Source organism: Ruegeria arenilitoris (assembly GCF_013035425.1).
Lineage (GTDB): Bacteria > Pseudomonadota > Alphaproteobacteria > Rhodobacterales > Rhodobacteraceae > Ruegeria > Ruegeria arenilitoris_A.
In genome coordinates, this window is sequence record NZ_WQHX01000015.1 from 1 (window position 1) to 40,614 (window position 40,614).

Annotated in this window: 35 protein-coding genes and 1 pseudogene; 11 read left to right on the forward strand and 25 right to left on the reverse strand. The window is 50.2% G+C overall.

Features of this window, described 5'->3' with window-relative positions; translation table 11 throughout:
- Positions 1–203: 203 nt before the first annotated feature.
- Positions 204–737, reverse strand: a complete 534-nt coding sequence (locus tag GOV45_RS22435) for a DUF3299 domain-containing protein (protein WP_170482529.1) — start codon at positions 735–737, stop codon at positions 204–206.
- The gene (locus GOV45_RS22440; RefSeq protein WP_170482532.1) at positions 727–1,995 is read right to left on the reverse strand and encodes an agmatinase family protein; all 1,269 of its coding nucleotides are present in this window, start codon (positions 1,993–1,995) and stop codon (positions 727–729) included. Before GOV45_RS22440 ends, GOV45_RS22435 begins: the two co-directional genes overlap by 11 nt.
- Positions 1,996–2,570: 575 nt before the next feature.
- Between GOV45_RS22440 and GOV45_RS22445 the strand changes: the two genes are divergently transcribed.
- The gene (locus GOV45_RS22445; RefSeq protein WP_170482535.1) at positions 2,571–3,071 is read left to right on the forward strand and encodes a hypothetical protein; all 501 of its coding nucleotides are present in this window, start codon (positions 2,571–2,573) and stop codon (positions 3,069–3,071) included.
- Between the two features lie 10 nt (positions 3,072–3,081).
- Here the strand turns inward: GOV45_RS22445 and GOV45_RS22450 are convergent, their stop codons facing one another.
- Entirely contained in the window at positions 3,082–5,826 is a 2,745-nt protein-coding gene (locus tag GOV45_RS22450) for an AsmA family protein (RefSeq protein WP_170482538.1), read from the reverse strand.
- Between the two features lie 867 nt (positions 5,827–6,693).
- On the opposite strand from GOV45_RS22450, the gene GOV45_RS22455 reads away from it, so the two are divergent.
- Positions 6,694–7,641 carry an AraC family transcriptional regulator gene (locus GOV45_RS22455; RefSeq protein ID WP_302478497.1) on the forward strand — a complete coding sequence of 316 codons (948 nt, stop codon included), beginning with the start codon at positions 6,694–6,696 and terminating at the stop codon, positions 7,639–7,641.
- 63 nt (positions 7,642–7,704) lie between these two features.
- Here the strand turns inward: GOV45_RS22455 and GOV45_RS22460 are convergent, their stop codons facing one another.
- From GOV45_RS22460 to GOV45_RS22485, 6 genes are all read right to left on the reverse strand, one after another.
- Positions 7,705–8,220, reverse strand: coding sequence for a hypothetical protein (locus tag GOV45_RS22460; RefSeq protein ID WP_170482545.1), 516 nt, complete (start codon positions 8,218–8,220; stop codon positions 7,705–7,707).
- A 230-nt stretch (positions 8,221–8,450) separates the two neighbouring features.
- On the reverse strand, positions 8,451–9,341 hold the full coding sequence (locus GOV45_RS22465; RefSeq protein WP_170482548.1) for a hypothetical protein: 891 nt from the start codon (positions 9,339–9,341) through the stop codon (positions 8,451–8,453).
- 87 nt (positions 9,342–9,428) lie between these two features.
- A complete protein-coding gene (locus GOV45_RS22470) occupies positions 9,429–10,355 on the reverse strand; it encodes a SphA family protein (protein WP_170482551.1) in 927 nt (308 codons plus the stop codon).
- Between the two features lie 218 nt (positions 10,356–10,573).
- Positions 10,574–11,272, reverse strand: a complete 699-nt coding sequence (locus tag GOV45_RS22475) for a GAP family protein (protein WP_170482554.1) — start codon at positions 11,270–11,272, stop codon at positions 10,574–10,576.
- A 207-nt stretch (positions 11,273–11,479) separates the two neighbouring features.
- Entirely contained in the window at positions 11,480–12,037 is a 558-nt protein-coding gene (locus GOV45_RS22480; RefSeq protein ID WP_170482558.1) for a hypothetical protein, read from the reverse strand.
- Positions 12,038–12,081: 44 nt separating this feature from the next.
- On the reverse strand, positions 12,082–13,806 hold the full coding sequence (locus GOV45_RS22485; protein ID WP_170482560.1) for an amidohydrolase: 1,725 nt from the start codon (positions 13,804–13,806) through the stop codon (positions 12,082–12,084).
- Positions 13,807–14,206: 400 nt separating this feature from the next.
- Here GOV45_RS22485 and GOV45_RS22490 point away from each other — a divergent pair, with 400 nt between their 5' ends.
- Positions 14,207–14,659 (forward strand): hypothetical protein, encoded by a 453-nt coding sequence (locus tag GOV45_RS22490; protein WP_170482563.1) that lies wholly within the window; start codon positions 14,207–14,209, stop codon positions 14,657–14,659.
- Positions 14,660–14,802: 143 nt separating this feature from the next.
- Here the strand turns inward: GOV45_RS22490 and GOV45_RS22495 are convergent, their stop codons facing one another.
- The 4 genes from GOV45_RS22495 to GOV45_RS22510 form a co-directional block, all read right to left on the reverse strand.
- Complete coding sequence (locus GOV45_RS22495; RefSeq protein ID WP_170482565.1) at positions 14,803–15,297, reverse strand: hypothetical protein; 495 nt, start codon at positions 15,295–15,297, stop codon at positions 14,803–14,805.
- 326 nt (positions 15,298–15,623) lie between these two features.
- Positions 15,624–16,895, reverse strand: coding sequence for a mechanosensitive ion channel family protein (locus GOV45_RS22500; RefSeq protein ID WP_170482568.1), 1,272 nt, complete (start codon positions 16,893–16,895; stop codon positions 15,624–15,626).
- Positions 16,896–17,061: 166 nt separating this feature from the next.
- Positions 17,062–18,609: a hypothetical protein gene (locus GOV45_RS22505; RefSeq protein ID WP_170482571.1), complete on the reverse strand. Its 1,548-nt coding sequence runs from the start codon at positions 18,607–18,609 to the stop codon at positions 17,062–17,064.
- A 326-nt stretch (positions 18,610–18,935) separates the two neighbouring features.
- Positions 18,936–19,094: a hypothetical protein gene (locus GOV45_RS22510; RefSeq protein ID WP_170482573.1), complete on the reverse strand. Its 159-nt coding sequence runs from the start codon at positions 19,092–19,094 to the stop codon at positions 18,936–18,938.
- Positions 19,095–19,268: 174 nt separating this feature from the next.
- On the opposite strand from GOV45_RS22510, the gene GOV45_RS22515 reads away from it, so the two are divergent.
- A complete protein-coding gene (locus tag GOV45_RS22515) occupies positions 19,269–19,976 on the forward strand; it encodes an IS6 family transposase (RefSeq protein ID WP_170482576.1) in 708 nt (235 codons plus the stop codon).
- Between the two features lie 154 nt (positions 19,977–20,130).
- On the opposite strand, the gene GOV45_RS22520 is transcribed toward GOV45_RS22515, so the two are convergent.
- A complete protein-coding gene (locus tag GOV45_RS22520; RefSeq protein WP_170482579.1) occupies positions 20,131–20,781 on the reverse strand; it encodes a sulfotransferase family 2 domain-containing protein in 651 nt (216 codons plus the stop codon).
- Between the two features lie 227 nt (positions 20,782–21,008).
- Positions 21,009–21,596 (reverse strand): YrbL family protein, encoded by a 588-nt coding sequence (locus tag GOV45_RS22525; RefSeq protein ID WP_170482582.1) that lies wholly within the window; start codon positions 21,594–21,596, stop codon positions 21,009–21,011.
- Between the two features lie 641 nt (positions 21,597–22,237).
- Between GOV45_RS22525 and GOV45_RS22530 the strand changes: the two genes are divergently transcribed.
- Positions 22,238–22,843, forward strand: coding sequence for an outer membrane protein (locus GOV45_RS22530; protein WP_170482585.1), 606 nt, complete (start codon positions 22,238–22,240; stop codon positions 22,841–22,843).
- A 15-nt stretch (positions 22,844–22,858) separates the two neighbouring features.
- Here GOV45_RS22530 and GOV45_RS22535 read toward each other — a convergent pair.
- The 3 genes and pseudogenes from GOV45_RS22535 to GOV45_RS22545 form a co-directional block, all read right to left on the reverse strand.
- Positions 22,859–23,032: pseudogene (locus GOV45_RS22535) on the reverse strand (IS5/IS1182 family transposase); the annotation flags it as partial.
- 28 nt (positions 23,033–23,060) lie between these two features.
- Positions 23,061–23,219, reverse strand: a complete 159-nt coding sequence (locus GOV45_RS22540; RefSeq protein ID WP_170482587.1) for a hypothetical protein — start codon at positions 23,217–23,219, stop codon at positions 23,061–23,063.
- A gap of 357 nt (positions 23,220–23,576) precedes the next feature.
- Positions 23,577–23,786 (reverse strand): hypothetical protein, encoded by a 210-nt coding sequence (locus tag GOV45_RS22545; protein WP_170482589.1) that lies wholly within the window; start codon positions 23,784–23,786, stop codon positions 23,577–23,579.
- A 927-nt stretch (positions 23,787–24,713) separates the two neighbouring features.
- On the opposite strand from GOV45_RS22545, the gene GOV45_RS22550 reads away from it, so the two are divergent.
- From GOV45_RS22550 to GOV45_RS22560, 3 genes are all read left to right on the forward strand, one after another.
- Positions 24,714–24,950: a hypothetical protein gene (locus tag GOV45_RS22550; protein WP_170482592.1), complete on the forward strand. Its 237-nt coding sequence runs from the start codon at positions 24,714–24,716 to the stop codon at positions 24,948–24,950.
- Between the two features lie 8 nt (positions 24,951–24,958).
- Complete coding sequence (locus GOV45_RS22555) at positions 24,959–25,141, forward strand: hypothetical protein (RefSeq protein ID WP_170482595.1); 183 nt, start codon at positions 24,959–24,961, stop codon at positions 25,139–25,141.
- A 306-nt stretch (positions 25,142–25,447) separates the two neighbouring features.
- Positions 25,448–26,527 (forward strand): adenylate/guanylate cyclase domain-containing protein, encoded by a 1,080-nt coding sequence (locus GOV45_RS22560; RefSeq protein WP_170482597.1) that lies wholly within the window; start codon positions 25,448–25,450, stop codon positions 26,525–26,527.
- Positions 26,528–26,705: 178 nt separating this feature from the next.
- Here GOV45_RS22560 and GOV45_RS22565 read toward each other — a convergent pair whose 3' ends face one another.
- Positions 26,706–27,638, reverse strand: coding sequence for an ankyrin repeat domain-containing protein (locus GOV45_RS22565; RefSeq protein WP_170482600.1), 933 nt, complete (start codon positions 27,636–27,638; stop codon positions 26,706–26,708).
- Positions 27,639–27,901: 263 nt separating this feature from the next.
- The gene (locus tag GOV45_RS22570; RefSeq protein WP_174823746.1) at positions 27,902–28,183 is read right to left on the reverse strand and encodes a hypothetical protein; all 282 of its coding nucleotides are present in this window, start codon (positions 28,181–28,183) and stop codon (positions 27,902–27,904) included.
- A gap of 253 nt (positions 28,184–28,436) precedes the next feature.
- On the opposite strand from GOV45_RS22570, the gene GOV45_RS22575 reads away from it, so the two are divergent.
- The 3 genes from GOV45_RS22575 to GOV45_RS22585 are packed head-to-tail and all read left to right on the forward strand — an operon-like array spanning position 28,437 to position 31,480.
- Complete coding sequence (locus GOV45_RS22575; RefSeq protein ID WP_170482604.1) at positions 28,437–30,014, forward strand: sensor histidine kinase; 1,578 nt, start codon at positions 28,437–28,439, stop codon at positions 30,012–30,014.
- Positions 30,015–30,017: 3 nt separating this feature from the next.
- Positions 30,018–30,389, forward strand: a complete 372-nt coding sequence (locus tag GOV45_RS22580) for a response regulator (protein ID WP_170482606.1) — start codon at positions 30,018–30,020, stop codon at positions 30,387–30,389.
- Between the two features lie 8 nt (positions 30,390–30,397).
- Positions 30,398–31,480, forward strand: a complete 1,083-nt coding sequence (locus GOV45_RS22585; protein WP_170482610.1) for an adenylate/guanylate cyclase domain-containing protein — start codon at positions 30,398–30,400, stop codon at positions 31,478–31,480.
- Between the two features lie 133 nt (positions 31,481–31,613).
- Here GOV45_RS22585 and GOV45_RS22590 read toward each other — a convergent pair whose 3' ends face one another.
- The 5 genes from GOV45_RS22590 to GOV45_RS22610 all read right to left on the reverse strand — a co-directional run.
- A complete protein-coding gene (locus GOV45_RS22590) occupies positions 31,614–34,757 on the reverse strand; it encodes an adenylate/guanylate cyclase domain-containing protein (RefSeq protein WP_170482613.1) in 3,144 nt (1,047 codons plus the stop codon).
- Between the two features lie 353 nt (positions 34,758–35,110).
- Positions 35,111–36,538, reverse strand: a complete 1,428-nt coding sequence (locus GOV45_RS22595; protein WP_170482615.1) for an arylsulfatase — start codon at positions 36,536–36,538, stop codon at positions 35,111–35,113.
- A gap of 599 nt (positions 36,539–37,137) precedes the next feature.
- On the reverse strand, positions 37,138–38,250 hold the full coding sequence (locus GOV45_RS22600) for a hypothetical protein (RefSeq protein ID WP_170482618.1): 1,113 nt from the start codon (positions 38,248–38,250) through the stop codon (positions 37,138–37,140).
- 7 nt (positions 38,251–38,257) lie between these two features.
- Positions 38,258–39,802 (reverse strand): ShlB/FhaC/HecB family hemolysin secretion/activation protein, encoded by a 1,545-nt coding sequence (locus GOV45_RS22605; protein ID WP_170482621.1) that lies wholly within the window; start codon positions 39,800–39,802, stop codon positions 38,258–38,260.
- A gap of 219 nt (positions 39,803–40,021) precedes the next feature.
- Positions 40,022–40,614, reverse strand: a 593-nt coding sequence (locus tag GOV45_RS22610; RefSeq protein WP_170482623.1) for an SdiA-regulated domain-containing protein, incomplete at its 5' end; no start/stop codon positions are given.

Consider the following 40,614-nt stretch of genomic DNA (forward strand, 5'->3'; position numbering starts at 1 on the left):
AGTCTTTCATTTTAACGCGCAAATAACCACAAACGCGGAAAAACAGTCGTTCGTTCATCTTGCAGCATCAGTCAAGTTGAGCGCGAAACCGTAAAGCTCGAAATTTACGAAGGCATGACCGCACCGAGCCCCTTGCGGACATTTAGGTGCAGCGAACGTCCGAATACAGTCCAAAGCGGTTTTGTATATTCTGGCGGAATGCTTCACTCGGCAGCTGTAACGTCAGGAATGTTTGCTGCAATTACTTCTGAAGCTTCTATCCAGTAGATTGAAGGCGCGAGTTCGCTCTGAGTTTGGCGGATGAAAATTCTCCCTGTGACCCAAACGGGATCCGCCGTTATGTCGACGCCTTCAGGATACTTAACAGAAATAACCTGATCGGGAAGAGGTACGGTTGGATGTCGGCAGGTCTGAGACAGCGGAGGTATCAAAAGAAAGCTTTTTACGTCTTTGAACTCGAACTCAAGCGGGTGAGCGTAGCCAGCTATCCGAACAAGATCTCCCTCCAATTTAGAATTCCCGGGTACGCACTCTGCAATCTGCATAGACAGCATGCGATCACTCCAGTCTCTCGGCAGGCAACCTGGGTTTGATAGGTAATCATCCAAGAAATCAAAGCACTCAGCAAGGCGCTCTTCTCGAAGATAAGACCACGAAATCTCCTGTGGTTCGGAGTGCGCTGCCAAAGCGGTTAGGACAACCAGAAAGACTGAACAGCCCGAAAGTCTAATTGTCATTCTGACCGTGCGAAACAGTGAGCGGGCTCTTGTAATCCGGTTCGATCAAACCTTGTTTGCGCATCGCAATGCCGGTCAGGCACTCCCTGATGGTTCGGTTGGCATTCAAAGCGGAAACGTAAGTCGGGTCCATTAACGGAGCAAGCTCAACAATTTCGAACCCAATTACATTTGACTCGGCGCAGAGACGACGAATTATCGGAAAAACCTCTCGAGGCATCAGCCCACCAGGCTCGGGTGTTCCCGTTCCTGGTACGAATGCCGGGTCAAAGGTGTCGATGTCGAAAGATATATAGATATACTCCGGCCCGTCATTTGCCTCGGCAATGACGTCTTCCATAACAGCGTCCCAGCCGCGTTCTTCGATCTCAGCCATGGTATGATAGCGGAACCCATTCATACGCATCCACTCAAATGCTTTTTCGTCTGGATAATATCCGCGCAACGCGACTTGAATAAAGTTTTTACCCTCGACCAAGTCTTCTTCGATCAACCTGAAAACAGGCATGCCATGATTGATCAGGTGTCCAAAGCCATATTTTCCGGCATCGTAATGTGCATCGAAATGAACGACACCCACATTACCCTTTCCATAAACGTCCGTCATCGCAGCAACATTTGGGTACATCAATGAATGATCGCCACCAACGATAAAGGGTATCACATGGCTACCGTCAGCGTGTTTCACCGCTGCTGCTTGGCCGACAAAAGAACGGACCGCATGAATTGTTCGCTCAGTGCTCATCATGTCATTGGGGGCATTTCCGTAATCGACGACTGTCATGTCTTGCAACGGATCAACCATGACGTGCATATGCGGCTGCCGCGCCCCATAGCCGAGATACATTGAGGAGTTACGAACCGCATTCGGACCGCGCGACGCCCCGCGTGCGCCGGTCCCCATGTCGGTAAAGGCACCCATGATGGCGACGTCGACTTCAGCAGCGGCCAGATCGCCAGGCGTGAATGCTAACGGTTGGTGTAAAAACGTTGGGAGTTGCATATAGCCCTGACCAGGGAAACGCTGAGGGTCAACAATACCGGGTTCTCGTCCTTCACGCTCTCCTTCAAAACTCGGCAAAGGCATGCGCCATGCATTATAAGTTGGATCTTCAGTGTCCAAGGGGATCACGGGTTGTTCACCCTCACGGATCGGTGCCTGGGTACCTTCAAATTCATGGCCATAAAATTGAGCGTTCGCGGTACCAGCAAAAACAACGGACAGGATGGCGAGGCCGGAATGGAGCCCATGAAACATCTGAAGTCCCTCCTCAAATTTTTTGCAGAACCAATACTATTGTCGAAATCGTGGTTTAAAGCAAGTTTCTACGCATTTGACGCAATGGTATCTTAACGCTGAATCCTAGGACGTGTTGTTAGTCCGTTTTTGTTTCAGCTTATCCGGAATTCGCTCTGTAAACTGACGGCTTTGTCAGCAAGCCGGTCGTAGCCAAGATTTGGGAGAGCGACCGCTTTCGGTGAGAGCGGTCGTTCCTGGTCGAAAGTTCGAGTTTTCTGGGTTGAACGTCCGCTCAAAGCTGCTAATCGGTCATCTGAGTAAGTCCGTCAGGTGACTGCGTTGAGCCCAAACGCACCAATGCTGCGCGATGCCCCAATTACAGCAATGCGCAGAAAGCGGACTTTGCAAAGCGCAGCAAACTGCTCAAACCGGGCATTCCTTCCAATAGTAGCGTATGCGACTATGAGCAGGAAGCAGACTTCACGGTTGCGCTCCGACAACTTGGGTCCTGATGAAGCTTTTTCTGTATCGTTTGATTGATCTTTCTTGATCGATAGGATGGGCTAACCTTCAAAACAGTTCTGAGGTCCCAAATGTACAGGTATGTTCTGACAACAATGGCTTTGTGTTGTGCAAGCGTTCTTCATGCCGCTGGTATGGAACGGTGGGGTGAATCCGGGGACTGGACAATCCTGATTGATCCCGAAAAGGGCAACGGCTGTCTTGCGTGGAAGCCCTTTGAAAACGACATGACCGTTGAAATCGGCGCGGCACCCAATCAGGCCGGCGGCTTCTTTGCCGCCTTTTATCCAGCATGGGTGCAGATTGAGGACGGTGCGACGGGTATCGTGAAGTTCGACTTTGGTGATGCCCAATTCGAAGGCGAAGCGGTTGGTGTCTTCAAGAATGGTGTCCCCGGAGGCTATGCCTTTTTCGACAACCCTGCGTTTGTAACCGAGTTTGGAAAACGCCAGAGTGTCACAATTATTGGTGAAAGTGGGGCCGACGTTGAACTCGATCTCAGCGGGTCTGCAAAAGCCATTGAAGCCGTTCTGGCGTGTCAGGCCGAACAGCCGGAACCACTGAAAAACTAGGTAACCCTGACTATTGCAATTGATTGATGTCTGGCACGCAGGTTTGCCTGTCGGCAGGCATAGCATCAGCGCCTTCTGGAGCCTTGTTTCTGGACCCGCCCACATCCAGCTTGAACTTTGGCGACGAAAGCTGGCCAGTCACATCAAAGGGCCAGGCGCTTCGAGATAGGGGTTTGCCAACGCGACGGGGCTCTACTCTGATCGCTATGCTATCGTTCAGCCAGTCCACTTGTCCCCTGGCCACCAATTGAACCGATCCCGTTTCAATGACAATGGAGTTTGAACTGACTTGCCCGGCTTGGATATCAACCGGGGCAACCAAGCACGTGATGTCGGTATAGCCTTGTCTGAACTCTTCTGAAAAGAGCCAGGGGAAAATACCTAGCCCGGCCAACTCCAGTAGACTGGTACTAATGTAACCCTGCGACATCGACAAAGACGCTTTGCCGCGCATGGAGTTGATGAAGGCCTTGCCCGAGGTGGTAATGCCAGAGACGTTGAACTCCGCGCTCAAACGTCCATAGGCCTCAATACCAATACCCAACTCATCAAGGATCTCACCGAATTCCCATCCCGAGGTCGATCCCGACAAGGAAAACCAATCGGGTGAGTCAATCAGATCCATGACCGCCCGAAAGCTGAAGTTTCCGCCGCCATAGGCCATTTGAAGAGGACCAAAATCCACTGTTCCGTCTTTTGCAGACAACTGGCTTGAAACAGACGTTACACCTTGTTGGCCCACAATCTCCTTGAAGTCGATCTGCACCTCGACATCAGCCTCTTTCAGTACACGTTGCACATCCAGAAGATCGGCAGGTTTCCCTTTCTCCTTTGGCAACACCAGGGGCTGAACGTCTGTCTCCTTCGGCAGAACCAAGGGCTGAACTTCGGCGTCAGGTTCTTTTGAGGCCTCGCCCACCAAGCTTTTCAGTTGGTCCAACACGGCAGTCAGGTTCTTCAGGTCGTTGAGATCGAGCCTTTCGCTCGTGATGTTGCCCCGAACAACAGTAGCACCCTCGGGGAAATTTGCGTCCAAAGCCGCAAGAAGCTGCGAAGACCCGGCTTCGAACTGGATTGCGGCATCAAAGTCCTCGCCCTGTTTGGAGGTTTCAGCCTCGATAGCCAGTGCTCCGATCTCGACAGGTTGCAAGTTGAGCGCGGTCAGAAACTCGGCGCTGTCGTCGACGTCCAATTCCACGTCGAAATCGAGACCAGCCAGCCCTTTGAGCTCGTTGACAGATAGTGCGAGATCGAGCGCCCAGAGATCGGTGCCGTAGGTGGTCGCGTTAAACCTGTTGAGTGAAACCGGCCCACCCGCATTGGATATGTTGAAATCGGCTTTGATGCCGCCGAACTGGTCGACATAGCCTTCATCGAGGTCGGGCAAAATCAACTTGGCGGGCCCGTCGAGCTCACCATCGAAAGTTACGTCCTGAAGCTGAAGCAGATCGAGGATATCACCTTCGGCTTTCAGGATCGGTTCCTCAATTGGCCCAGCTTGCAGCGCGATGCCCAGCATGGCGAGCCGGCCGTCTGGCATGCGGCGAATACTTTCGATTGAGGCTGGGCCGATTACGTCCAGCCCCTGGTCAAATGCATTGGTTTGGAACTGCAACTTTTCAAATTCGAAGGAAGCCAGGGATCCGACCATATGCATTTCAAGACCCGTAAATTTAAGTTCCTGGATACTCTTTGCTGCTTGAGGCGGTTGTCCTTCGGGATGAAGCCGCGCGTTGAAAAGCAGATCAACGCCCTGAGCGGTGTAAAGGTCATCTATTGCGCCCTCAGCTTCGAGTATCTGCCCATCTTCCAGGCTTACGGTGGTTGTAAACGCCTCGATCTTCAGAGCGTCCTGAGATACGAGTTCTGCTTGCAACTGACCATTGCCTTCCAGAACGCGTTCCAGCCCGATGACGTCTAGAAAATCACCGAATTCACCTGTGTCCATTTCCAAGACAGCCCGATAGCCACCCCCTTCGTCTTCCGAGAACGGCTCGCCATCGTAGCTTACGGTCATTTCGCCAAAACTGGCTCGCGTCGTAAATGGCGCGTCATGGGGGTAATCGCCTTCGATTTCGAAACCCTGACCGTTGACGGAGCCGGAACCGGAGACCTTCGTTCTTTGTCCATTATCCACTTGTTCGAGCGCGAGTGACTGAAGGTCAAACTCAAACGCAAAACCTGAAACTTGATTGTCTATCCTTAGCCCGATTGACGTGAAACTGACGTTCTTGTCGCTCAAGAAGTTCAGGATCCCACTGCTTTCGGTGTCGCTCTCATTGATACTATCAGCTTTAGCGACGTCTTTTTGATCATCCGCTGATACAGTTTTCTCGGACACGGGCTTGGGCGTTGGCCTGTCTTTTCGCCAGCTTGTTGTGCCGTCTTCGGCTGTAAGAATATTTGCTTGGAGGCCTTCCACGACGAGATTGTCAAAGTGCAGGCGTCCGTTGGTCAAAGCGGCAATGTCCAGCTCCAGTTCCAGCAGGTTCAATTCCACAAGAGCTGAATCCGGCATTGTCTGGCTCGGGATGACCACCCCACCGACGTAGATGTGACTAATGCGTCCAAGCGCGACGCTTACATCATTGTTGACCAAAAGGGGCCGACCAATTTGTTCCGAAAGAACTCTTTCTACAAGGCCGCGCCGCATGTCCGAGAACATCGGAGCGGCAAGCAACAACCAGACAAAAGCGACAGTTGTGAAAGCGAGAATTGCGACAAGCCAAATTATTCTAATTAGCCAAACCCTCATGCGCTCCCCTATCGTCGCTTTCGCCGTTCAATCTTTCACGAGCAGATATTCAGCCCACCAAACTGAACGCTCGTTGTGAACCATATTCTGGTCAATTGGGCTGTGTCACTAATCGTCTTCGGTAGCCCCTCCAGTCGCCTTGATCCTTCCCATCAATACACGTTCCCTATTGGTCGAAACCTTTTCGGAAGTCTGGATTGGTCCAAAAGTCTGAACGTCATCGACCTCTAAAGGGTCTTGTCAGAAGAACTTGGCTTGAGCAGGGCAAGCTGACACGCACCGCCGCTCTTAACGAGTGGCGCGAACTTGGCGCGGGATAAAGGACAGCCTCACTGGCCTAACAGAGACGAGTTCGAATTCGTCTGACAGCACCCTGATGCCACCCCGACATCTGAAGTCGGTTTGTGCGAGCATTGTATTCCCAGCATGGGTCTTGGGTCGGAAAACGCACGGTGGAGCAATGGTACGAGCTTGAACTTAGCGCTGATCAAATCCTTTCAAATGTAAACAAGGAGATTACCAGAAAGGGCGATAAAGCAATAATATCTTGGCAGTATTTTGATCGAGTCTTTCTAAGTTTCGCTGAACAAAAAGTTACCGTGCATGGAGCTTCCAGTCGGCAACCAATACGCGCTTATGAAATTGAAACATCGGGAAGTGAGGGAAACTACTGCTTGCCTTAAGCTCGTTGCAAAATGTTCTATCAAAACAGATGATCGTGAGTACTTTACAAAGTGACTCGCAGCCCGTCGTTAGATATCGTTTTAAGGATAATCCCGCGTCAAAACCACTGCGTATTATAGGAATAGCTAGATGGGTGTCGACAACACTTGGTTACGGCATTTTGCCCAAATGCTCGCGGAGCGTATGGAAGATACAAGTGAATTTGAGGAAGTCTTAAAAGACGCGGGTTTGACGCGAGGCGACTTGAAAGAAACCACCCGCGAGATTGACCCAATCAAGGAAGGTCAATTTATTCGCTTGGCTTGTGATCAGTTAAAAGACCGAGCCTTCGCAACAATAGCCGGTTTGGCATTTAACAAGCCTCGCGACATAGTTTGGTATATCTCAAAGTATTCACAGAACCTCAAAGAAGCTATTGTAAATGCTTCACTTTACGGTGCTTTAGTTGATGAAAGCATTGAATACAGTCTTGTCGAGTCAGGAAACCACGCTTCGCTGAGTATGCAAATTATCAACGGCGAGCTCAGCAGGTATCATAGACGTACCGAGTTTCTATTGTTCTCGACGATTTCATTGATGCGCATTGTTACGAATACTCAACTTCACCCCCTGGAAGTTCGGTTCAAACATTCTGTTAAGTCTTCAGCATCCGCAATGAAAAAGGCGGCGGGCTGCACGATATCTTATGGTTCCGAAGGAAATGAAATCATCCTATCGCATGCGTCGCTAGACCTCCCAATCCCAAGCTATGACCCGGCACTCAGAAACCATCTGATGGACTACGGAAATAACCTATTGAGCGCACGTGTCGAGCATTCACCTGGGATAAGCAGTAAGGTTGAAGTCCAGATACTAAACAAGCTCCCGGGGCGAATTTTGACCGCGCAGGAGGTTGCGACAAACCTTGGGCTCAGTACGCGTTCGCTCTCGCGACGCCTCAGTGAGGAAGGCCTGAGTTTTCGTGATATTGTGAAAAACATCAGGTGCGATCTTGCGAAGACCTATCTCAAGGACGGGTTCGGTATCGGAGAAGTTGCATTCTACCTGGATTTTGCCGACCAGCCCGCATTCTCCACTGCATTTAAGCGTTGGACAGGTTTAACACCGCGTGAATTTCAAAGCCAAAGCTGAGCCTACCCACACCTGACTTCAGCGTGGACTGTTTAACCTCACCTGAGATACGCCGCGGCAATATTAGTGCGCTACAGAAGAAATTTGGGTGACTACGCAATCTGCAATCCGAGGCGCTTTCCACAACACAAGCTCGGTTGGCTCACCTTCATCAAGAACAATTGCGACCGCACTTTTTGGGACTCTGGTTTCAAGAATGATCTGAGTTTTGGCTGACAATCCATGACATCCAATTGCATAGTCCACTGCTAAACCAAAGTTTGTGGTCCAAGACAATCCAACTTCTTTTCCCAAACTTTGGCCGCGATAAACGGAGATTTCTTTGGGCAGCAGGAGCCACTCTGTCGTTGGAATCCAACGCGACTTCCGTTTTTCTACACCCATTGCGTGAACAAACATGGTGTGGTCAATTTTTTCGAACCCACCCCATAATCCCCGTAATAAAGGCCAGAAATCTGCGCTCGAGATTTCATTCTCCAGCAGCATTTCGACAACTGCATCTGCCCGTTGATCGGCTTCGTAATGCCTGTTCAAGTGCATGTTGATTACTTCGACTGCACTGAGTGCTTCGGTCTTCATGACTGACGCTCCAATTCTATCTCTGTAACTTGCAAAGCATCTTGTTTGGTGTGTCATTCAATATTGGGTGGGATTTTCTTTTCACTCATTCGAACTTCAGCCAAAGGCTTTCTTTTTTCAGCCAAAGGGAGGCGATACTGTTCAAATTCATGAGTGACCTAGGTTTGGCTGCAGTAGTTTCTTTCCAACGGTGACTTTGGATTATGGCCAGATATTCTTTGCTTGCAGTACTAAAAGCTGAGACCAAGACCTATAGAAAACCCGTCAAAATTTTCTGCCACCACACCGTTCAGCATTATTCGCCCAGCTTTAACCACAGGGACACCAATTCGACTTGTGTCAAACTCGACACCAACGCCTGCGGTTGCCAGCCAATCCGTATCTAGAACGTCAGCGGCATCTCCGTGGTAATACACCAAGCCTGCATCCAGCACGAGCTGGGTCGGCAGATTGAAGAATTTCATATTCTTCAACGGATAGCGATGGCGCAAAAAAAAAGTCGTCTGGTTGGAATTTGCCTTGGCGTCCCCAGCTTGAGGTTCATCAATTGGGTGAAACTCAAGGAATGTTTGGCGCAATCGGTATTCAGCCTGCCAGGGACCATATTTGGCTTCCCGATAGACTCCGACAGACGCTCCGACGCCTAGTGCATTCAAATCGCCATCAATTGGTTTAGTTGATCCTGAACTGACAGGAAAAATTGGGAAGTCTATGATCGACGCGTCTGCCGTAACATGGCCGAGCGACAAATGCCCGACAGGACGAACATGCCAGTCATTGCCCAAAGGAAACTCCCAGCCTATTCCAAGGGTGGCCGCAACGCTCGCCCAAGTAACGTCCACGTCAACGCCGGGTGTGATTTCGGGGAAGAAAACAACCGGATTATATACCTGGTATGCCACCAGCCCTTCAAGATAGAGACCGTTTCCAAATGGATGAAAGCCACCCCGAAGCTGCGTTGACCGCAGACTGTTTGTGTCACCTGATGCCCGTAAAAAAGAAAAGGAAGAAAGCGTTTCGTTTGGCGTCGCCGCGATACTTAATACTGACAATGCTGCGCGTGCGGCCGCCTCTGAGGCATCCGGATCAAGGGTTTGTGCCGTCGACGTTGAAGTAAACACCAATATCCAAATAACCGAGCAAGCCTGATGCAGTTTCGTTTTTGCGTTAGTGAACGGGTGGCCCATGAAGAGTTAACTTTTCTTTTACTAGAACGCGTAAGCTAACGATAAAAGAGCCGCGAAGCCTTCGGTGGTATTCCGATTGTCAAATTCTTTTCCCAACCTCAGAGCGATTTGAGCGCCGGGTAGTGTCTTAGGCTTCCAGACACCTTCTGCACCGATCAGGTTTATTTCGTACTTTGCAGGATCGCCTCCGGATGTTCCATTTTGTCTTGAAACCTGAAATGAACGGGCCGCCAAAAGTCCCAGATTGAAGCCCTGTGCGACTGCTTTTCCGAAAGCAAATTCCAAAGACAGAACATCGCCGGGCCGTATGTCTGTCGTTTCCTGACGCCCAAATTTCTCGTACCTAGCTTGGAACGTTGCCGCCCAAGGCAGTCTTGCATCCTGCTTCCAAGTTGTACCGGCGAACAGCATATGGCTCCACAAACCTTTGCCGGTGTTCGTAGTTCCTCCTGCTTCAAATTCCCCAGTTGGCGCCCAGAATGTATACGACGCTTGGAAATGCCAGTTCCTTTGATGCCAACCTAGGGCGATAGGCGTCACAACAGTGTCTCCAAGATGATATCCCTGACCCAATCCCGGTTCAGGCCTTAGAACTTGATCTCTGTATGTAAAGACTGCACCCGCAGAATAGTCGGCACCCAAAAGTTTTACGTCACGAAAAACGTAGCGGAAGGTCAGCCGAGCAGCGTTTACAGTCGATGTAGGTGCTCCTATATCATTTCCGCTGTCATCGACGTACGATTGGATATTGTAGTTAATCCATCCGTTTTCGATTACTCTAGTGCCTTGAGGAGGTAGAATAGCAGAGGTTTGCCCTAGGCCAGCCCCCAGCCCATAGTTACCCGCGATAGGAAACTGAGCGGCTGTGGTGCCGCCTGTTAGAGCGGCAATCAAGAACGTCAGCACTCGCAATATCACTGAAAAGCCTTCCGGTAACCTTACAAACATTTAGTTCTCCTTTTGAATTAACGCATTGGCGGGTTGCCAGTCTTAGTAAGTGCCGGAAGAGCTTGCGTTGTCTTGATAGCCGAGCACCGCACACGAGCTTCTGGGTGTTCAGCAAACGCTTTTACCAAGTCGATACAACTGCATTCTTTACCAAAAGATCTCCCTTGGGGCGAAGTCTTTCAAATGCAACATCCCGTTTGTGAACGGAAAGATAGACATCAGACCAAACCAGTGCCAGTGAGAAAGAACTTGATTGCGTCAGCCACGAATGCCAGTCCCAAGACACCGAACAATAGCGGGACAAACCATGATGCAGTGGCACTTATGAACTGATTTAGCGCTTTCAATTTTTCCACGACCGACTTTCCCATTAGGGCATATCCAAGCGGGATAAGCATAAACGGAAGTGCATAAAATAGGTTGTAGACCAACAAGCCCAAGGGTTTAGACGCTACATTGAACCGGAACATCTCGTTGATGAAACCGAAATACGGTACAGCAAACGGCATACCTACAACACAGAGTGTTGCCCCCATCATGAAAGATGGAAGCACACCTTCTTTATGCTGGTTAACCTCAGATCTGGCAGACTGTTTTTCCATTTCGGCACTTGTGCTGACCCTTACAGCGAGGGCAAGCAAGACTAACCCGAGAACAAAACCAATGATGAAATTGATACGTGTCGGGTCCACGAAACCTTTTACAACAAAATCCACCACTGGAGTCAGAAGTTCCGCAAGCCCGTAGACGATCAAAATACCCATCACAAAGTATGCAAACGTATGACCTAAGATAAGTGCGAAGCTATTTGCAATTGGTCGGTTTCCGGTAAGAGCAAGCGCAGTTGCGGCGAGTAGAACAGGGCTAATTACGTCAACCAACAAAATAGGTATCCCGACAACCCAAATGTCACCCATCAACAGCCACTTACACTCATTTACACTGTATTCCAGATGACTGCCCAAGCCCCAGCTCAAGACTCATCGAAAATTCCTCGAGGCACCAAAACGCACGGGTATGAAGCGTTTCTCGTGGGTCAAAACTCTTGCCGATTCTACCCCTAGCTCGCAACATTCCTACAGCTTTCGAATACGTCATGAGAAACCAGACAAGTTAAAGCAACTTCAAGGCTTAAATGAAACCTTAGACACCCCACCAAAGACCTCTGACAGCGTTTCACCAGCTTGAGATTGAGAAATGACCAAGAGCTCGTTTTCTAACATTGAATCAAAGTCGAGATCGTGCCGCCAACCTGAATATAGAACGTTTACTGTTGTAGTAACGTCGTAGTCCGAGATCGTTTTGAGCTCAGCGGCAGTAAAAATTTCGGGTGCCCGATCTCCACTGTGAAAGCGAATGGCCGCAACTTCGATTGCAAGCAGGACAGTGAGTTTTTCACCCTGCTCTAAATTGGCAGAAATCGACGGCGCTATTTCCTGGGCGAGCCTGTCCAGGGACTTAACAGACCACGCATGATACGAAACGCCGGGTCTTTTGATATATGGTCTCGCTTGAACAAGACCCGACGTACGCGCTTCCAAGTCGGCAGTGAACGCCGCCTTCGCTTCTGGGTGGCGCTCAAAAAGCATAGCCCATTGGATTGGGTTGCCGCACGCAATTCCCTGTCCCGCCAAAGCAACCGTCAATCCCGTTGCAATTACTACTCTTTGAAGGGACTTCATGGCAGTTCTCCATTTTAGAGTGGATGCCTAGATCCATGGACCAGTCACTGCTTGGTGTGATCCCAAGTCACTTGACCATCCATAATAGTGTAAAGAATTTCGACTTCAGAAATATCGTTCGGATCAATCTCGTAGAGGTTTTCACTAATGACCACGAGGTCCGCCTTTTTGCCAACTTCCAAGCTGCCGATCTCGTCGCCCATACCCATACCACGCGCTGCATTTATCGTATGGGCGTTGAGCGCTTGATCGACGGTCAGTCGTGCTTCTTCGCCGCCGAGTGGGGGGACATCCTTGCGTCCGTCAAGCTGTCGGAGAACAGCCGCTTCGATTGCTGACAGTGGCCGATATTCCGAAAGATATCCGGAGACAGGCCAGTCAGAGCCCAGCGAAAAAGAGCCGCCCGCGGCTATGACGCTTACTGCTGGGTATGCGTTGTCCCGTCGTTCCTCGCCCACGCGGGCCAGCGCGATGGATTGCATCAGTGGATCCAAGCTCATCCAAGCGCCTGTCGAGTCGTATGTGACCCCTAACTCGCCGAAACGGGCATAGTCATCTGGATGAACATACGTGCCGTGTGTGATCTTGTGGCTGCGTTCGCGCAGTGGGTTGACCTGGATAGCAGTCTCCACGGCATCAAGAAGCTTTCGCACCGCAAGGTCGCCGAAACAATGGCAAGTCACGTCAATCCCCGCGGCGTCCGCGCGCACCACTGCATCTTCTAGAACGTCGTAGGGAATGATGGGTTCTGGGACCCTGTCCGGTTCATCGACATAAGGATCGAGCATAAGCGCGGTCCACTTGTCGTCACCACCATCGAGGTTAATCTTGAGGTAATTTGCCCGTACGAGGTTGGAGTTGTAGTTCTCGCGCAACTCCATCGTGCCTGGCAATGGGTCAATCGTACCGTCATTCCAGTAATAAGACCCAATGACGCGAATTGGCAGTTTTTCCTCTTGTTCAAAGGCCTGCAACATCTGGAAGCCTTCGTCCTGCCCAAGACCTTGAATACCGTGGTCATGAACGGTTGTGATGCCTGATGCCGCAAAACGGCCCATCCACATTTCTACACCTTTGGCAATAAATGCCGGATCAATATCGAGAAGCGCGGACAGAACTTGCAACTGAGCCGGGACCTCGACGATCCAGCCTGTGGGATTACCCTCATCGTCACGTTCAAAGAATGCATAACCTGGAACAGTGTCGGGCGTATCCTTATTGACCCCGGCCATTTCAAGAGCTTTAGAGTTGACCCAAGCTGCATGTCCGTCAATTGCCCAGAAAAACATAGGCCGCTCGGATTCAATTTCGTCCAGCATCGCAGCTGTTGGGTTGCCATCCGTCCAAGGATTAAATCGAACCCCAAAGCCAAGGATCAGATCATCGTCATTGTTCTCGACCTCGTTTCGGATACGCGCGAACAATTCATCCTTATCGTCTGTCTGTAGATCAACGCCCAACATGATGAGCCCACCCGCGGCAGCGTGTATATGACCATCCACGAACCCTGGTAGCACCATAGCCCCGCCTAGGTCGATAACTTCCGTTCCTAGCCCAATGACATTTGGAAGACCGTCGGCGCTTCCAACATACACGATTTCACCATCTTCAATACCAATGGCTTGAGCGACAGATCCTGCTTCGTCCATAGTGTGGATCTGACCAATGATTAGAGCATAATCCGCAGTTGGGTTCTCTCGACCGGTTTGCGCGTGTGAAGCGGCGGCGAAAGTGGCCAAAAAACTTATTGCTATCATCGTCTGTTTCACAATGCACACTCCTAACACAGCAAGTCTCATAGATCATGAAATATAATATCTGCATGTCAAATAAATTTGGTTGGTGTTTCGGAAGTTGAGCTCCGTGCAAACAGATCGTATGAACCACGTGTACCGAAACACAAATGCCGAGCAGCGCAGAAATTTTGATGAGGGAGTTAAGAAAAGCGGCATTGAGAGTTTACCCCCCAATTCGGCGTATTTTGAGAAATGGCAACCTGTCCCAAGATGCGTGATAGTCTAGAACGTCTTGGACAAATTGCAGCACCAAATGTCCCGATTTTCAAGAGGTTGCTGACTGTATGCTACAGTAGGACTACAGTAGGACACCTGCTGTTTTCACTCGCTCTTTCCCACTTCTGTTTGGTGAAAACTGAAACAGGAGCGAAAGATGTCTCAATTCGAACTTCTGGAAATCTTGAGGGATCAATATCCTTCGACCACCGCAGCCGTACATAACCTTGTACAAAAGGCTTCAGAACTTAGGCTGGCCCGCGAAAATCGAGTCTGGATTGACTTTCACGGGTCCAACAAAGCAACGGTCGCGTTTGAAAACGCAATGTGGGAAGCCTTACTTTGTGCAGCTCGCGAGACCGGAGAAACGAGCGCAGAACGTCTCTTAAAGTTCATGGCAAATTTCTTAGCACAGTTTGCACTGGCTTGCCCTCGGTGGAACAACACTTTGCCCGAAGTTGCGGACCACTTGTTCAATGCCACTGAGCGAGAAGATTCCTTGCTAGTTGACGCTGTTGATCAAGTTAGCGGCGAGCAATTGGTAGTAAGAAGAATAGGCAGAGCGAGGCTTGAAAAACATTCAGGCATTATCTCCAAGAACTCTGGGTAACTAAACTAAAGCAGAACAAAGCAGTAATCGTCCGGCGCAAACTCTCACAAAATGCAGCTTCGGCTTGTCGGGCGATTTCAATCCAATAGGTACAGGTTGTGATGCAAAATAGCCGAGTCACCGACTGAATCCGTCGAGGTGGCTTATTTGTGATACCCAGATCTCGCGCGTTCAAACCTAGACAGCAAATGTGTTACTGCGATAGCTATAACCCAAATCAAGAATGAGCCAAATTTTTCAGCAGCAGCAATTGGCAATACGAGAAATCCGAACAGAACGGATACTAAATCCTGAGCCTGCCATCCATCCGCAAGTAAATCCGGTAGCAACCCGATTAGGCTTCCGCAGGCACCTGTCACCAAAGCGGCCAATAGTCCTCCTGTAACGGCCCAAATCCATCCGCCCAGGCCAGGTCGCCCGAACATGGAAGCGAGCAAGTAGCCCATAACCGCACCGCCCAGCATCATCGCGATAACGTAACGAGCAACAAGTCCCAAGTTCTCCCTAACCCAGTCATCTTGCAAACCATCAGGAAAATCGCGTGAAAAAAACGTGAGAAATAAGCCAGCACCGATCAAAGCCATCATGATTGTAGATGTCAGCCTTGGAGCCTTTTCATTTGAACCAGAGTTCGGCATTTGGTTTTTCCAGTTTGAAGGCCATCAACAAGTTGCTACCACTCTCAAAGTGGGCAAACAATTACCAGGTTGTTTTTCAGCTTTCTTGTGAATTCGCGTCCGACCACGCACCATGCTTCTTTTGACGGTTCAACCTGTCGTACGAAGTTGAGCAAAAAGAGATTTTGTTAACTCAAACGGTGATCTGCTCACTTTCTATCAATCGTTTGAAACCCAAAGCACGCCTTGAATCTCGTGCCCCAATCTCCGATTTGGGAGGCTTCCACATTTGAGGAATTGGCTGATCTTTTTCCGCCGGCGTCTTGCAAAATCAAACCCAGCGCGAGTTAACTGTCAGAAGTGGCCTTATCTTTGGCGTATACGTGAACATCCATCTGCGGAAACGCGATGGAGATGCCTTCATTTTGCAAGCGGGTCTTTCCAATCTCCGTAAGGTCCCACATCACATCCCAATAATCATCGGTGCGCACCCAAGGTCTACAGTAGACGTTCACGGATGACGGACCCAATTCGCCGACAAATATCCTCGTTTCCGGGCTTTTCAGGCATCGTTTGTCTGCTTGAACCATCTCAGCAAGCGTTGCCTTGGCGCGCTCAATATTGTCTGAGTATCCAATTCCGAAAACAAGATCGACACGCCTTACTCGGTACTTAGTAAGGTTCTCCATTGATCCTTGCCATATAGATTGGTTTGGGATTTGTACCAGACGGTTGTCGAAAGTTCTTAGCTTTGTTGAAATCACGTTTACGTCTATGACTGTCCCAATGATTTGATTTATAGATATAATGTCGCCTTTTGAGTAAGGATTTGTTGTTTGAAGCAGAAGTCCGCCAATCACACTTTGAAACAAGTTTTGTAGCATGAATGCCAAAAGGAACCCAAGTCCACCGATAATTGCTGTTGTGACGCCTAGGTTTACGCCAAGCCCCCACAAGGCGACAAACAAACCTATTACAAGAATGCCCCAGCGGAGAACGTTCGGAAAAACCACAGCGGCGATCTCGTTTTCATCGTTTCGGACGCGCAACCACCTGCCAGACACCTTTTTCAGGATCCCTCCGATAAGAAAAGCAGCCGCCATAACTATTATGGCCTGGATAACCCCGCTTAGCGCTCTTACCCCACCCCTGCCTGAAAAAATCCAGTCTTTTGAAAGGTGAAAAATCGCCGGCCATTGGTATGAAAGCAAAAGCTCCGTTACAAAACCTTTGATATACGCTTGGTGTTTTTTCAGATCCTCTTCAGATCCGCCTTTGCGCTCCAACGCGTTAACTACAACCAAATAGTTCTGAAAGTCACCGATGTTTTGGCGGTTTATAGCCTTAATTTGATCAACGAGCTCGGGAACTTGTTCATCCGCCACTTTTTCCAACTGGGTTAAGCCTTCGGCAATTCTCGCGAGGTTGTCTTGAACTCTGCGCTGCCAGATATCTGCTATTTTTTTCAGATCTTCTGCGCCTAACGCAACGACATGCCGCGAGAGGACGTCTTCGTCTACGTTCGCCTCGCTCGCAACAGCAATTGAGTTTTGATACGGATCCGGGTGAGCAACTTGTTGCGCCTTGGCAATACCGAAAAACAGCGAAAAAAAATACAAGGCAGACAATGCCGCAATTTTAGTAAAAATAGAGGTGGGAGTAAGGTTCTTGAGTTGGAAATGAAGCATAGATCTACCCACTTAAATTCTAACGATGTTGGCACAAAATACCGCGACTGTTACAATCGTTACTAAAAATTTCATCCTCGACAAAGCTACGCGGATTTTACATCTCAACAGAACGCAGGCCTTCAGTGCCCTTCCGCAGCATTTCAACAACGCCAGACGCGTATGGGAGATCGTCAAGATACTCGTCGAGCGAAAACCGATTAGTAGGGAAGTCCGATAATGCGTTCTTTGCCAGTTTTACCTCACCCGCCATGCCGTGAATAGCGGCGATCAACAACCAGTCGCTTGCGTGTTCGCGAGCATCAATCCGCCGCACTTTTTCTGAGGCCTTTGCGTAGTCTCCTTCCTGAACATCCTCTAAGCAAAGCGTGAGATTTGTCCAGATTGGCAACAAAGGATTGATTTCCAAAGCCTGCCTTACCAGTTCCGCACCGAGCTTAGTATCACTTACCAGCGCAATCCAAGCGCCAGCCAATGCGACCAGTAAAGAACTGTTAGGATTGGCCTGAATTGCAGCCTCAATCAAACGATTGAAACTTTGGATGTCTCTGGCCAGCAACGCATATATCGCAGCCGCAAATAGAGCCTCCTGACATTGAGGGTCCAGATTCACTGCTTTTTCGGCATGAATTTGCCCATGTCTCATCGCGTCGCTCAGGCGTTTTTGGCCTAAGGCCACTTGCTCTACATATCCTAACGCTAAAAGCGCGTGGGCTAGCCCGCTGGTATCATTGTCCTGAATGGCAGTGCGTGCTAGGTTCATCATTTGCTGTAAGCTGCCCAACCTGGATGTGCGCAGGTGTGCTTGGAAGGCTAGCAAAGCCAGATATGCGCCTTTCCCGGATGTTGCGCGACTTGTGAAATGCACAGCGGCATCCGTGGCGACAACTCCGTAAGCATCGGCTATTTTCACCGCGCATTTCTTTGCTACCTGTTCCTGAAAATCAAAACTGTCCGTGTTGTACGGATCAAAATCGCGCCGATCAGACCACAAAATTGATCCATCACTTGCTCTTTTGAGTTGCACAATCAGACGCAGGCTGGATTGGGCGTCCCTCACTGTACCATCCAGAATATAATCACAATGTGGTATGACTTGCGCCGAGGTTTCGTTCGAATGCGCGTCATCATACCCTGTAAAAACGCGGATATGGGCGAATCGCGCGAGCTCAAGCCCCAGTTCTTCGGGAAAACCTTCGCGAAAAAACTGGGCACGTATCGTGTCTGATCCGGAAAAGGCACAGATGCCCAAAACTGGCCACCCAACACCGTGTGCCAGCGATTGCTTTTGCGGTTTTTCTTTAGCAAAATTTACTTCAAATTGCGGGCGATATTGCCCCTTGGGGATAGCTATACAAACTGGGTCATTGGCCCCTGAAGTCAGATAAAAATAGTTCAGCGCTTTGCGTAATTTAACAGCCTCGATACGGACAATCGGATCCACATTGGGATCAAAGTCTGCACCTCGTCCAAAAACATCCATAGCCAGAGCGGTTCCCCTCAATTCATCGCCGCGCCCTTCAAGCTCACGGTGAACAAGGTGCTCAAGAAACAATTTGGTTCTCGCACTGCCCTCAAAATCTTTGGACGCGACAATGCGTTCCAGCTGCTTCAGGATATCCGCTTTTTCGACGTTTTCTGGCACGGCAATTCTCCTGCATCATCACGTCGTAAAGTTTGCCAATGTAAACTACTGTATAGCAACATGTAATTTCCTCCCGCCAATCCCACCGTATTCCTAACTGAAAGCCATCTTGGAAAATGGGTAAAACCGAAGGAGGCTTTTGATGACGCACAGATGGACAATTGCGGTGATTGTCACCCTTGCGGGGTTGGTAACGGCTGTTTCAAGCGTGTATTCCACGGACAGGTGGCAAGACAAACCAGTTCAAACACACTACGGTAGGCCTTTCCAAACCGAGCGTTTCAATTTCACTCGAACCACAGACAGGACTACTTCATTGAAGTTAGTCATACCTCCAGCGAAAGTTCAGAAAATCTCCGAGTGTCAGGTACCAGACCTTGGAGTTTTATGGCTACACCGACTGAGTAACCCTCAATATTGTCACCTTTCGCAACACGAGCCATAAGGCGCAACTCTTCAACCCAAGCGAAGTCATTTTTGGACAAGTCCAGCTCAATCCCGGCACCCGACTGGGCAAGTCAATCACAATCCAAAACGATTCCCTGATTGCCTGGGATATAGGAGGCAGACAATTCGCCAACCCAGCGCTCAGGCTGGGAAAAGGTCTTGTCAGAATGACTTGGCTTGAGCGGGGCAGGGGGTATGCGTAGCGTTTGGGAATGACCAAACCTGCCTCCTTCAAGTACTTCAAAACCAGCCCTGAGATCATCCGCCTTGCGGTGATGTTGTACATCCGATTTCCGCTCTCGCTTCGGAATGTCGAAGATCTGCTGCATGAGCGCGGGATCGATGTCAGCCATGAAACCGTCCGCTACTGGTGGAACAGGTTTGGCCCGATGTTTCCTTCCGAAATCAGGCGGAAGCGGGTGCAGCAGCTGCGCGCGTTCTCGAAATGGAAGTGGCACGTAGACGAAGTATTCGTGAAGGTGAACGGCAAACGCCACTATCTCTGGCGGGCCGTTGATCACGAAGGCGAGGTGCTGGAAGCGGTTGTCACGAAGCGCCGAAACAAAGCTGCAGCACTGAAAGTCCTCAAAAAATTGATGAAGCGGCACGGCAAAGCTGAAGAAGTAGTCACAGATCGCTTTGCATCCTACAAGGCGGCGCTCAGAGATTTGGGTGCTCTGGAAAAACAAAGGACGGGCAGGTGGCTCAACAACCGCGTTGAGAATTCGCACCTGCCGTTCCGACGAAGAGAACGCGCCATGCAACGGTTCAGGCGTATGCGAAGTTTGCAGAAATTCGCTTCCGTCCACTCCTCCGTCTACAACCATTTCAACCAGGAAAGATCGCTCGCCAGCAGAGACATCTTCAAGCTGACACGCAACGCCGCTCTTACCGAATGGCACGAACTTGGTGCGGGATAAAGGACAGCGTCACTGGCCTACCAGAGACGAGTTCGAATTCGTCTGACAGCACCGTGACGACTATTCTTTAGAGTTCTAAAAAATTTCATCCAGTTTGAAAAATAGAAAATTCATCACGCTAAACTCCTATAAAGTAAATTCTAAGAAACTGCCTTCAACGCAACCAACTGACACTGCTCGATTTATTTCTAACTTGCCCATCGTCAAATGAATAACCCAAGTTTGAAATATCACGAGAGTAAGCCCTTCTTACTACTTCATAACTAAAATCGTCGTAGTAAAACCGATAGTCTTTCCTCTTCGACCTTTTGCGGTTTCGTATGACTTTTCGCTTCACGCCGAGTTTTCCAACTACGAACTTTAAGTCTTCCTCGAATTGCTCGAAACGACCAATAAAGTCAGCGCAGTTCTCTCCGTTCTCATTACAAACATAATTCCACTGAGGGCGAAAATACCTTATGCCAAGCATTTGATCCTGGTGTTCGGAAAATGCGGATACAAAGCTGTTGAAGTCTTTGTGGCAGGCCACTTCGCTAATTTCTGGTCGACGCTGCAATACGTAGTGATAGGCCGATACAAAGCGGTCCCAAGGATTTCTGACAAACACAAAAGAAAAGTAGTCGTCAGAGTCTTGCTCTACGATCTTCTTCATTTGACTTATGGTAGAGGCACGCTCTCCCCGTGGATCAATGAGTGTTTTTTTGTAGGAAAAAATCCAATCATTTTTAAGCAATGTTGTAACCGTTGAACCACCCGTTTTGGGAATATGTGCGAAGATCGTTTTGTGCTTGGGATAAATTGGCATAGCACGCAAATCTCTATAGTGGTTCCGTAGCTACCTTATTGTTATCACAAAGTAATCTAACGTCAAAATGGATTTTTGCAAGTCACCTGCAATTGGATATCTCCGGGCCTGACATCGCTGCACTCATAATATACTGGTTATGAGCCATGACCCTAGTTCAAATGTCTTTGACCCCGAGAGAGATTTGAAGCGTGTCATACGATGAATCCCGTCTCCAGCAACCGTACTCATCGCATCATGCGTTCGCGACGACGGGCCGCCGATTTCCGAAATGCCCAGTCGCTGATTACCGTCAAAGGTAAAAGAGTTCGTTCTCCCAAACCGTCAATCACGACCATTTTTCCGGCCCTTTCCTGCGCGCGCACGATATTCTGACGGCTGATGTCCCCAACAAGGATCCGGCCATTCTCTAGGTCCGTCAACAATTCGTCCAGTTCCTTCATTAACGCCTTGCGCCGGGGGTCTTCTTTAGAAAACTGACGCAGTTCGTCCGAGACTGTTTTCGCAAGGTTCCCATCGGCTCCCGTCATTTTTTCAACGGCGATCGCGGGACCTTCCGATGTCTTAGCATAGCCATAGAATGCTGCCAATCGTTCGATTTCCGGGCACCCTCTGTTAAGAGCTGCAAGATATTCATTTGCCTCACGCTGCCATTGACGGAGGTTGCCATAGCGGATTGTCGAATACCGCTTGAAAAACCGGTCACGGGGCTTGTCGATCCGAACTTTCAGTAAAACCCCTTCGAAGTGCGGGTGATCGTAAATCTTGTAGTTTTGGCTTTCACGCAGCACCGTTCGGTTGCTCAGATCGATCATCACATGGACCCCTTAATTCGCGGCATGGATCATTCCTTTCGCCCGCGGCCTTTTTGCAATTCATAAATAGGTTCAGTACCAATGGTGTTGGAATCACTTTAGTTGATCATGATGATTGACGGCATACCACAGCGTTCGGGCGTTCCATCGAAGACAACTAAGCATCGGATCTGTTCCGAAGCAATGAACGCATGATACCCAGTGTTGTTCCGTATTTGTCGACAGTCTGCCTGAGATGGGTCGATGTGCCATTCACTTTGGTGTAAGCCTAACCAATTCGCCAAGACAGGTCGCATGCTCCAGTGCACCTTCGTGCTACATCAAAAATCGCAGACTAGAAACGCGGGTTGTGTTGTCCGCGCCTTGAAGTCAAGCTCGGTTAGGGCGAAGATAAGTCCTCTAAGAAGCACAGGAGTTGAGTTTTATCCGCGACAACACCGTGCTATCGCCATGTTACGACAATAATTTTTTCCTGCTGGCGTGTGTGGTTTTCTGTATACCGTGCTAAAGAAGGAGGTGTTTCGGCAGATCAATGCCAAGAGACAGTCTTAAGGGAGCAAGCTAAATTGTTGGATGCCCACAAAGTTTTTTCTAATAGATTGACAATAAAAAGAACCTGTTTTGCAGTAGGTATTCTGAGCTTGCAACTATTGCCCTTTGCTGCCGCGGCTGAAGAACACAGTGATCAAGCTTCCTTTGCTCAGGGCCCATATGTTGCCTTAGACCTCGCTGCAGCAAATGCGAAAGGAAACTCAGAGATTCCTATTCTGTCCGGAGGAACCGAAAGAGGTAGCTTCGACTCTGGGACCGGACGAGGTTTTAACGCTGCGATCGGATACAACGTTGTGAACGGGCGCTACTTGTATGGTGCAGAATTCCGATACTCTAATTTGGTCGATGTCTCAGAACGAAGCTCTTCTGGTAGAGAGAACAGGGAAGCCTTGGACCTTGCAGATGTTCGTGGTCGATTTGGTATCATTCAAGGTGATTTTCTGTACTACGGAGCTATTGGATGGTCTTGGTCTAGATTTCGCGTTCACCCCAGCAGGAAATTCGGCCCAAGAGAAAGCCTAACCTTGTTGGATGGTTTCAATATTGGGGTGGGCGTAGAGTACAACCTCTCGGACCGTTGGTTTTTAGGGGGTGAGTATTCATACCGAGATTTGAGTGGCAGGTTTGACGAGGCGAGCAATGATACAAGCATTGACCTAGGCTTGATTTCCGCCCGAGTAGGCTTTCGTTTCTAGGGTCAGGAATCATAACTAGCAAATGACGAGTGCCGCCAGCGCGATGGCAGAGAGGTAGACTTTCGGGCTCCTGTCGTGACAGTTTGCCAAACGGCGCTAGTCTTCCAGCCTGTCGAACATGGTCTCTAATCGGTTGCGGCGTTTGAAGCTGCGCTTGTCGTATTCTTCCGCTTTTTTTCGACCAGGTACAAGCGCAATCACAGAGCAGCAGCGTCAGCTAGCTTCGGGCGTTCATAGCAGATCCGTTACGCAGGAAACTACGAACGATTATGGCAGGGTCATCATACTGCTGTGTCCGCACCATCGCGTAATCATCTGCCATGGCGACCTGCAGTGAATCGTTAAACGGCGAAATAAGGAAACTCAGACTGCTCATGGAGGGCAGTTGGATTCTTCCTTACGCAAGACGCCCTGATGGCTGCGGCCAACGACAAACCAGCATTGATGATGAGGAATTCTGAACCAAACGCAACGGCAATAATCTTTCTACTTTCATTGTTCAATTTACCAATTCCCACTCGCAATATTCGTACGCAAAAACACCGCCGCTGTACTTGCGAAAACAACCGGTGCTGTTGGACAACGATTCCAGAATAAGTTCCGTGGGTGACAAAAGCTGTCATATTATTCGCAGTGTGAACCACTTTGACAGAAAAGCATCAATCAGACGATAGCTTTGTTAACAGCACTGTCGCTCAAGTAATCTGCTGGGCGCTACTTAAACCTGGGTCTGCTAACCTAGTTCCGATAATTTATCCTCGGCGTAGGTCCGCGCTTCACCAATATTTGTCCAGCAGCCATCTTTGGCTTCATCCTCAATAACAACCGAGACGGTTTCCAAATTTTTTGGAGATACGACATCTTCCAGCACCCGTGGGCCAGCCTTCGCGCTAGCAGGTATCGCAATAGCTGCCGCTAATGCAAATGGTATTATTTTAAGCATCGTTCTGTCCTTCAAATGTGTTGCCCAATATGTGGGGCCGCACCCTCAGAACTGCTTGTGAATAACCGCCATTTTTGTAGTTGGATTGTGTTTTCTTAGTAGAAAATAAAAACCCGCGCTGCCAATTTTAAAGGGGACGCGGCAACGCGGGCTGTCTGCGGTAGCAATAAATGACTTAGGGCGCGTAGACCGGAAAAAAGTCCACATTGCCGGGGGGCTGAAAAGGTTGCTGTTCAGCCCCACTTGTGGGGTTCTTCGGAAGCAAAACTTCCCGGCTTCACTTGTGAAAACAAGAAAGTCCACGTTTCGTAAACAATCATTGTACATTGCTTCTTATATGGAAACAAAATGATTTCGGAAGTGCTCTTTTTGCGATGCAATCAAGCTACGCCTATATGTTCTGAGGTTACAAAAACGGTGAATTTTGAAGTGGAAATATAGCGCGCCTATTTGGCCGGGAAGGTGCGTTGGATGAAGTGGATCGTAATTGTCGTCTTGATTATTTGGAACGCGTCTCAAAGTAGTGAAATGAGTTCGCTCAAGAGACTTATGGAAAGAGCAATGATGGTGCCGGAGAAATAACGCTGCCCACTGATTGGTGATACGTAGTGCATCACGTACAGCGTTCATCTGCCGGATAACGCATAGATTTGGCGGAAATTCCAACGACAATGGCTTTGAAAAGCAAACGCGTTTGTCACGCGGTAATTACGATATGCAGCGGATAGTTTGAATGACCGTATTTAGGAGCCGAACATGCTCAACAATATTTCAATGCCCGGCATGATCAATATCGCAGTAGCGATACTGTTGATTTACTTGATTGTAAGTACCTTCAGACGAAACGCAGCTGAAAATAAAGCGGATGGCAGATGTGCTGGAAGAAATCGCCAAATCCAAAGCAAAGTGAATTGAAGGAGTTTAGAAATGATTAGACTTGGTTCAATTATCGCATGGGTGGCAGTAATTTTTGGATTTCTCATAATTGGGACGGGTTTCTTTGTTGCGCTTCAGTTTCCGGGAGTAAAAGAAAACCTCGCCGCTTCAGCAAGGTATCTGGCAACGACAAATTCAGGTGATGCAATTGATCAGGGAATAATAGTCCTGATTGTAGGTTTTGTTATCGGAATTTTTGTGAAGATAGCCAAACGGCACGATGCTTGAGGTGAGCGATGCCTGTTGAAATTGCATTATTCTTTATGATGGCAACTTTATACATCCTGTATGTATTGCCTGTAGGTTTGGCTTTGAACCGTGGCCGTAATCCCGTCGTCTGGTTTTTGATTGCGGTTGTTTCAACGCCGTTTCTGGCAATTCTGTTGTTGTTGGCGATGGGAGACGTGGAGCAAGCTTAGCAAATGAAGTCATTGTGATGAAACGTACATCTAACAAACCTTGTGAAGAATGTGGCGTCCCCGCTGAAATGTGGTGCAAACACATGACTAAGCCAAAAGAGGGTAAACCGCTGCACCCTGCCGTTTGGTTTGCCGTTGGTTTGGTGGTCGGAGCCTTGTTTTTCTGAGCCGTGGCCTCACCTACAGACCGCACGGCTTGACGAGCAGGACTCTTCTACCAACCCACTATCAACTGATTTGACCTGGCTTCAGAAGATCGCGGGGGCAAACGTTGCAGGTGCCGAACAAGCTTCTGGATTCTCTAATATGGAGAAGGCGGATGAGTATTTTCATCGAACGGGTGAAATTGTAGAAACGGGGCGCGAAGTGGTCGGACTGTACGAAGCTGGTCAACGCGAAGCCGCAAGGTTGCTATTTGACACTGCTCTAATAAGAGCATTGCGAGCCCTCGATCGAGATACGGTCAAACTGACTTTTCAGTCTCGCGTTAGTATGAACAGTTTGGTTAAATCAAACGAAGCAGCATTCCTGCGATCGCAAAAGGTTGTAGGCTTTGCTTCGGTTTTCGCTGTGTTTATTGCGCTGGTGTTGGGCTACACAACATCTTCTTCAATTGTTCGACCAGTGGGCAGCATTCGAACAGCGTTGCAAGAAGTAACAGAAGGAGATTTTTCGGCGAGAGCGCGTGTTTCCAACGGCGACGAATTAGGCGAACTCGCCGAGCGAGTAAACTCTACAACGGAGCAACTAGGAGAATGGAACCACACACTTGAAAGCAAAGTTGCCGAACAAGTCGAAATCATATCAAGAACCAACAGGCTGCGGCGATTTCTCCCCAAGCCGGTCGCTGATCAGATTATCGCCTCAGGAGACGATACTCTGTTGCTTGCCCGCCATCGCGCCGAAATCGTAGTCCTGTTTGCTGATTTGCGTGGTTTCACGGCCTTTGCTGAGACGAATGAAGCGGAAGTTGTTACTGACGCCCTCAACGCCTTTCACAAGTATGTCGGGCCGCTGATTGAAAGCTATGAGGGTACGCTGGAGCGGTTTCTCGGTGATGGGCTGGTTGTCCTGTTCAACGCACCGATAAAATGCTCTGACCCGGAAACGCGGGCAGTAAAACTAGCAATGGATATTCAGCACGGGTTCAGATCCGCTATGGAAAGATTTCAAAGCCCAGTTCGCCGACTTGGCCTTGGTGTGGGTATAGCGAAGGGCATTGCGAGCTTAGGGCAAATCGGGTTTGAAGGGCGACTTGATTATGCCGCGATTGGTACAGTTTCGAATGTTGCTTCGAGGCTGTGTGGTCTGGCATTGGATACTGAAGTGCTTGCGAGCAATGATGTGGCCGACGAAGTCCGTGGTGAGTTCTCTTTTCTCGAATAGGAGCCTAGGAGCCTCAAGGGACTTGAGCAGCCAGTACAGTATTCCAAACTCAACCTAAAGCAGTAGTTTGGTAGTTCTGCAAATGTCAGCTTGGTTCGCAAAGTAGACATTCGCTGCTTGTTGTCACTTCACAGCAAAGCGGGACAAACTGGTCGCCCAAGCGATTTCAGCTCGGCCCTCAATCTTTCAAAGTTGCTAGATATGCAATGAGATCCGCGCGATCATTTTCATTTTCAATTCCGAGCATCACTTTGGTCGTCCCGGGTACAAACTGATACGGGCTAGCGAGATAGCTATTCAGTGTATCCGCATCCCAAACCAAACCTAATTCGCGCAAGTAACTTGAGTAAGGAAACTCGGGATCGGACGCAGAGGGTCGTTCGAATACTCCCCAAAAATTGGGCCCATTATCGCCGGCAATTCCCATCGACGAAGGTTTACCGTGGCAGATTTCGCACCCCTTGGCTAGAAACTCACCATTTGAAATATCGGCACCCTGCAACTTATCGGAAATCGGTTGGCGCTCTACTCGCTGAGGCGCTCCCGCTTCGATGAGCACCTCGGCGATTTCGATGTGCCCCGCTCTCAGCGCCTGATGCAAAGGAGTTGAGATATATGGTTCATAGCTGGCTGGGTCCGCCCCAGCCTCAATGAGTACTTTTACCACTTCGATGTGGCCATACCCGGCCGCATGGTGGAGAGCGGTTCCAACCGTATAAGTATCATTTCCCTGATAGAAAAAAATTGTTGGATCGGCACCCCGCGCAAGAAGAAGTTTAACCAACTCGGTATGGCCGAATTTTGCGGCTACAAAAAGCGGTGTAACGCCCGGTGCGCTTGTCATGTTCGTACTGCGAAGTTCGAGCGGTACACCCTTATCTAGTTCCGCGAGAACGCCCTCAATATTTCCACGTTTAGCGTGGAGATGGATGATTTCCGCCAATGCCTTCTCAAGCGGAAAGATGAACAGCGACAGAGCTACAGCAATCAGCCGAAACATACGGGCCTCCGAATTCAACAGCTTAAGCCAACCATAAGCAGATGGAACCATTGTACCAAATCCTAAGGTAGAAATGAGCTCCTGTGCGACACTCGGGGCAGTTCGTCTCATTTGTGGTCGCTCGCAGAAGAAGCATTTTCGCCATCGCAACGCATGACGGCAATGTCGGCTGCGTCCGCAGCATTTGAGTCCACTTATGGACGTCGGTTCGGAGCCAAATTCACGGGCCTGCTGGTTCGAACTGAACGTCAGCTTCTTCCGCAAAGCGGACATTCGTACTAGCGCAGCGATCGTCTGCTTCGAGCCCAATTCGGTCGTTCGCCGCAGTCGAAAAAGCCAATAGGAGGTCCTTTTAAGATCGTTTGACTTACCGTCTAAAACAACCTGATTGTTCCAAAACATTGCGCTAAGAATGCTTCAGTTGGAATCCGACCGTCTTCTTCGCCTGACGTGATACCAACTGACATGTAGTCGTTGGAGACGTAGAAAACTTCGTTGCCCAAACCGTCGGATTTGAAGCAGCAATCGACCATATGCACCATATCGCAGGCATCGACATAAGTGAAGATGTTGCGGCGGCGTAGCGCCGGATTTTCCGTGAAGGCCGGGAACATTTCACCACATTCATGCGGCTCGAAAACCTTGTTGATCCGCAATCCGTAGATGGCCGCGGCTTGAAGGATTTGGCAGTCGACTAGTTGCGCACCTTCGAAATTGCGTAGCTGTCGTGCGGCACGATAGGGACCCAGAATGCGCCACGGCAGCGGTCTAAATAGATTGAATTAACGTTTGGTATAGCAAGTCATTCGACGTAGTTTCTTTTAATTTGCCCGCCAGTTTTGCGATCTAACACTTCTGTTGCATAATCACGTTATTGCACATCCAAGCAAAATTGTCGGGACCAATGGCATGACTGCCGAAACATCTGATTTCGCCGAAACCGAGGAGAAGCTAGACATAAACAGCGCCAACCGATCCGGCGGTCTGCACATAACTATAAGAACCAAATTGCTGGCCGCGTTTCTTGGAATAGTCGGGGTAATGCTAATTTTGGCGTTCACCGGGCTATCTGAGTTGCGCAAAGCAAATCTTCGAACCGCTGAGCTGCTTCAAGATCAGATTCGCCTGTCAAATCTACAAGTGTTTGATAATAGTTTGCAACAAATCTGGTTGAATGGAACAGCGATTTTTGCCGAGACTGGAGGTAACACCATGCTCGGAGATAGCGCAGGCTTTTTTGAAGATAAGCTGCATGTTATTCAGTCGCTTGGTCATCTTGTGGAGTCAAGGAACCAACCTGATCTCAGCATTTTTTCGACCAACGAAATAGCGGAAGTTTCGCGAAAGACCCAGGAAATAAATCGAATAGGGCTTGAAGTCGTTGATCGATTTGAAGCCGGGCAGATTGCGGTTGCGAAATCAATATTTGAGTTGCGGTTGGTCCCGATAATTAAGTCGTTGGACAATAGCATAAGTAAAAGATACGCGCTATTGCGCGGTGATATGCGTTCGAGAGCATTGGTTAACCAAAACGCGTTTGATCAGTCGCGGCAAATGATGCTGGTCGCTGCTGGGTTGGCCGTCGTTGCGGCAGTTTTGCTTGGTTTTCTGATCAGCAAATCTTTGATCCTTGCGATTGAGCGAATCCGGCTCACGCTACGAAAAGTCTCTCAAGGCGACTTCACTGCCCGAACGAATATCAAGAATACAGACGAGTTAGGCGATCTCGCTCGCAGCGCTAACCGCATGACGGAACGTCTGGGAGCGCTGTATGATGAGCTCGAGACCGCGAACCTGCATAAGTCGCAGTTCCTGGCCAATATGAGTCATGAATTGCGGACCCCGATGAATTCGATCCTTGGATACACAGAAATGATCCGAGACGGTATTTATGGTCCGGTTCCCCAGAAAATCGACGATCCGCTGCATCGAGTTGAGGTCAACGGCAAGGTTCTTTTATCATTGATCAACGATGTTCTTGATATTTCGAAGATCGAAGCTGGGGCACTCGAACTAACCTTGGACACATATTCGATGCCCGAGATCATCAAAGACGTGGTCGCCACGATCGAACCTTTAGCAGAGAGCAAGGGCTTGAACATCCGAACTGAAGTCGACGGCGGGTTTCCGGCCGGGTACGGCGATGCTGGGCGCATTAGACAAGTCATACTCAACATCGTCGGGAATGCCGTAAAATTCACCGACAAGGGGTACATCGATATCAATTTGGCATGTGATGACGAGTCGTTTGTGGTGACCGTATTTGATACAGGAGTTGGAATTGCCGAAGAATACCTTGATAAAGTTTTCTTGGAATTCAAGCAAGCTGATGCTTCGTCGACGCGCGCTGCTGGGGGTACTGGCCTCGGTCTAGCTATTTCTCGAAAAATCATAGAAATGCACGGTGGTCGGATTGAAGTGGACAGCAGCCATGGCAAGGGTTCGACATTCACAGTTGTTCTTCCACTCCAAACCGCGAGGGGCTAAGGCATGTCGAAGCGAATACTTGTTGTTGAAGACCAGGCCGATAACAGACGCATACTTCGCGACCTTCTCGGAAATTACGGCTTCGAAGTGCTAGAGGCCGAAAACGGAGCGCAAGGGGTAGATCGAGCAATTGCTGAGAAGCCCGACCTAATCCTGATGGATATCCAGATGCCGGAATTAGACGGTTACGACGCCACTCGTCAGATAAAGAAGCATCCCATTGGAACGAACATTCCAATCATAGCGGTAACTTCCTTTGCCTTGTCCGGCGACGAAACTAAAGCACGGGAAGCCGGATGCGATGACTATGTCGCCAAGCCCTACAGCCCGCGTGCCCTATTAGCAAAAGTCATAGCGTTCGTTGAACAGGTCTGAATGGAAAAATGCAGGACCCACCACTCATTCTGATTGTCGATGACCAACAGGACAACCGCAACCTGCTGTCAATGCGTCTAAACGCGAACGGCTACATTACTGCCGAGGCCATAGATGGCGAGGACGCTTTAGAAAAAGCTACTGATTTGTTGCCCGACTTGATCTTGCTGGATGTAATGATGCCCAAGATGGATGGTTTCGAAGTCTGTCGACGTTTGAGAATGGACCCGCTTCTCCCCTTTATTCCTGTGGTTCTGGTAACAGCACGTTCGGATACTCAAGATATGGTGCAAGGACTTGAGGCTGGCGCAAATGACTATCTTACCAAACCTGTAGACGGCACTGCGCTCATTGCTCGTGTACGTTCTATGCTTCGGATAAAGGCTTTGCATGACGAAGTGCAAGGCTGGAACAAGGAGCTTGAAGATCGAGTAAATCAACAGGTCAATCAGATTGAACGGTTCAATCGCTTGCGCCGTTTTCTACCAAGACAGGTGGCAGAAGAAGTTATTTCGGGTGGCGACGATAGCGATTTGCTTAAGAATCGAAGAGCGGACATTGTCGTTCTGTTCGCAGATCTAAGGGGATTTTCGACTTTTACGGAAGCTTCTGAGCCTGGAGTGGTGATAGAAGCACTCAATGTATTTCACAATTGCGCTGGACCATTGATCGAGCAACATCAAGGAACACTCGAGCGTTTCTTGGGTGATGGAATAGTCGTTTTATTTAATGCACCATTGCCAACAATCGATCCCACCGCGCATGCTGTGGCTTTTGCACGTGAGCTACATGCCAAGGTCGCAAAAGCACTTACGCCCTTTCAAAAGGGAGGGTTGGGCCTAAGCCTTGGTATAGGTATCGCAAAAGGGGTAACTACTATTGGCTGCATTGGATTTGAGGGCCGGTTCGACTACGCCGCAATTGGACATGTCCCGAATCTTGCCGCGCGCTTGTGCGAACATGCAGAGCCTGCACAAACACTTGTAGACGCATCGATTGTCGAAGCATTGGAGGAAACCAGAGAAGCGGAATTTCTGCGAAATCAAAAGTTTAAGGGCCTATCCGGAGCTACTCCTGTGTTTAGCATCTAGACGCAGTAATTTTTTAGGACCATCGGCCAATTGGATGGAACGGCGACTTAGTCCGCAAATTAGACAGTCGCTGCTGTTGAGCGAATGACTGACCCGATCCCAAAACTGTCGCGCGGCAATTTTGGCTTTCCATTTAGCATTCTGTCGTATTTTCCGACAAATCACGCCGCGCGCGCCGTTCGAGGGCCTTTGCTCCGCTCCTTGTTGCCGCTTGGACTGCGTGCCTCAGCCAGTCGCGCTTTTTAGCTTGATGATCTGCGTTCGTGCCGGACACCGTATTGGCAAGCAGCCGGTAAATTTCAGGCTCCCAGTTCCGCTCTTGGCTTCGCTCAACGAATGACAGAGCGTCATGTAGCAAATCCTGTGCGGTGCTCTGCTCTCCTTCAGACATCAAAAGTTCGGCGCAAAGTGTTTGGAAAAACGGAAGCCATGGGTTACGCGCCGTCAGAGACAGTCTGTGGATAGCCCCTCGAACGAAATCTGATCCTTCTTGGCCAGACCATCCAAGTATCACGTCGGCATAAGCAGACCACAATTCACTCTCCTGCTCTTCGGCTAGTGATTTCAGGTGCTTTCCATACCGCTTGGCCGTCTCGGCGTCCGCGCGCATTGCTGCCGACATTGCGCAAGCAAACATTAGGGCGTATGCAAGGCTGCTAGCGTGCCCAATCTTGCGTGCATGCTCTAGCGCTTCAACACCAAGTCGCTCGGCTACTTCATTTTCTCCTCGCAACGAACTTACAATTGCCAGAATGGAAAGCCCAGCAACGCGGGGATCATAGCCATAATCCAATGCGACTTTCTGATGCCGATCTCGGTCGTACATCGCAAGAAGCTTCTGAGCATGCGTATCCGCTTCAGCCAATCTACCCAAATAAAGAGAGCACCAAGCGACGACCCGGTGACCTTGCAAAAGCCCTGCCTCGTCTTCAAGTTCCTCCGCAAGCGCCAGCAGCTCCCGGGCTAAAGCGAGCGCAGTAACATATTCCGCCCTGGACACATGTATCAGATACTCACCGTAGTTAACTGGCAGCAATCCTCGGCGATCGTGCAATTTTTCGCAAAGAGCCCTTGCTTTTGCGTAGATCTCATATGTCTCTGATGCACTCCAGCCATTGACGACAAGTATTAGAGGTGCGAGCGCCATGACAAGCTCATGCTCTCTTCTGTCCCGTTCGTCGGACAGAGGGAGCAATTTGAGTGCTGCGAGCGCTTCGCGAAAATGCTTGATCGCTTCATGGTCCGCCGACCGTTGCTGCATCAGGCGTCCAGCGCGGAACCATAGATGAACCGCTTCATCAAAGCGCTTAGCCTCAAAGAGGTGACGCGCAATTGCCTCATCTGGAAACCGGCTGTCTCCGCTCAGATCGATCAACGCATCAGCGATTTTACTATGCAAATTAGCTCGCTCGCGCTTCAACAGGCTTGCGAATGCTGCGTCCTGAACGAGAGCGTGAGTGAACGTGTATTCAACGTAACCTCCGTGGTCTTCGCGCGCAAAGATCGCAGCCTCAACCAACTTGGAAAGGAGCTGATCAATGTTAGCATGATCTGCGTTCAAAACGTTGGCCAGAAGATCTCGTGGAACCCGGCGCCCCAACATTGCGCCAACTTGAGCAAGACGTTTGGCTTGGCCTAAACCGTCAAGGCGAGTGGATAAGGACTCGTCTAGCGTTTCAGGTATCGTGGAAATGCCGTTCCCCTCACCTTTGTCCTGCAATGCCCGACAGAACTCTTCGAGGAAAAGAGGCACTCCCTCAGCCCTAGTTACAATTTCTTCAGCTCTGTCCAGGTAGCTTGGTTTCCCCAGTAGTTTTTGGCGAACAATTTCTCTGCTTGCTCTGCGCCCCAACCGATTCAGCGAAATTGCCGTCACATTTTGCTGTCTAACCCACTCGGGATCAAATCCAGGGCGCGCGGTGACTGCCACCAGCATTGGCAATTGGCGAGTGCGCGCGATCAGTTGAGTGAGCAATTTTAACGAGCTGGGGTCGGACCAATGTGCATCCTCAAAAATCAAACAGGAATTTCCGTTTTTTGCGGCTTGGCAAAGCCAATCCAACAGAGTCGCAATGAAGTCTCGACGCTTCTGTGTTGGCTGACCGTTACCCATTGGGGTTTCTTCGATCGACAAGTAGTCTTCGACGCTTTTGGCCGCCTCGCTGCCAAGCAAGGACGCAACGTGACCTGACAATTTCGATAGTCGGGTTTTCTTTGAATCGTTGTCCAAAACTCCGGCGGTCGTTTCAAGCAACGTGATGAAAGGATAAAGCGCACTTGTGCTATGTTGCTCGGAGCATTGTGTAATCACTGATGCAGAATTGCTTCGCATCAGCCGATCGTGAAGATGCGCGGCTAGACGAGACTTTCCTATGCCGGGTTCTCCACTTAAAAGGATTGTTTGCCCCTCGCCCTCGCAGACATTTTTCCACCGAGATTGCAGCAGGGCGATTTCAGCGCCTCGACCTACAATTTTGGTCAGGCCACGTTCGCTGCGGGCTTCGATACGGCTTTTGGCATTGGTTCGGCCCAATACACGAAACACCCGAAGCGGGTGATCAATTCCTTTCAGCTTTTGTTCGCCGATGGCTTCGGTGTTCACAAAACCCTCGACCAGTAGACGTACTGCACCACTAACATAAATCTCGTCTGCCTCAGCCAATTGTTCGAGTCGTGATGCGACAATTGGCGCTTCACCAACAATAGAAAGCTTCTCCCGCGTGCGGCCCGCTCCCATTTCACCCGCCACGACTCGACCGGTGTGAATGCCTATGCGCACCTGCAAAACGTCGCCTTCAGGCAACGGAATGCTACTCGCTGCATGCCTAAGTGCGAGAGCAGCTTCGACTGCACGAAGTGCGTCATCTTCATGCGCGTTTGGATACCCAAAGTAAGCCATCAGCCCATCGCCAAGATACTTGGCGACATGGCCCCCTTGCCGTTCGATAGCTTGCGCGCTGGCCATGTGAAACGAGGCCAACAAATCGCGCAGATCTTCGGCCGACATTGTTTGAATCAGGCGCGTTGAATCAACTAGATCGGAAATCAATACCGTGACACGTCGGTTTTCTGGCTTATCATCTGTACGGGTGCTCTCTATATGTGCGAATTCTGTAGCGGCCCGAAGTAACTTCTTGCGGTGCCCGAGAGGCATTTTAAGCAAGCGCAAATCTTCATCGCTAATATCCCGGAGTGTTTCGAGCTCCACAGCCTCATCTCTGAAAACATCGATATAATCTTCGAGTCCAATCTCCTTCAGAAATTGGTCGATCGACATGCCGATGTGTTTGGTAGGTCCCACCCCTCCAGACTAGCAGGCATAAAAAAGATTGTCGCGAATTGTATTTTTAAGTGTCTTCTTTGTCCGAAACTCTGCTGTTCAGAAGGTTTCGACGAATGTCTGGTGCTGGTAAATGCAGACCTTCAGGCGAAATTTCTCGGAATGACCACCAACAATGACCGCTATCCGTTCCTAAGCCGTGTTCTGACGAAAAGTCTCAGATGACTGCCTTGAGCCCGAAGCGGTCGGTCCGATCGAGCTCCGTGAACGACAGCCTAGCGCGGATAGTGGACGTTTAGATTAGGTGCCGCAAATGGCGACGCGAACCCATTGCAGCTTCTTTCTAGCATTCAGTCTGGTGTGTATGGGTCCGGCGTACCTGCGGGGATCGGCGGCTCTATCTGAAGAGAAGCGGTATGCTCGGCAAGTATTTCACCCATAGGCCAGCGAACCCAGAAATGCCCGGCTGTATCCGGAGTGAGGGGATACTCTTCCTTGGGATCGTTGTAGAGATTGAAGAACCGCGGAAAGTCGTAGGTTAGGAGCGCATCTGTTCCGCGCGCGACCTCATGAAACATCATCTTCCAATTTCGCCATTTCACGCCGAACAGGCGCGCTCCAACATAGACAATAAACCCGTCTCTCGCCGAACTTTCCGTCTGACCGGTGAAGAAAGCGGATTGGTCGATACTGTCGATCACGCGGTCGTCCGGCAATGTCGCTCCTGACCAGGTCGCCAGCGTCGCGTAAAGGTCAAGCGCGTGGACGATCTCATTGGAGACGGCCCCGGTCGGAACCTTCCCCGGCCATCGGATGATGAAGGGCACACGCAGTGAACCTTCAAGGCCGGTAAAGTAGGATCCCCGCCACGGCCCGCCCCAGCCGTGATGCCCAGGGAGCATCTCGGGGCCATTGTCGGAAGTGAAGATGAACACGGTCTCTTGCGAAATTCCCAGATCATCAATCGCGTCAAGCAACTGCCCGGTGTAGGCGTCGATCTGCATGAGGACATCGCCCCAGTTTCCGTTGCCGCTCTCGCCGTCAAACTCAGCGCTCGGCGTTACCGGCATGTGAGTCTGAGTGTACGGAAGAAACAGAAAGAACGGATCTCCTGCCGCTACGCTACTGCGCATGAAATCGATGCCACGGCTGGTCAGCTCACCGTCGATTTCACGCCGTTCCTCAAGATCGTAGACACGGAGCTTCTCCGGGCGCGCGCCTTTTCGTCCCTCGTAAATGTATTCAGGTACCAGATAGTCGCTAAGGCCTTCTGGAACCGTCTCATCAAACTGCGGCTGACCGGGCCATAGGGATTCATCTGTCGAGTTCGGTATCCCGTACCATTCGTCAAAACCCTGATCGGTCGGGAACCGCCCTTCGGTATGACCAAGGTGCCACTTGCCGAACATCCCGGTTCGGTACCCGGCGTCCGAAAGCATTTCAGCCAGCGTGTATTCCCATTGGGTCAGCCCGTAGAGGCCAGTTGTGATTGGGACGCTCTCATTGCCTGACCGTATTGCGTAGCGACCCGTCATGAGGGCAGAACGCGAAGGTGTGCACTGCACCTCAACATTGAAGTTCAAAAGCCGCATTCCCTCTGCAGCCAGTGCGTCGATCCGCTCAGTGGGTCCGCCTCTGAGTATGCCACCACCGTAAACGCCCAGCTCACCGTAGCCGAAATTATCCATGAAGATCAGAACGATGTTAGGTCGTTCCTGAGCTGTCGAAGATGTTCCCGCAAAGATCGCGAATATGAGTGCGATTACGATGCTGCGCATGGCTGACCTCCGGCGAACGATCTTTTGCGATTAGAGCATATCGGAGATCAAAATCAAAACATGAAAGGTGAACTTGTCCGCGAGATAGTCGCCAAGAAGCGCCGCGGCCAACGCATGGATTGAGCGTCCGCTTTGTCCGCATACCGGTCGTTCAGCAGACTTCAGCGAACGTCCGCTGTCGTTCAATGCAGACCTTCAGGCGAAAATTCTCGGAATGACCACCAACAATGACCGCTATCCGTTCCTAAGCCGTCATCTGACTGAAAGACTCAGATGACTGCCTTGAGCCCACTTTGACCGATGCTGCGCGAAGCTCTAATCACAGCAATACGAAGAAAGCTGACTTTGCAAAGTTGCCGTTCAAAGTTTCGCTTGCCTAACCTGACCGACCCAGATGGTCGGAGGCGCTTCGTGGAAGTGCGGCACTTTAAATTGTTGGCCTATTTGAGGTAGATTTGGGTGCGGAGCATTGTTGGGCTACGCCAGCCGACATAAACGCCGGGGAATAAGGGCAATACGAAATCCAATTATCCAGATGACAATTGGCGAACTATTGGTCGACTAATCTCATTGTCCGAGCAAAACCTGCCAGGCGAGCGTCAGCGCTGCTTTCGCTTGACCGAAATAATGCAACCAGAGTGTTTTGGATGCCGAGCAGGTACATCCCGTGCCATTGCGTCCACGTTTCCGAGGTGCCGCAACGCCCCGTTGTTCAGCAACACGCCTCGCCCAGCGTCATACCGGCGCTGTCCAAATCCGCTGGCAACGCATTCCCAGTTTTCCTTGGCCGCTGCGTTGCGGAACCTCGGCAAGTCGTGCGGGTCATGTCGTCCAGGTGTTGCTGCCACATGGTCGTGTTTCTTTGAATTGCTTTGGTGGGTTAAATGGTGAGTCACTTTTGTTGCGCCAGGTTGCTGAACAGTACCGGTTGTTGGCCTCGGCCTTGGGCGCATGATTGTTACGACACCTTGTGGGTTCTGATGTCCTGGGACGGCTACATGAGTTGCCGTGGGTCTTGGTGTCAACTGTGGAACCTGACCAGGAACCGCTATGGGAACCTGATTAGGAGTTGCAGTCGGTACAAGCGGTGGCACAGCAGTTTGGCCGGTAGGCTGAGGCGGGATCTGACCAGGAACGGCGACTGGTATTTGGTTGGGTGTCGCTGTTGGCACAAGGGGCGGCACATTAGGCTGAGGCGGAACCTGGCCAGGGACAGCTATCGGAACTTGATTAGGAGTAGCAGTCGAAACTTGCGGCGGCACAGTAGTAGGCCCGGTGGCCAATGGCGGAACCTGATTGGGAACAGCTGTCGGAACCCGGTTTGGTGTCGGATTTGGCACCAAAGGCGGAGCTAGGGTCGGCGCTACGACGGGTGTTGGAACTTGACCCGGAACCGCTATTGGAGTTGCGATAGGAACCCGACCGGGAATTGCATTCGGGACCGCACCCGGCGCAAGGACCGGAACAGCAACGGACGTGGGCGTTTGCGGCGTTCCCTGAGGTGGCAATTGATTTGCCACTGGCTGCGTTGGACCGGTAACTTGATTGCCTGCCCCTTGCCCACCGGCCTGCCCGCATCCTTGGCTCGACTGGTGTGGATTACCAACGCCACGGCACCACCCGTAATGATTTCCGCCGGCAACGACTTGCGTAGCGGCCAGTTCTGCAAACAAACAAGTTGCAGTAAGTAAAGCAATGCGGTTCCGTTTCATAACATCCTCACCAACTTGTTGTCAGAGCAAGATACGCGCCAGGATCGCCAGAGTCAGTCAACGGACCGTCTCTCAAAGGGACACCAACGTATCCGGACAGGAATAGGTTTTGCTTAAACTCGATGTCCAAACCCAGACCTGTCGATGCCAGTGTAGCATTATCAACTTCAAAACTCGCTGGGTCATTGTTCGAGATGTAACCCACGTCGAAAAAGGCAAAGGGCGTTAAGCGATGTATGCTCTGGGAACTGGGGAAGTAGGAATGAGACAATTCGAAAATCGCGGAAATCCCGGAATCACCATCCACTTCGTCAAAACGATATCCGCGCAAAGCATAACGATCACCAAGGAAGTACTCTTCGACTGAGGGCAGCCGGTCTGTTGTGTACTGCCCCCAGATCTCGGTTCGCCAAGCTGTGTTGGGAGACAAGCCCGTTAGCGGGCTTTCGTATCCGACGCCGCCTCGTAGATGCCAGAACGAAGAGTCCCCGTCGTCAAAATTCGCGTCTGTCGTGTCGTTGTCATTGTCACCAAAAGATAAGGTTAGCCCCGCTTCCAGAGCTTGTCCCTTTGGATAGTTTTGCCCGTAAAGATATGTAAGGCCAACGACACTCGCGTCACTGGATAGTGGAACGCCACCACTGACTGAATCCGCTTTTGAAAGGCGATAGTCCAGCAGAAGATATCCATAACGGGCCACATCGCGGATCACGGGGTAACCCAACGCGACGGTGAAGTTCTCGCCATCAATATCCGTTCTTGCAAAGTCCCCTGAGAGGTCACGTTTTGCGTTTATGTTCCCGTAGAAGATCTCACCGTACAGACCATTGCTGTTCAGCGGCGTGCGATAGGTAAGAGCGCCCCATAAAGAGTGTTCATCGTCTTTGTCCCAATTGTAATTGCCTGATCCCTCGAATCGCAGCAAATCTCCGACGGTCAGCGTTGAATAAAACTCTTGTACGACATAGAAGCTGAGCGCTTCTCCAAGCTCACGCGGAGGGTTGTCGAGTGTCGCACTACCGGCTTGTTTTCGCAGTGGCTCTCCCAATACTCTCAGCCGAGCACCAGCCTGATCCGGGTAATCAAGTTCGGTCGACAATTCCAGGTCAGGTATGTCCTCGGCCAGCATCACTGCCCGCTCAAATCGTTTCAGCGTTATGGGATAGGAGGTGGTGAGGGGTTGGAAAATCTTCTCTAGTGTTTGAAACGTGCGAGTATCCACGCCTTCAATTTCGATGGTTTGAATCCGCCCTTCATCAACAATTATGCTCTGCCCATCGGGGCCAGGCCAGGCCTCAGCCAAGAAGTAACCGTCTTCTCGGTAGATCTGCGTGATCGTTGATGCGACATCCACTGCTGTGATGCGCCCTGACCGATCAAAGGCCAACTGACCGGCAAACGTTAACAGCTCATCCGTATCATATACCGTTACGCCGCTGACAGAGTGCTGTGATGCGATGTCCCAGGTTTGGGCAATGCTGTATTTTGGAACTGCAACAAAGGCCACTAAAGTGCAAATGATCGCAATTACAACCGAATTGGATACGGGCATTATCGATAACCTTAAGGTGACTGAGCATGTTGAAGCCCAATGTTATTACGTGGTTCGCATGTGTGAACCTGACGCTATTCGAATATATTGATGGGTGATGTTTTTTAGAAACATATCGAAAAGAGCGCAGATTTACTTGATATGCTGCACATAAGACGGCACTCATTTACACAACCCCGCTTTTCAACCACGTAGAGTAGAGAACTCGTAGGACAGTCCTCACAACTCCGGTTGCTCAAAAACATAGAGCCGCGATTTCTTGGCATCGTCCGTCAGGATATAGAGAAGCCCTCTGGTCTCATCGAGAGCGATCCCTTCGGGATGCTTAACTTCTTTTTGTTTTCCATCTTCTGTGAACGTCAAACTGATAAACTTTACTGACTTGGATTTTGGATTGTAGACGAAGATCTGACGGCTTTTGTCACTCACAATCCAAAGAGAACGTGAGGACCGGGACCATGCCAGGCCGCTCAAATCCAGTTCATCGTCCCCTACGCGATCAGACATAAAACCAGACTCGCGATCCAAAGGGATGATCTCAACAATTTCGTCTAGCTCTGGTGATACGACCATTAACAACCTTGGTTGTCCTTCAATGCCAATGAAGACCCGCCCGGATTCCGGGTCGACGGCGATGCCCTCAGGTCCCTTGTTCAATGGATTGCCGACGAGCATCTCAGCGGCGTCCGAGTAGCCTTTGAGAGATGTGAGAGGGATTGTAGTTAGTTGAATGGGGTTGGTTGGGTGAACGACTAGAATTGATCGATCAGTTTCCTGAAGCACCAAAACAGACCCATCTTTTCGCGATGCGA

What these genes read in the sequence shown, in the direction of transcription:
- GOV45_RS22435 (WP_170482529.1), bottom strand. Translation starts at nt 737, where the DNA reads ATGACAATTAGACTTTCGGGCTGTTCAGTCTTTCTGGTTGTCCTAACC.
- GOV45_RS22440 (WP_170482532.1), bottom strand. Translation starts at nt 1,995, where the DNA reads ATGTTTCATGGGCTCCATTCCGGCCTCGCCATCCTGTCCGTTGTTTTT.
- GOV45_RS22445 (WP_170482535.1), top strand. Translation starts at nt 2,571, where the DNA reads ATGTACAGGTATGTTCTGACAACAATGGCTTTGTGTTGTGCAAGCGTT.
- GOV45_RS22450 (WP_170482538.1), bottom strand. Translation starts at nt 5,826, where the DNA reads ATGAGGGTTTGGCTAATTAGAATAATTTGGCTTGTCGCAATTCTCGCT.
- GOV45_RS22455 (WP_302478497.1), top strand. Translation starts at nt 6,694, where the DNA reads ATGGAAGATACAAGTGAATTTGAGGAAGTCTTAAAAGACGCGGGTTTG.
- GOV45_RS22460 (WP_170482545.1), bottom strand. Translation starts at nt 8,220, where the DNA reads ATGAAGACCGAAGCACTCAGTGCAGTCGAAGTAATCAACATGCACTTG.
- GOV45_RS22470 (WP_170482551.1), bottom strand. Translation starts at nt 10,355, where the DNA reads ATGTTTGTAAGGTTACCGGAAGGCTTTTCAGTGATATTGCGAGTGCTG.
- GOV45_RS22475 (WP_170482554.1), bottom strand. Translation starts at nt 11,272, where the DNA reads ATGGGTGACATTTGGGTTGTCGGGATACCTATTTTGTTGGTTGACGTA.
- GOV45_RS22480 (WP_170482558.1), bottom strand. Translation starts at nt 12,037, where the DNA reads ATGAAGTCCCTTCAAAGAGTAGTAATTGCAACGGGATTGACGGTTGCT.
- GOV45_RS22490 (WP_170482563.1), top strand. Translation starts at nt 14,207, where the DNA reads ATGTCTCAATTCGAACTTCTGGAAATCTTGAGGGATCAATATCCTTCG.
- GOV45_RS22495 (WP_170482565.1), bottom strand. Translation starts at nt 15,297, where the DNA reads ATGCCGAACTCTGGTTCAAATGAAAAGGCTCCAAGGCTGACATCTACA.
- GOV45_RS22515 (WP_170482576.1), top strand. Translation starts at nt 19,269, where the DNA reads ATGACCAAACCTGCCTCCTTCAAGTACTTCAAAACCAGCCCTGAGATC.
- GOV45_RS22520 (WP_170482579.1), bottom strand. Translation starts at nt 20,781, where the DNA reads ATGCCAATTTATCCCAAGCACAAAACGATCTTCGCACATATTCCCAAA.
- GOV45_RS22525 (WP_170482582.1), bottom strand. Translation starts at nt 21,596, where the DNA reads ATGATCGATCTGAGCAACCGAACGGTGCTGCGTGAAAGCCAAAACTAC.
- GOV45_RS22540 (WP_170482587.1), bottom strand. Translation starts at nt 23,219, where the DNA reads ATGAGCAGTCTGAGTTTCCTTATTTCGCCGTTTAACGATTCACTGCAG.
- GOV45_RS22545 (WP_170482589.1), bottom strand. Translation starts at nt 23,786, where the DNA reads ATGCTTAAAATAATACCATTTGCATTAGCGGCAGCTATTGCGATACCT.
- GOV45_RS22550 (WP_170482592.1), top strand. Translation starts at nt 24,714, where the DNA reads ATGATTAGACTTGGTTCAATTATCGCATGGGTGGCAGTAATTTTTGGA.
- GOV45_RS22555 (WP_170482595.1), top strand. Translation starts at nt 24,959, where the DNA reads ATGCCTGTTGAAATTGCATTATTCTTTATGATGGCAACTTTATACATC.
- GOV45_RS22560 (WP_170482597.1), top strand. Translation starts at nt 25,448, where the DNA reads ATGGAGAAGGCGGATGAGTATTTTCATCGAACGGGTGAAATTGTAGAA.
- GOV45_RS22565 (WP_170482600.1), bottom strand. Translation starts at nt 27,638, where the DNA reads ATGAGACGAACTGCCCCGAGTGTCGCACAGGAGCTCATTTCTACCTTA.
- GOV45_RS22575 (WP_170482604.1), top strand. Translation starts at nt 28,437, where the DNA reads ATGACTGCCGAAACATCTGATTTCGCCGAAACCGAGGAGAAGCTAGAC.
- GOV45_RS22580 (WP_170482606.1), top strand. Translation starts at nt 30,018, where the DNA reads ATGTCGAAGCGAATACTTGTTGTTGAAGACCAGGCCGATAACAGACGC.
- GOV45_RS22585 (WP_170482610.1), top strand. Translation starts at nt 30,398, where the DNA reads ATGCAGGACCCACCACTCATTCTGATTGTCGATGACCAACAGGACAAC.
- GOV45_RS22590 (WP_170482613.1), bottom strand. Translation starts at nt 34,757, where the DNA reads ATGTCGATCGACCAATTTCTGAAGGAGATTGGACTCGAAGATTATATC.
- GOV45_RS22595 (WP_170482615.1), bottom strand. Translation starts at nt 36,538, where the DNA reads ATGCGCAGCATCGTAATCGCACTCATATTCGCGATCTTTGCGGGAACA.
- GOV45_RS22600 (WP_170482618.1), bottom strand. Translation starts at nt 38,250, where the DNA reads ATGAAACGGAACCGCATTGCTTTACTTACTGCAACTTGTTTGTTTGCA.
- GOV45_RS22605 (WP_170482621.1), bottom strand. Translation starts at nt 39,802, where the DNA reads ATGCCCGTATCCAATTCGGTTGTAATTGCGATCATTTGCACTTTAGTG.